Source organism: Colwellia sp. BRX8-7 (assembly GCF_014077275.1).
Taxonomy (GTDB): domain Bacteria; phylum Pseudomonadota; class Gammaproteobacteria; order Enterobacterales; family Alteromonadaceae; genus Colwellia_A.
The window spans coordinates 1-57,671 of record NZ_JACGVP010000012.1 but is presented as its reverse complement, the minus strand read 5'-3'; the positions used below and the strand labels follow the sequence as shown (position 1 = coordinate 57,671).

Here is a 57,671-nt window from a genome sequence, read left to right as displayed (position 1 = left end):
ACTAATTGACTGTTGATAATATCTTTCTTAAATTTCATCGCAAGCTTGATGGGGATGAGCTTATCTTTTCTTCCCCAAATGATAAGCGTTGGTACATTTATTGTTGAGATCTTTTTGGCTAAATCCCCGGGGACCGTCTGCTTAAAGCGTTCTTTTAGAGCGTTACGATTTCCTTCACGAAGCGTCAAATCATAGTATCTGTCAACTAATTCACTGGTGACTAAGTCAGGGTTTCCATAAACATTCTCAACACTTTTTTTCACCAAAGATTTAGGTAAAACGTTTTTTAATAACCGGCTCGTTATCGGATTTTTAGACAATTTAAAGGCTAAGGGTAAAGATTCAGACTTAAAAGGATAGCCACTCGCGTCGACTAAAATTATTTGAGAGACTCGCTCTGGATATAACACTGCGGTAGCCCAAGCAATATACCCGCCTAAAGAGTTACCTGCTAATACACTTTTTTTAACCTTTAACTTATCTAACACAGCAATAACAACTTCAGCATAATGTTCAATAGTATAATTATTTTTAGGATCGGGGCCGGTTAGACCAAAGGCAGGTAAATCAAAGCGAATAACTCTGCGTTGTGTTTTTAGTTGGTCAACCCAGCCATCCCATGTATGTAATGACGCGCTCGTACCATGAATTAAGACAATAGGATCTTCATCAGACTTTGGTCCTTCATCTCTAAAATGTATATTCATACCAGCAATCTGCATAAATTGTGATGGCTCAGCAGCCCAGCGCTTGCTGAGTTCAGCGACAGACTTATCAGGTGCTTGATTAACATAAAGATAACTGGCAAATAAAACGACTACGCTTAGTAGTATAAACAGACTGATTTTTAAAATTCTCAAGAGATTATTGGCCTTTTTCTCTATATATTGTTGATGAAGATTGATTGTAGCTGAATTTATTCTATCAGTATCAGCTACAATGAATAATCATCCCGGGTAAATATCCAAACGCTAACAACGCCATAATGATAAGTTGTTATTAAGCATAATCGTAATGACCTCCAGACTTAAGGGCTTTTTGATAGGCTGAACGGGCTTGAAAACGCTTAACGTAAGCGGTAATTTCTGGGTAGTTATTGTCATTTGAACTTTTGGCAACCCAAGCCTCTAGAGGAAAACTCATTTGAATATCAGCACCAGATAATTCTTCTCCAGCAAACCACTGATTATTTTTTAAATGGCTTTCGATAAAGTCTAAGTTCCCGGTAATATTTGGCCCAACATAGCCTTTCATTACTTTTTTCACAATCCCTCTAGCAATTGGCTTAACAAAAAAGGGCATCGTACTTTTCAATATTTTTTCAAAGATTATTTTTAGTAATAATTGTGGCATCAATGTTCCCTCAGCAAAATGTAACCAGTATATATACTGGCGATGTGCTTCTGTGCCAATATCGGGAGTAAAATCATCACCACCATAAGTTTGTGCAAGGTATTCAATAATGGCTCCAGACTCGGCAACAGTAATGCTACCATCAGTGATCACTGGAGATTTACCCAATGGATGTACTTTCTTTAAGGTGTTAGGCGCTAAATTTGTTTTTAGGTCTCGCTCATAACGCTTAACTTCATAAGGGACGCCAAGCTCTTCTAAAGCCCAAAGCACCCGCTGCGAACGTGAGTTATTAAGGTGGTGTACAACAATCATAGTTTTCCCCATTAAGATAAAAGCCTAAAGCCAACTATTGTACTATAAATTGCTATCATGATTTATTCGTGATGACCGCAATCAATAGTACAATAGTGCTAAGTAAATATTATTTTAATAGCTTTATTGCCTGGCGTCGCATACGATTGAACCACATAATTATACTATCGGACTATTTTAATGCTTTGGACATCCAGTGTTGTATTACGTCGAGATATCGAACAGCACCAGCATAACCTGCATGAGTTTGTCGTTTGTTTAAAAGGTGCTGTAAGCATAACGATTAATGACGAAAGCCATCAACTTTTAAGCGGACATTCCGTTTTTATCCCTGCTGAATATCAACATTCAATCACGACAGATAAAAACACCGAAACAAAATTACTGTTTGCATGTATTGCTCCCCCGTCCTTTGATAACTTGTCAACACCCGCCAACAGTTTGTATTTAAAAACGTTATCTAAAGGAGGATTTTTAACTAACAATCTCAATTTAAGCAGCCAGCACAGTACGCAAGGAATGCAAAAAATTGCCAATGAACTCGAAATACAACCCATTTCGAGCTCACCATTAAATGTTTGTTTAAAAGAGAACCTCTACTTACGACTATTACTGATCCATATCAGCAACGCCGGTTACGAGCAGCAAGCAAATGCACAATCATCTTTGCGAATGACCAATGCTCAAGATTGGATCAACAATAATTACACTATGGATATCACTCTAGATAAGGTGGCAAAGCAAGTTAATCTATCAAGAAGTCATTTTGCTCGCCAATTTCGCCAGCACACCGGTTTCAGCTTTATTGAATACCTTTTAAAACTGCGTTGTGATGCCGTTGCTAAAAACCTTGCTAGTTCCAACACCGATATAACCGAAATTGCTTTTGCTTCGGGCTTTAGTAATCTTAGTCATTTTTACCGGCACTTTAAACGCCGCTACGGGATAACTCCCGGTGCTTTTAGGTTAATGATTAAACATCAAGGGGTAACACTGAGACCTTAGGCCGCTGTAAAATTTTTCTAGCTAAGGAGTGTTTTACCTTAAGTGTTGTCATAGATGTATTAGCGCAAATATAGACTTCAAAACCCTATAAGCTCAAATATAATAAAGTTACCCTTGCAAGGGTTCGAGATAGAGTGACACAAGATTCATGCAATGTGTTGCCAGAATACTATTTTTCAAAGTAACCACAGCAGAAATTTGTCTACGTCAGATAAATTTATCATTTGAGAACCTGCTTAGATTCACGATTAAATACCTGTCGATTATCAGAATTATATAGGGGAGCTAAGATATAAACTTTGCTGAAGTCTTTACGGGTAATGGGGATAACGTTGAGCAGGTATTATGCAGGATAACAAAAAATAAAATCGAGCACGATGAAGATAACGAACACCTACTTCAGCATGCTTTAAATCAGCCTTACTTGATTGAACTACTCGGCACTTAAGTACCGAGTTTTCTCGACGACACTGATAAATTTAACCGAACTTTAGTCATAAGTATTAAATTTATTAAACTTTATAATAGAGGTTAATTCATCACCATATTCTGCACCCTTTTCAGAATAACGGTCTAACTTTTTAACTAAAGAGTAGGGGTCATCAGTTTTTAGTCGTAATTGCCTAAATTTCTGAAAGGCGGCGCTGCGTCCAAGGGTTCGATAGTAGCCCCTTACCGAGGCTTTAATAGAAGGGTATCTTTTTAGCCAAATGGTTTTATCACCCCTTTTTTTCAGTGCCGCGATTCTAGGTTCATCTTCATCGAATGACCAAACACCAAAAATATTATTAGCTTCATTAAAAAAACGAGAGGTTGCCCAAGAACTCTCCATTGCCGCTTGTGCAATAGCAATACTTTTAGGGTGAGGTTTAAGTGCCATTAACAGCTCATTATCAGTTTTGGCTTTATATTCTATTTTCAGTTTTTCTATCATATCGTTATCACTACCTAACTTAAGTGACTCTGAAACGTCAAGATATTGAACCATAAGTTCATCATAAACTTCGTCTATTGCAGGAATAATTAAATTTTTAAAGCGAGCCTTTTTCTCTTGTACTGTCATTTTTGGCAAAGTAGGTTCATTTGCGCCATAGAAATAAATCGCTGTCGATAATAATAATATTAAGGGGATAAGTATCAATAATGTTTTTGACTGAAAAGCAGTTAATTTCATGGCAAACCTTGTAGTTAGAAATATATTGTTAAGTATAAAAAAGCGGTTAACTTTCAGGAAGTATAGCATAAAGTCCGCTAAAATTTTAAAAGTAAAGTTATCTAGTTCTGCAGTCTCGTGTCATAAAAAATTTACTTGTTTGATAAACAGCTGTGAAAAATTATTTTTCGTCTATTTTTCGTCTATACTCATTTTACTTATTTATTATCCTATTAACTAACATATGCAGCTAAAACTATTTTTATTAATCATCAGTTTGTTATTTACTCTGCCTTCCTTTGCTCAACAAAAAATCACCATTGCCTTTGGTGATGCTCTTGCACCTTGGGTAATGCCTGAAACTAACGACGGTATAATAATAACTTTAATAAGAGAGGCCTTAGAGCCAGCTGGCTATGAAATAGAAGCAATTTATTATCCATATGCTCGCCGAATAACATCATTCAGAGCTAAGGATGTTGATGCGGCCTGTGACATGAACTTAAAAACAATGACCAAAGAAAACCTTACCGGTTTCTTATCTGATGAAGCTTATGCTTACGAAAATTTTGCCTTCGCATTAAAAAAGCATAATTATAAATTTACTCACTTGAATGAGCTAGCTTCATACTCTTTATTGTCTTGGCAAGGCGCCAAAACACACTTGGGTGGAGAGTATGCCGTAATGGCCAACAAAAACCCGCTTTATCTAGAGAATCATGATCAAGAATTACAGGTTAAAATGTTATATCTAGAACGTTTCGATATCATTCAGTTAGACCTACAAATATTTAAACATTACCGAGCTAAAATTCAAAAAGAAGGACAAATCAATACCCATTTATTAGTGGATAAATTTCCACTTTTTGGAGCAAGCCCTAATAATATTCTTTTTCATGATAAAAAAGCCAGAAATGCCTTCAATAAAGGCCTTAAAGAATTAAAAGCGAATGGTCGTTATGAAAAAATATTCGCATCGTATACCTTAGGTAACTAGTGAGTTATTTACGGATTATAGTCTCGACTCTAAGGATGACGAACCATTAGCGAAAAGTGCTCAACGTTTAGTGGTTTATTCTTATCATCCTCGCCTCAATATTACTCATCAATTTTGCACGAAGATAAAATGCCTTCGCTATTTTATATCCGTTAGCTTAAACAAAAATATTATAAGGTTAGCTTCATAGCTACTTATGCTCTATATTTCACGTAAAAAATACCGTTAGTTTAATCTGATCTTGACCAGAATATTAAGCTTAATGTAAAGTTAGTTTAAATGAGCTCATCGTTCATCTTAACCATTATTTCACTCAACTATTTTAAAGGGCAATGCTATAGCGAAAGCATTTTTTTTACGCTAATAGCCACTTAAGTCTGGACTAAATGACTAAAATTAAAAACATACAAGATGTCTCTTTTGGCACCCCTATCGGTATATCGATGGGCAATGTAACCGCTTATTCTAGCGATTATGATACCGTAGACCCATTAATCTATAAATCGCGTAGTCACTTTAGAAGCTATGTAGATGATATTTATATGGGACATAAATGGCAATGTGTTGAATTTGCTCGTCGATGGCTTTACACCAACAAAGGTTATATTTTTAACGATGTAGCTATGGCTTACGAAATATTTAATTTACGTTCCGTGAGAGATATTGTAAATAATAACGAACTCGCCTTAAATGCCTTTGAAAATGGCGCAAAGAGATTACCTGAAGTAGGAAGTTTACTAATTTGGGATGAAGGTGGAGAATTTGAAGAAACGGGTCACGTAGCTATAATCACTGCAGTTTTTAACGATAAAGTGTATATCGCCGAACAAAACATGGCCTTTGCACCTTGGCCAAATGGGCAAAACTATTCGCGTGAAATAAAAGCAAAATTAGGCAGTAACGGCGACTACTGGCTACACTGCCCCTCTGATGGGTCAACCATTTTGGGGTGGTTAATACAAACTGATGATGAAACAGATGCGCTGATTTCTTCTCTGCCAGAACCCGCAGTGTTTAATATTGAAGCTTGTACTGCGCCAGCACAAAATAAAGCCAATACCCCTTGGTTAAACCTCGCCAATGACGACGAATATGCATTTTTTCAAATGATGGCTGGCCATAGACTGTCATGTGATGATGCAAGCGCTTTACGCTATTACCGTATATCACCCCAAGCTCATTTAGCACTAGAAACGGCCACGGATGAACTGCATCAAATGTTTATGCATGCTACCGATTACGTGCTGGAACATCCAGAGCTATTGGAAAAATTCGGCTTACCCAAAAACCTAAATGAAAAAATTAAGCGCTCATGGTCTAACCGCGCTAATCAATTAGTAACAAGTCGTTTTGATTTTTCAATGTCTGAACATGGCTTGAAGGTCTACGAATATAATTGTGATTCGGCATCATGCTATATGGAGGTTGGAAAAGTACAAGGTAAATGGTTAAAACACTTCCAAGTGAAAGGTGGAACTGATGCAGGCACAGCCTTATTTAGCCTTTTAGTTAAAGCTTGGCAAGCTCGTGCTATCGACTCCGTTATTCATATATTACAAGATGATGACCCCGAAGAAACCTATCATGCACTCTTTATGAAAAACGCCATAGAAGCGGCGGGTCATCAATGTAAAATATTGGTAGGGATTGATTCATTAACGTGCAATAAAAATAATGAAATTGAAGATTCAGCCGGCATAAAGCTTCAATGGATATGGAAAACATGGGCGTGGGAGACTGCACTTGACGAAATAAGAGCAAATCAAGATGATGTCATTAATAAAACTCAGCATAATAAATCCATTAAACCTAGCTTATCTGACGTACTACTAAACGATAATATTATGGTTTTTGAGCCACTTTGGACACTTATTCCTAGCAACAAAGCGATTTTACCTGTGCTATGTATGCTATTTCCAAATCATCCCTACTTGTTAAATACCAGCTTTGAATTAACGGATGAACTTGAGCAAACTGGCTACGTAAGCAAGCCAATCGTTGGCCGCTGTGGTGCAAATATAAAGATAATAGATGAAAACAAGCAAGTGATTGCCGAAAAGTCAGGTAATTTTGAAACAAGAGAGCAAATCTACCAAACATTGTTCCCCTTGCCCTATGTCGAGGATAAATATGTGCAAGTTTGTACTTTTACCGCAAATGGCCATTATGCCGGTAGTGGTGTAAGAGTGGACTCGTCAATGATTATTGATAAAGATAGTGATTGTTTAGCATTACAATGTAAACATGACGTATAAAAATGTTTCTTGCGCTAACATTCAGCATATCTGCGCTTATTTCAACCGTATCTAGGATATTAACTTGCAATTATTAAGTATATTAAAAAATATTAAAAACTTTTTATTAACGGCATTTATTGGTGGAATGGTTATATTATTGCCCGTTGTTATTGTCTTTAAAGTCGCTTTTTGGCTATTAAATTCACTTTCAATGGCCTTTGAACCGATATCTACTTTTTTCTCAACACAATTTGTCTCTCACATCCCTTTAGCTGAAATTCTTGCGTTTACTGCAGTGTTTTTATTGTGTTTTATCATAGGACTACTCGTACAAACAGTATGGGGACGCTATGTTCATGGCCAATTAGAACAACGCTTACTTGTTCCAATTCCTGGTTATACGCTGATAAGAGATATACTGAGCCAGTTTAAAAATAAAGATGGTGGTTCTTTTACGCGCCCAGTAATGCTTAAAGCATTTCAATCTGAACAATTAGTTTTGGGTTATATTACTGACGAATTAGAGGATCATTTTGCGGTATTTGTGCCTACTAGCCCTAGCCCATTTAATGGTTTTGTTATTTTTGCTCCTAAAGCAGATGTTAAACACATTGAAGGCAGTGCTAAAAGCGTGATGAACTTAATCGTCGGCTGTGGTGTTGGCTCAGCCAAAACATTAACAAAAGATCATTTTTAAAACCCCTTAACTTTACCATGTGTTAATGCGCCAATTTACAGAGTAAAACCAATAAGATAACAATTTATTTTTGGTGCTAACGCAATTTTTGTGAGTTAACTCAGTAAGTAACTCGTAATGACTATGGAATTTAAAGACCCATGAATACATTAGAAGTGGAAAAAGAACGGATATGCCAGATAAGTTCTATTCTATATAGCGCGAGCCAACCGATTAGAATACTCACTCATTTAGAATGGAACAGAGATATTAAACAGCAATTCTTTGCGGATAAGTGCAAAGAGCTACCTAAGGTTAGCTACCCTACTTTTGATCCCAGTAAAACCTTAAGTTTAGTGAGTGAAGCTAGAAGCTTGATGGGGAATTCAGACATAGATGAATGGCTAAAGCGCATTTCAACTAAGCTTGAACATGGTGCTTTGATGATGGGATCGGTAGGCACTAAAAAGTTTTATGAATTTTCTGAGGCGCTTTACGGTAAACCTACCAACCCATTTACTGACGGTAAATCAACACCGCTTGAATTGGCAAATATTTTTGACAAACAAATTAGTAGTTATGCTAGTTACAACTTTGGTAGTCCACCACCTATGTGTTATCTAGCTTCAGATATCGCTGAGCAAATGCAAGCAGCCGTGACTAAAATGTTTGGTACAGATGCGCCAAAAGTTGAAGTGGTTGACGAGCTATCTGCCAACGCGCTAGCAAACCCAAAGTTAATACGGATTAGGAAGACAGCCTGTTTTACTGATCTTGACGCGCAACAACTCATTAATCATGAAGCCCATATTCATGTTGCCACCTCAATTAATGGACTTAATCAGCCGCACCTTAAAATATTAGCCGCTGGTCATCCTGGGACCACTAAAACACAAGAAGGCTTAGCGGTATTTTCTGAATATATCACTAATTCTATCGATTTGGATAGACTGCGTAGACTAGCTGACCGTATTATCGCGATACAAATGTCGATTGAAGGCGCAGACTTTTTAGAAGTGTATAACTACTTTTTAGGTCGTATTGGCAATGAATCACAAGCTTATGAAAATACTCGAAGAGTTTTCAGGGGAGGTGTTTTAACTGGCGGCGCGCCCTTTACTAAAGATGGTGTTTACTTAGAAGGACTTATCCGCGTGCATAATTTCTTAAAAGCTATCGCCGCTAATGGTCGAGCAGATTGTCTTAAGTTATTATTTTGTGGAAAATTAGATATTGAAGACATTCCTGTACTATACAAATTAGAGGAAATGGGACTATGTCAGCCCGGTAAATACTTACCACCATGGGTTGAAGACGCACGCTATTTATTGGCTTACTTAACCTGCTCTGAGTTTCTCAATAAAATGGATATGCCTAAAATTTATAGCCATTATGATGAGTTGCTGCACAGCATTCCAAAAACGTTCAATTAACGTTGCGAAATACATTAGCTACTAGCTGCCATCAGGCTTATATATGATAGCGGCTAAAGCTACGGTTTAATAACAGCTACTAGCTGTCATCAGGCTTATATATGATAGAGGCTAAAGCTACGGTTTAATAACAGCTACTAGCTTTCATCAGGCTTATATATGATAGAGGCTAAAGCTACGGTTTAACAACAGCTACTAGCTGTCATCCGGCTTAAATGCAATAGCGGCTAATGCTGCCATTTAACAACAACTACTAGCTACCATCAGGCTTATATATGATAGCGGCTAAAGCTACGGTTTAACAACAGCTACTAGCTGTCATCAGGCTTAAATGCGATGGCGCCTAATGCTGTTGTTAAAACAGCGTTACTTATGCAAAAGTTAGTGGTCGTCTTTATATTTTTCATAGACCTTTTCAAAATTCCCTGGATGTGCGGCAAAAGCAGCAAGCACCTTAGGGTCGAAATGCTCAGGCATGGTTCTACCATCACCTTCAATAATTATTTTTACTGCCTTTTCATGACTAAAAGCAGGCTTGTAAGGACGTTTTGAACGCAGCGCATCATAAACGTCACACAGCGCCATAATACGAGCAGATAATGGAATATCTTCACCAGAAAGACCATTAGGATAGCCAGTGCCATCCCATCTTTCGTGGTGATTTAATGCGATTTCAGCGCCCATTTTGATAAAAGGAGAGTCACCCTTTTGCAGGATTTTTGCGCCAATAGCACTATGCGTGTTCATGGTCTCACGCTCTTGAGGTGTAAAAGGCGTTGTTTTGAAAAGAATAGCATCTGATATACCAATCTTACCAATGTCGTGCATCGGGCTCGCATAAAATAATGCTTTATTCATTTTTTTACTCAGACCAAGCAATCGTCCTAACAGATATGAATAGTGTGCAATACGGCGTACGTGTGCCCCGGTCTCCTCATCCTTAAATTCAGCAGCGCTGACCATAGTGATGATAGTTTCCTTATAAGCATTTTCAAGCTTAACCGTACGTTCTTTAACCTTGTCTTCAAGTTTATTGTTGTAGTCTGTAAGGAGATCGCTGTAATCCTTTAAGCGCAACATATTCCTAACTCGTAATATAAGTTCAGCTCGGTCGATTGGCTTAGTAAGAAAATCATCAGCGCCTACTTTAAGTGCCGTCAATTTAGCCGCATGCTCATCTATCGAGGTCACCATAATAATTGGAATATACATGGTCTCAGGATTAAGTTTTAACCTTTCAGCAACTATATTGCCATTCAGCCCAGGCATCATGATGTCGAGGAGAATTAAATCCGGTGGGTCTTGCTCAACACTTTTTAAAGCCTCTTCACCACCATTAACTGTCTGAATAATATATCCTTCATATTCGAGCATCACCTTAAGGAGTTCTCGATTGAAGTCTTCATCGTCAACGATAAGGACTTTTCTGGGACGATTATTCATGTCGATTTTCCTGTTAAGAGATTGAGGTTGTATTACATGTTTTTCGACCGCTGCCCACAAGACTTTATAACGCAAGGGTTTAGATATATAGCCATCGCAACCGGCAGCCAAACACAGCTCCTCATCACCACTCATTGCTAGAGCAGTTAACGCGATAATAGGTATAGACTTTGTCGCAGGAGATGCCTTTAGCAATACCGCAGCTTCTAAACCCGACATACCCGGGAGTTGCACATCCATCAGGATCAAGTCTGGCAATTCTGTTCGACTTATATGCAAGCCACTTTGCGCATCTTTTGCTTGTATAACGCTATGACCCGCTTTTTCAACTAACAAAGTGGCGAGTTCCATGTTCATCGGGTTGTCTTCAACAATTAATATGCGAGCCATTTCATTTCCTCTTACTGCGTTTACGTAAAGCTCACTAAGCTGAAGTACTCACTATTTATTCACATTATCTTTGGCCGTATGGCTAAAATATAAACCTAAAGCATATTTATTCTTTAATGATAAATTAACGCGTCCTTACATACTCAGTCTTTGTAAGAGTCCTGCTTAACTCTCTTTCTCTAGCGCTAAATTTACCAGTACCGAAGCGCTTTTCTCAACTTCAGTAACAAGGGGCAACTCATGCTTTTTAACCAAGTTACGGACAATATTCTCATCTTTTATTTGTATGAGTGGGTTGACTGAAAGAGAAACGTCTTTAACGCTGACATCACGCCATGGTAGCCACACTTTAAAACAAGCACCTTTATCTTCTGCGCTCGATACCGCCATAAAACCACCATGCAAATGAGCAAGTGCTTTCACCATAACTAAACCCAGCCCAGTACCACCAAATTTTCGGGATAGGCTACTGTCTATTTGGGTGAAGGGTTGAAAGAGCTTATTTAAATCATTCTCAGAAATCCCTATGCCGGTATCATGTACCGTGATTTCTAAAAACTCATCAAAGGTGGCTTCAACACCATCAACTTCATTAATTAGCCGAGTTTTCCATAAGTTATCTTCGGTGATCATAATCGCGTCAGCGCGAACAGCACGGCAAGCGGAAAGAATAATAGTGCCACCTTGTGGTGTAAACTTAACAGCATTAGATAATAGGTTGTAAATAATCTGTTTGAGTTTGCGCCCATCGCATTGCATAAAACCTAACTCTGCTTGCACATCCTCTATTAATTCGATGTCTCGCGATAACGCTTTCTCTTTTATCATAGAAGTACAGTCATGCAATAAGCTGGTCAATTGAAAAGTCTCTATATCGAGGATCATCTTACCCGCTTCTACTTTCGAGAGATCAAGCACATCGTTGATTAGCGAAAGCAAATGCTGACCACTTTCAAAGATATTGCCAATATATTTACTTTGCTGTTGACTAAGTTCCCCCACCAAGCCATCTCTAATGACTTCTGAAAAACCTATAATAGCATTGAGCGGCGTACGTAATTCATGAGACATACTGGCCAGAAATTCGCTTTTCATTTGACTAGCGTGGCGTAAAGCTTCACTTTCAGCACGCAGTTGCTCGCTTTGTCGCTGCTCACTGATGTCTCGAGTAACTTGGGCGAAACCAAGCACTTTGTTATCAGTGCCATTTATCGCGGTTATAACTGTATTTGCCCAAAAGCGTGTGCCATTTTTACAGATTTGCCAGCCATTTATTTCAAAACGGCCTAGCTCTCTAGCGATCTGTAATTCTTTTTGTGGTTGACCTGCAATTATTTCTTCATGGGGATATAAACAAGAGAAAAACTCTCCAAACACATCAGCAAAGGTATAACCGGTAATATATTCAGCCCCTTTATTCCATGAGCTAATACGTCCATCGGCATCAAGCATTATAATGGCATAATCACGAACACTTGAGACAAGAAGTCGAAGCGACTCTTCACTCTTTTTTAATTGCTTATCTGCTTGCAATTGGGCTAGTTCAACAACCGAAGCACGCCGAACGTACAACCAAGTAGCGAGTGACACTACCGCAAATAATATGCCTCCCATCCAAAGTAGCTGTCGAGCACGTCTATAAATTGGCGCATAGACTTCTACTTCATCAACTTTTGCCACCATGCCCCAATCCATTCTAGGGATCTGCGCTAAATAGGAGATAACTGGTATGTTTTGATAATCTACACCACGAAAAAAACCCGTTTTGCCATTGACGGCATTCGTACCCGGGATATCTTCTTGGTTAAGTGGAATACTCAAACTAAGCGATAAGTCTTTCTTACGACGTACCTCATTAAGATACAATGCCTCGCCGTTATCTCTGCGTACTAGTAAGGTTTCTGCACTCAGGCGACCAACTGGCCAAGCATCCAGCATAGGAAATAAAAACTGCTCTGGATGAATACGAAAATAAAGTACACCAATGATCTGACGAGACCCTTTACTTTCGACAAATAAAGGCACTAGCATCGCCATTTTTAGTTTTTCTTTTTGCCCTAGGTTAATCTCACCAAGAATCATTTTTTCAGTGCGAATAACGTCTATGGCCTGCTCTGTTATCGACTCATCGGGTGGGGTAATTGTTATGCTGTTAGTCGATAATATTACCTGACCTGCTAGGTCGAGCAACGATAAGACAGCATATTTATTGCTGTCTTCAATATCTTTAAGGCGCTTTAGAATATTATCACGGTTAGCATTATCGAGTGCACCAGCACGTAACCATTGTTCTAGTAGAGTGGTGAAATAATAATCTTTACTGATAATACCTGCATCACGTTCAAGTCCGTCAAGCCAATATTCGATTCGTTCGACTTTTAGATTAGCAATGCTGGCGAGGTTATCTTCGCTGCGTTCAAGAATGATGTTTTTCTGATATTGAAATATTATCAGTCCAGTCATAATGATCGACAAAGCGAAAGCCATAAGTAAGATAAAGGGCTTAACCGAAGAATTTGGGAACCGCGTATCAACATTCATAGTATCATCCAGTCTTTTTGACAGAATTTTGAGTACTATCAGCTTGTAAAATAGCAAGTAAGGTAATATTCATTCCTGATGTAATGGCAAAGGTTAGTGTTAAGTACGTTCACCTAACATCAATTCAGTATGGCTTTATATCGATAGATAGCAAGGTTTTATTTATAGCAACACCGACAATGAAAAGAGCTCTAATTTAAGAAAAACAATAACTACATTTTTATTGCGTAGAGTTAATAAAGCCAATATTTTTAATAACTTAAGAATAAACCTGTCAAGTTAAGGTTTGATAGCATCCTCAATAAACAAAACACTTAATATAGCTAATTCATTAATACTCAGCTTGGGGTAAAACATAAGTAGCTTTAATCGCTAACCGTTGCGGTGCAATATCATCGAAGGCCTTTTGATATAGTGCTATCACGTCATTGGCTGTGTTTATATTGAAAGCAAAGTAGTTACCTACCTTATTGACCTGCCAGACCTGTTCATAGTCAGTTTCATCAAAGCCAAGTTGTTCTGCTAAATGAGCGAAACCATGTATAGAGATAACAATCATGTCGACACGATCTGATTGCATCATTAAAAAAGCTTGTTTTAAGGAGGAGACTTTTGCCAAGTTAGAGGAAGGGAAACCCACTTGATTAAGCGAAATTTCTGAGATATCGCCTGCTACGGTGGCAACTTTACGATAAAAAACTTGCCCTAAATTAGCGAACTCAAAGTTTTTTGATTTTTTGGCCATTAGTACATGAGTAGAGTGAAAAATAGGCCCGACCCATTTAAATAAACCTTCGCGAGCTTGTGTTCTAGAAACGGTAAACAAAGCGCTGTTGGCTTTATCTAAGGTAAATCTATAGCCACGTGCCCAAGGAACAACCAGAATTTCTTGTTCTGCAATGTCTAAATGTTTCCATAACGCTTTTAAGGTCTCTACTGAAATTCCCTTAAGCTTATCATTAACTAAATAATTAGCAGGAGGATAGTTTTCAGTATAAAAAGTAATATTTTTTGTTGGCGATAATTGTTGAAGTGCTTGTAGGGGAGCAATCACAATAAAAAATAGTAAAATAGACTTAATAATAAATTTATTCATTAAAACTGAATCCTCCACCACGACAAAACAAAATTAACAGACTTTATTATCAATTAACGTCAACCTTATTTATAGTCAATATATCTTCCTATATCAACGTTATTGATGGTGGACTGAGCTATGTGCTGTAAATAAAGTACGGACTACATTTATCAGCTGACTATAAAACTATAACTAACTTAACATATTGTTTGAGTTTATTATTTTAATTAGTAACTTTTTTAGTGTACAGGCATTACTGGCTATAATCCTCGTTGCCATTCTTGACGAAGCGGAATTTCTGTAGAATGCGCTAATGCCATTTGCACCGTATTAACTAGTTTCTCTTTATCTTTGCCTAAAATGCCCTTTAAGACTAAGTAATTTGAAGCATGATCAGACCTAAAAATAGTTTTTTCTAATTCCAGAGCGGATAACAATGTTGCCATTTCAATAAATAACTCTTGCTGACTTAGCAGTCGATAGGGTTGATATTGTCGGTCAGTAAAGTTTTTAGCAAAACGTTCTTGCCCTAAAGGAAAGCTAACCACGAGTGTCGATAAGTAGTCGGGTTGTGCTTCATTCATTAATTTAGCTGAGTTAATGGCATGCTGTTTGGATAGCTCAGGTCCGCCAAGTCCATTTAAGATCATCACTGAACTTTTAATACCTGCTTGCTTAATTTTGTTGAGCGCAATTAAAGAGCTTTGATAGGTTTCGCCCTTGTCAATTAATTGTAAGACCTCATCGTCACCGCTTTCACAACCAACATACAAGAGAGACAAGCCTAACGCCTTTAACTCTGCTAGCTGTTCAACCGTTTTATTACTGACGTTTCTTGGTAGACAATAACTTGCAACACGAGTGACTTGCGGAAAATATTGCTTTATTAGCTCAAGTATTTCTTTTAAGCGTTTAAACGGTAACATCATTGCGTCACCGTCGGCTAAAAACACCCGACCAACCGGTAAACCTGAGTCGACAACTTTAATCATCTCTTCTTCAATTAATGCGACTTTTTTCGGTTTAAATTTTTTATTTTCGGCCGTATACATTTCACAAAAAGAACAATTATTCCAAGAGCAGCCATTGGTAACTTGCAAAATAAGGCTCTTCCACTCACTGGGCGGACGAAAAACTGGCTCTATATATTTAAGGGGATACATTGGTCACTCACTTTTTAGATCACTTTAGATAGCTACACATCATCGAAAAAAAGTAGCAAATTCAACCTGAAAATATTCAGTTAAATCTTACGACCAATCGCCTCTATCTTTAAAGACTTTCGCTTCACTGGTGCTATGGGTTTGGTTGTAAGTTTTTATCTTTTGATTTTTACCTAACATAACTTTTAATTGATAATAAGTTTCACGGGCTAAGGTAAAACGGTCACTTCGCCACCAAACATGATTATAAAGTTTTTTAACACCTGCAACCGCATCCGGTGATTGCTGGCAAAGTTTATCTGCTAAGCTTTTTGCTGACACTAAGGGATCAGCACAAATATCGGTAATTAACTTGAATTCAAGTGCTTGCTGCGCAGAAATTTCTTGACCAGTCATCGCCAACAACTTCGCTTGATCTGCTGGCAAGTGTTCTTTAAGTGCCAAAGTGCCGCCCATATCCGGAATGAGTCCCCACCTTGCCTCTAAAATAGATAAAGTAGCACTGGGCTCAACAAAGCGAAAATCGCCACCGAGTGCTATTTGTAAACCGCCCCCCCAAACTCTGCCATGTAATGCCATGATCACCGGAGCAGGAATTTTACGCCAGCCCGTTGATACACGTTGTGCTAAATTTGATTGACCGGGTAACCATTTAAACAGGAGTTTAAAGATATTAACCGGTGCTTTCATCACAGACTTAACATCTAAACCACTACAAAAATCGACACCCTTACCATGAACAATTACTGCTCGCAGTGATTTATCTTTTTGTAATTGTTTAATAATTTTATCAAGTTGATAAAACATCATCATATTAATAGCGTTATGTTTATCTGCACGATTAAGGGCAACATAAGCAATGTTGTTTTCGATAGTTAACAATACGGTTTTTTCTGGCATACTGACCTCTGGTTAGACCAGAATAAAATAACCTTGTCGACATGAGATGTAAATAAATAAAACAAATAAAAACAAATGAAACTGGAAGCATAAAGATGGAACATTATTTTCAAGGTAAAACAGTCGTTATTACCGGTGCATCTGCAGGTGTTGGTGCAGAAACTGCCCGAGCCTTTGCCAAATTGAAAGCTAATTTGGTTTTGTTAGCCAGAGGACAACAAGCACTCGACGAGATTGAAAAAGAACTTAGTGTTGAAACTTCGGTGTTAACCATCAAGATGGATGTCGCTAATTCAGCTGATTGCCAAAAAATGCTAGAGAGTGCTCAAGAGAAATTTGGCAGTATTCATTATCTTATTAATAATGCTGGCTATCATCAACGCGGTAATGTTGAAGATAATACCGCTGAACAATTAGCAAAAATGGTCGATGTAAATTTACGTGCGCCAATAGCACTGTCGGCATTAATTTTACCTTATATACGCAGCAGTATAACTAATGGTGGCTTTGGCGGCATCGTTAATGTTGGCTCTTTAGCTGGTCGAACACCATTACAGGGCGCTGCAACCTATTGCGCAACTAAGTCTGGGCTGCGTGCATTTACCTATGCCCTTGCTGATGAATTAAGCGGTTCGGGGATTAGTATTGGTTTGGTTTCTCCGGGGCCAATCAATACTGGCTTTATTATGTCTGAAATAGATGAAGTAGAAGATATTGTATTTTCTCAACCCATGAGCAGTCCACAGCAAGTCACTGAGGCAATAATTCGCGTAGCTAAAGGTGAGCAAATCGAGATTACATTACCTCGTTCGAGCGGTTGGTTAACTACTGTTTCTTATCTATTTCCTTCATTAAGACGCTTTCTAAGACCGGCACTTTATAAAAAAGGTCGAAAAGCAAAAGAGCGTTATCGAAACAAAAAATAATAAAGGCAAGTACATTGTCCGCATATCCGTATATAATATGGCTATAACTGTTTAGTAAAAAAGAATCTCATGACGCTAGAAGACGAACAACTCAATAATCCCTTGCACGGGCTTAAATTAGATACACTTTTAAATGAAGTGTATGATCATTATGGTTGGGAAATTCTAGCGGAATATACCAATATTAATTGTTTTAAAAACAAGCCTAGTATTGAATCTAGCTTAAAGTTTTTGCGTAAGACCGAGTGGGCACGTGAAAAAATGGAACGTTTTTATTTATATCAATTTAAGAACTTGCCAAAAGCTGATGATGAACAATATGAAATTCCACCGCGTCTGCGAGTGATACCCGCACGCCAGAAACCTAAAGACCCTGCCGTACTCATTTTAGGACAAGCCCCTATCCCTACAATCAGATCATCCAATTTTTCTGATAACAAACCTTCATCACAAGGTCGAGACAACAGAAGTAATAGCAGTAAAGGTAGCTATAAAGATAAAAGTGAACAGGGCTTTGCTCGTCGTACAGAAAAACCTGAACGCTCAAAGCCAGCTAGTACATCTTCAAACCCTTACTCGGATTCTCCTAAGTAACATCAATATAAGCATTCAAGTGACAGATTCACTACAGGGTTAATCTGTCAACATATCAATAAACTTCAAACTAAAATTATAAATATCTCCAGGCCATCGCGCCGATAAGTAGTTTCTATCTTTAACGATAAAGCCACGTGACAAGTGCTGTAAATCATCACGAGCTAATGGCAAACTGCCGTTAACAAACTGAGTTTTACTGGCAAGTGCTGCCACTAATTCATCTTCTGTGGTTGTTTCTGGATACGTTAAATAATAATCATCTAACCAAAGTCGAGTTAATTGGAAAGCCATAAGCTCTTGACGCTTTAATAGCCCGGTACATTGATAATTATAGATGACCGATTTTTGACTTTTGGGATCAATACTTCTCGCTGGAATTAATACGCCATGACAAACAGCCGCGACGGGTTTATTTTCATTAAAAAAATCAACCACCAATCTTTGTAATACCTCTGACTCTAAATATTCTTTTACCCCTTTGTCATGCCCACCCGGTAATAATAATCCATCGAAGTCACTGGCTTTCACATCGGTGTAAAATAAAGGCTTATTAAATTCAGCTGATTGTTCCAGTTGACGATAGGCATTTATGGCATCTTGTCTAGCCTGTAATAAGGGTTTGAGCAAGCCCAAACCTTTTCCAGTCAGCATAATATCGTCAGCCGTCGCGACCTTGCCATCAGGTGTTATAAAGGTCATTTCAACCTGCTGTTCTTTTAGCAATAACCAAGGAATAGCGACTTCTGAAGGATCGCAACCATAGCGCGGTAGCGGGATCAGTACTTTTTTGTTATGCATCTTTATTGACCCTATTTAAGATTTATTTGTTAGCCTGTTCTTGTTGCAGGAAATAAGTCCATTGCTGCTCGTAGGCAGACATTTGCTGATGTTTCTTAGTGGCTAAATGCATTTGCTTGTCGTGCTCTGTGGCGAAAGCGCCTGTATGACAAGCTAAGCATTTTTTATCTTCAGGCACCCTACTTTTACGGTTATAGGTAATATAGTCGTCGCTGTGAGCATCAAACATCGCCTTACAGTTTTCTAGAGGCGCTTGGCTGTATATATAAGTTGTACCTTGAGTTGATTTAACATGTTTATCTCTGTTTACATTCCTGACTTTATAATCTGGAAATTTAGTAATATCAAAGAAAAAACGACCAATATAGTTGATATCGGTATCAGTGATTAATGCTTTTTCAATATTCCATTGCAGATAAGGTTTAACATTCTTTGAAGTGATCAACGCAAGTTTTGCACCGTTTTCATCAAGAAAGTATTGAAAGCAGTTCAACAGATATTTTCTCAGTAAAGCTCTGTTTAAGGTATTAACACTTAATTGCTGGCACTGAGCTTGAAAAGCTTGTTCAGAAGGAAAAGCGGGTAATAATGGAAATTGAAAGATCACCAAATCAAATGATTGTTCAGCTAACGTCCCCCAAGTTTTTTCATCAGTGACGTCAAAATCAGTGATGACTTGGCAATTGTCCTGCTGTAACTGCTGATAATAAACATCACCGTACTTTTCCTGTAAACAAGCCATGCTGTCATAGATGGTTGCTGTCAGCTGCTGGGGTTGATGATGTTTAAGTAAAGATGCAGAAAAAGATAAGTCGCCATCGCCAACCGTTAAAACACGCCATTTAGGATCAATATGCATAATGAAATTTATAGAATAATAAAATTAGCATTGTATACCCGTTAACGCGTAAAGTGCAGAATTTAAGTGCTAATTAAAGTGACAATAACAATCGCCAGCTTTTGTCTAAATTGATAACTACTCGCAATTAAGGTACTAGCTTTGTACTTTACTTACGGCATTTTGCCACTGTGCATAAAGACGATTTTTTTTCTGCTCGCTGATTTGTGGCGTAAAACTTTTTTCACAGCGCCACAAGGTTGATAATTGATCAACAGAAGAAAAAACGCCTGCTTGTAAGCCGGTTAAATAAGCAACGCCTAACGCTGTGGTTTCAACGATATCAGGGCGTTCAACCGTTATCGATAACATATCGCTGATAAAATTAAGCAGCCAGTTATTTTCCGCCATACCGCCGTCTACTTTTAAAAATGAGAGCGCTAAGCCATCTTTTGCCATAGCATTTTGTAAATCTTTGCTTTGAAAAGCAACCGACTGCAAAGCAGCAGAAATTATTTCATTTCGACCTGAGTCACGACTAAGGCCTGAAATGACAGCGCGAGCATTAGGATCCCAATACGGGGCACCCAAGCCTGTAAATGCTGGGACTAAAAAAACACCATGCTCAACAACCGTATTTTCAGCAATTTTTTCACTGTCACTTGCTTTATCAATGATCTTTAATTGATCTCTTAGCCATTGAATAGTTGCCCCTGCCATAAAAATACTGCCTTCAATAGCATAAGTAACGTCACCGTTTAAACGATAAGCAATAGTTGTCAGTAGGCGATTAGTTGACTTTAAAGCTTTATTGCCGGTATTTAGCATTAAAAATGCGCCTGTACCATAAGTACATTTCGCCATGCCCTCAGTAAAACAAGCTTGACCAAATAAAGCCGCCTGTTGATCGCCAGCCATCGCTAAAATGGGGATTTCACCATTAAATAAAGATGATTGCGTGACACCAAATTCAGCGGCGCAGTCCATCACGTCAGGCAACATACTTTTGGGTATTGAAAATAAAGCCAGTAATTCATCATCCCAACATTGTTGGTGAATATTAAATAACATAGTGCGAGAAGCATTAGTTGCATCGGTTTTATGAGATTTCCCCGCCGTTAATTGCCACAATAAAAAAGTATCAACAGTGCCAAAAAGTAACTGACCTGCGTCTGCTTTTTCTCTTGCACCTGGTACATTATCCAATAACCAATTAATTTTGGTCGCAGAGAAGTACGCATCTAAAATTAAACCCGTTTTGTCCATAATGCTATTTTTGATGTCTTGACAATCAATTGAATCACAAAAAAAAGCAGTACGTCTATCTTGCCAAACAATCGCATTGTAAATAACATCGCCAGTATTTTTATCCCATACGAGGGTCGTTTCTCGCTGGTTTGTTATGCCAATACCTAAGATATCGCTAGCACTCAACTGATTTTCATCTAGCACTTTTTGACAGGTACTTAAGACACTCTGCCATAGTTCGTTGGGGTTGTGTTCGACCCAACCATCTTGAGGAAAATATTGCGGAAACTCTTCTTGGGCACTCGCGTAACGTTCACCTTGGGTGGTGAACAATATCGCTCGTGAACTTGTCGTGCCCTGGTCTATCGATAAAAGATACTTTGCCATAAAAAAAGCCGTCTCCGCTGAATGAATAAAGTTAAGCAGGTTAAACAGATCATGCCACAACTTGCTTGTTGAGCAATTATAAAGGTTTTATCGCCACAACTTGCGTTATTGCTTGGCTATTATTACCCGCGTCTGAAATTGTTATCGCTTAAACATATCGATAAAAGATACTTTGCGGTAAAACAAAACAGTCTCCGCTGAATGAATAAAGTTAAGCAGGTTAAACAGATCATGCCACAACTTGCTTGTTGAGCAATTATAAAGGTTTTCTCGCCACGACTTGCGCTATGGCTTGGCTATTATTACCCACGTCTGAAATTGTTATCGCTTAAACATATCGATAAAAGATACTTTGCGATAAAACAAAACAGTCTCCGCTGAATGAATAAAGTTAAGCAGGTTAAACAGATCATGCCACAACTTACTTGTTAAGTAATTATAAAGGTTTTCTCGCCACGACTTGCGCTATGGCTTGGCTATGATTTCCCGTATCTGAAATTATTGTCCCTTCAAAAGAATGAATAATTTGCCAACCAGCAAAATGCTCAAGTAATTCTCCTTTTTTTAATAAAAAATCAGGATTTTTGGGGCGACCAAGAACCGCTTGTCCTAAGGTGAACGTTTCATAAATAACCAGACCATTAGGAACTACTGCCGCTTTAATCTGCTCGATAAGTGGTCGATGTAAGTAGCGAAAAACCATTACGGCACTATAACTATTTTCAACTAATGGCTGAGAAAACCTTTGTTCAAAGTCAATAAGCCAAAAGGTGGCTAATGTTGATTGATATTTATCTGCATCATGACTTATTGCTTGCTGAACATTCGCTAATGACTGCGTGTTAATATCAGCAAAAGTCACCGCTAAATTTTTCTCTAGGAAAAACAAACCATTCCTGCCATTGCCACAAGCCAGATCTAAGATGGGTAATGAATTTTCATGAGGGTTAAGTTCAGGTAAATACTTTTCTAGCAAGGAGGAATGCATAATTTTAGCTTTTTGATTTTTTTCTATAAGTAATAAAAAAGGCTGCAATCAATTTGCAGCCTTCATTTAATTCAATACTCATCATTAATAAGTATCGTTATTTAATCGCTTGATGACTGAATCACTTAGCTACTTAAAACTGAGATACTGGCGCCGCTATTGCTTTACGTGTGATCTCAGCATTAACTTTTAATGCTTCAACAAAGCTTTGGTAAGCAGATTGTGCAAGTTGTTGCGTTTGTTGTTGTGCCATTCTTGGGTCAAGTGCTTTTTCAACATTACTCGCTATAACAGCTTGAACTTCTAATAAGGCTAAATCACCGTTATTTAATGTTACCGTCGTTGCTGAAATCTGACCTTCACTTGGATGAGGTAATTTAAAAGCCTCACGGCTTAAGCTAGGCGCAATATCACTACCTGAGCGTGTAACATCAGCTTTTTCAATAAACACGGCGTTAATCGCTGTTAACTGCTCGCTAATATCATTACCTGCTTTAAATGAAACAAGTAAAGAGTCAGCTGTTGTTTGTGCTAGCTCTGTTGCTTTCTCGCTAATCAAAGTATCACGAATTTGTACAGTAACTTCAGTAAGTGGCTTAACTTCTGCTGGTTGGTACTCTTCTAAACGAATAACAATCGCTAAAGTATCGCTAACTTCAATAATGTCTGAGTTTAAGTTCTCTTGAAGGACTAAATCAGAGAAAGCAGCTTCGATTGCTTTAGGGCTATCAAATGGCGCTACGTTGCCAAATTTACTTAACCAGTCTGTCGTCATTATTTTTGAGTTAACGGCTTCAGCAGCTTCGTCTAAACTATCAGGGGCTTCAAAACTTAATCGTGCCATTTCCTGTTGTAAATCAAAAAACTTATCTTGTGCTTTTGATTGACTCACTTTTGCTTGCAGTTCTACTTCTACATCAGCAAAAGCCTGAACTTGTTCAGCTTTTAGGTCGGTTAATTTAATGATATGAAAACCAAAGTCACTTTCGACAACATCACTTACGCTATTAATCTCGGTTAACGCGAAGGCGCCTTCGTCAAACGCATCGCCCATGGCACCACGTTCAATCCATTCTAAATCACCACCATTTTCACCGCTAAAAGTATCGTCTGAACTTTCTTTGGCTAAAGTAGCAAAATCTTCACCGGCATTAACACGGGCTAATAAAGCTTCTGCCGTTACTTTTGCCACAACTTCATCATCACCAAACTCAATTAAAATATGAGCGACACGACGCTGTTCGTCTTGACGATAGCTGGCAATATTCTCTTGGTAGTAAGCTTTAACATCAGCGTCACTAACTTCAATTGTTTTTGCAATGTCGTTAACATCAAGTGCGATGTAGTTAAGTTTTACTTTTTCTTCGTTTTCAAAACGGCCTTGATTAGCTAAGTAGTACTGATTGATTTCATCGTCAGTTAACTCAATACCGGCTTTAAACTGTTCAGCATTAATGGTCGCATAGCGGACGTTACGCTTTTGGTTTTGTAAAGCGCTTACCCGTTTTTCTTGGTATGGCAAGTTGAACTCGCTGGCAACAAGTGCTTGTGTTAATTGACGACGAGTCATTTGAACACGTAAGTAATCACGAAAATCTGAAGATTGATAAAAACCGGCTTGGTTAATCATCGCTAAATAACGATTATTATCAAAAACACCATCGACCTGAAATTCAGTCATCGTGCGAATAGTTTGCTTAATACGTTCATCAGAAGCGCGAATAGACATATCAACTGTACTTTGATCAATCAGCTTTTCATTAATTAGGTTATCTAAAATACCGTTACGAAAGTTAGCCATATAATTTTCATCTGCTGATAATGTTTCGAACATATCACCAAATTGTTGTGCCATACGATTACGTTGCGCTTGATAAGCTTTATTAAAAGCATCTTGTGATATTTTTTCACCGTTAACGTCAGCGACAGATGTGTCTACTGAGTTGGTATAAGTACCAATTCCCGCTAAAGCAAAAGTTAAAATAACTAAACCTAGGATTGATTTTGCAATCCAGCCCTGTGAACCTTCTCGAATATTTTCTAACATCTTTTTCTCTATTTATTACGACAGATATATCTTTGTTCAGGATTCTATCAGAAGCATCACTGACCTTGAAGTAGCAGACGAAGATTTAATTATTTTATAGTGATATAAATGAAGCTATTTATGGGATATGTAAAATAAAAAAAGCCTTCGTTTAAAAAGGCTTTTCTGATTTATCTACAAAAATTGAAGCAGATAATTATGGATTAACTGAATCTTTTAATGCTTTACCAGCTTTAAATGCTGGGATTTTAGCTGCAGCGATTTGAATAGTTGCACCCGTCTGTGGGTTGCGGCCAGTGCGCGCAGCACGGTCACGTACTGAGAAAGTACCAAAACCAACTAGAGCAACTTGCTCACCATTTTTCAATTCGTCTGTAACAGCTTCAATAAATGAATCTAACGCACGACCAGCAGCAGCTTTAGAGATGTCTGCACCAGCAGCGATTTTTTCGATTAGTTGAGATTTGTTCACAAGTATTCCCCTTCAATTGTTATTATTCAGTGCCATCATTTGTTTTAGCGTCCTGCGGAAACTTTTATATTGAGCTTCTTTTGAACATCAAGCACTGTGTTTAAGAAAATAAAATTTATTATTTATTTTTATCTTAACCAAACCCTAATCCTATGTATGGATAGGGGTCTAGCGTTATCAGCGACATTAACTTAACACAGTTTCAGTGTTTGAAAAGCAAAAATCACTGTTTTTTGTTAATTTTTTGCAATTTTTTCTTTTATTTACTAAAAAAACAGCAATTTTTACAAATTAGTTGCCTAATTTGAATTTTTCTACTGGATGCTCTAAGGCAATATCTAATACCTCTTCTATCCATTTTACCGGATGAATAACCAAATCACCTTTAACATTGTCAGGAATTTCTTCCAAATCACGCTCATTATCTTTTGGAATAATGACTGTTTTAATACCACCACGATGCGCAGCCAAGAGTTTTTCTTTTAAGCCGCCAATAGGAAGTACTTCACCTCGTAAAGTAATTTCACCTGTCATAGCAACATCTGCTCTGACCGGATTACCGGTTAGGCTAGAAACTAATGCCGTACACATACCAACACCTGCGCTTGGCCCATCTTTTGGTGTAGCACCTTCTGGGACATGAACATGGATATCACGTTTTTCATGAAAATCAGCATTAATACGAAATTTATCGGCTCGACTTCGTACAACGGTCATCGCTGCTTGTATCGATTCCTGCATCACGTCACCTAATGAACCGGTGTAAGTCAGTTTACCTTTACCTGGAACCGAAGCTGTTTCTATAGTTAATAACTCACCACCTACAGATGTCCATGCTAAACCAGTCACTTGACCTATTCTATTTTCACTATCCGCTTTACCATAATCAAAACGTTGTACACCCAAAAATTCAGATAAGTTATCTTGATTAATAGTGACTTTTTTAATGGTTTTATCTAATAAAATCGCTTTTACCGCTTTACGACAAAGTTTTGATATCTCTCGCTCTAAGCCACGTACCCCAGCTTCTCTTGTGTAGTAGCGAATGATGCCCATAATAGCGCTGTCTTCAATTGAAATTTCTTTCTCTTTTAGACCATTACGACCAACTTGCTTATCGAGTAAGTGATTCTTGGCAATATTAAGCTTCTCATCTTCGGTATAACCCGACAAACGAATAACTTCCATGCGATCCAATAAAGGTCCGGGGATATCCATACTATTAGAAGTAGCAACAAACATCACATCGGATAAATCGTAATCAACTTCCAAGTAATGGTCGTTAAACGTCGTGTTTTGCTCAGGATCAAGCACTTCCAGTAAAGCAGATGCAGGATCGCCACGCATATCAGACGCCATTTTATCTATTTCATCTAATAAAAATAGTGGATTCTTAACCCCAACTTTAGCAATTTTTTGAATCAACTTACCTGGCAAAGAACCAATATATGTGCGGCGATGGCCTCGAATTTCAGCTTCATCACGCACACCACCTAGTGCCATACGCACGTATTTACGTCCGGTTGACTTAGCAATAGATTGTCCTAAAGACGTTTTACCAACCCCTGGAGGGCCAACTAAACAAAGAATAGGTCCTTTTAGCTGGCTAACACGTTGCTGCACCGCTAAATACTCTAAAATACGTTCTTTAACTTTATCTAAACCGTAATGATCTTTATCTAAAATATCTTGAGCAAGCTTTAAGTTACGCTTTAACTTACTACGCTTCTTCCAAGGTACACTGATCATCCAGTCGATGTATGAGCGAACCACGGTTGCTTCTGCCGACATCGGTGACATCATTTTTAATTTACGTACTTCGGCTAAAGTCTTTTCTTTAGCTTCTTCGGGCATTTGCGCATCTTCAATTTGCTTTTCAAGCTGCTCAACTTCGTTTGAACCTTCTTCGTCATCGCCTAATTCTTTTTGAATGGCTTTCATTTGCTCATTCAAATAATATTCGCGCTGACTTTTTTCCATTTGTTTTTTAACACGGGTACGAATTTTCTTTTCAACTTGCAATAAGTCAATTTCGCCTTCCATCAGTGCCATTAAATATTCTAGACGTTGAGCAACATTCTCTATTTCTAGTACTTTTTGTTTTTCAGCTAACTTTAATGGCATATGTGCAGCCATCGTATCCGCTAATTGTTCTGCATCATCAATACCTGAAACTGAAGTTAACACTTCAGGTGGTATTTTTTTATTGAGTTTGACATAACCTTCAAACTGAGAAATAGCCGAACGAACCAAGACTTCACAATCGTCTTCGTTAACGGTTTCTACGTCAAGAAACTCAATATCGGCAGTGAAGTATTCTTGTGTTTCAACAAATTGAGTTATACGCGCTCTACGCGCTCCTTCAACTAACACTTTCACTGTGCCGTCAGGTAATTTCAACATTTGTAAAATAGTGGCAATCGTACCCGCACGATAAACATCATCGGCTGTAGGGTCGTCAACTGCGGCATCTTTTTGTGCAACAAGAAAAACCTGCTTGTCGTTTTCCATCGCTATATCTAAACAGCGAATAGATTTTTCGCGACCTACAAATAATGGGATCACCATTTGGGGATAAACAACAACGTCGCGCAAGGCTAGAACAGGAATTTCATTGATACCAGATAACTCTTCGGTCATAGGTTACTCTCTCGAAAATCAGTAGGGAAAAAATTGTAGTTAAAAAGTATATGGGGATTTTAGTAAAGCTTTCAACGGATAGACAAAAAAAAAGAGCTAAATGATCAATGTCATCTAACTCTTTTTATCGAAACACCTAAAATTTTAGCAATGAACGGCTATTCGCTCGCTACTTTTTCCTGTGGTGTATCGTAAATAATAATCGGTTTTGACTCACCTTTTATTACTGTTTCATCGACCACAACTTTTATCGCATCATTCATTGATGGCAATTCATACATGGTATCAAGTAAGACGCTTTCAACGATTGAGCGTAAACCACGCGCGCCCGTTTTACGCACCATTGCTTTGTGTGCAATAGCAATTAATGCATCTTCTCTGAACTCTAATTCAACGTTTTCCATGTCGAACAATGCACCAAACTGCTTAGTTAGCGCATTTTTAGGCTCTTGCAATATTTGGATTAATGCGTCTTCATCAAGTTCTGTCAATGTTGCTACAACAGGCAAGCGACCAATAAACTCAGGAATTAAACCATACTTAATCAGATCTTCTGGCTCAACATCTTGTAAGTGTTGAGTTAGCGTTTTCTTGCTATCTTTGCCACGAACTTCTGCGCCAAAACCTATACCTGCACCAGTATGTGAACGTTGCTCAACAACTTTATCTAAACCGGCAAATGCACCACCACAGATAAATAAGATTTTCGAGGTATCAACCTGCAAAAACTCTTGTTGAGGATGTTTACGCCCACCTTGTGGTGGAACTGAAGCGATAGTGCCTTCAATAAGCTTTAACAATGCTTGCTGAACACCTTCACCTGATACATCACGCGTGATTGATGGATTATCTGATTTACGTGAAATCTTATCAATTTCATCGATGTAAACAATACCACGCTGGGCTTTTTCAACATCGTAATCACATTTTTGTAAAAGCTTTTGAATGATGTTTTCAACATCTTCACCAACATAACCTGCTTCAGTTAATGTCGTTGCATCGGCCATAGTAAACGGCACATCAAGTAAACGCGCTAAGGTTTCAGCCAGTAATGTTTTACCACTACCCGTTGGGCCAATAAGTAAAATATTACTTTTACTTAACTCTATACCATTGTGAGAGTCACCATTGCGTAAACGTTTGTAGTGATTATAAACCGCTACGGCTAATACTTTTTTCGCGTGATCTTGACCAATAACGTAGTCGTCTAAACTTTCACGGATCTCTATCGGTGTAGGTAAGCTTTCTTTTTCTTCTTTCGGGGAAATTTCTTTTATTTCTTCACGAATAATATCGTTGCACAGTTCAACACACTCATCACAAACAAATACTGACGGACCAGCAATAAGTTTACGAACTTCATGTTGGCTCTTGCCACAAAACGAACAATACAAAAGCTTGCCGTTATCACCGTCACCATTTTTAATATCGGTCATACGGAACCTCAATTTGTTTAATTTCTAATACAGATACTGTTAAGTATTTCATAAATTATCTAGATCACAAAGTTGTGAAATTATTTATCTAATCGTTCTGTTAATATGGAGTCAACTAATCCATATTCAACCGCACTTTCTGCACTTAGGAAGTTGTCACGGTCGGTGTCATGAGAAACTTTCTCTAATGACTGACCTGTATGCTCGGCCATTAAAGTATTCAATTTAGTTTTAATATAAAGAATTTCTTTCGCATGAATTTCAAAGTCAGATGCTTGACCTTGGAAACCACCAAGTGGCTGATGAATCATCACACGGGCATTAGGTAGACAGTAACGTTTACCTTTTTCACCGCCTGACAATAAGAATGCGCCCATGCTAGCCGCCTGACCAATACATACTGTACTAATGTTTGGCTTAATAAACTTCATCGTATCGTAAATAGCCATACCTGCAGTTACCGAACCGCCAGGTGAATTAATATATAAGTATATATCTTTATCAGGACTTTCAGACTCAAGGAATAATAACTGAGCAACAATCAAATTAGCCATGTGATCTTCAACTTGACCACACAAGAAAATAACACGCTCTTTTAAAAGTCTTGAATAAATATCGAACGAGCGCTCACCCTTAGGTGTTTGCTCAATAACCATTGGCACTAAAGCACTATCGATAGTGCTGGTGATTTTCTGAGAATTATTTTGAGAAGTAAACAACTAAAATTTCCTTTCTATATAAAAAATGGCTCGTATGTCCCCATACCAGCCATTTAAGCGATTGCTTGACATAATGTCAATCTAAAAGGTCTACCAATTCACATTTGTTTCACTAAAGTGCTACAAATTTAAGCAAATGGCAGCAACTTAGCCGATTAAGTTTCTTTGCTCAGTGGCAAGAATCCTAAGAGACTCAGTCTTATTTACCTTCTGGATTCATTATATCTTTAAAGCTTGCTTTCTTTTTATTAACTTTTGCGCTTTCAAGTAACAATTCAACAGCTTGCTCTTCTAATGCAACATTCTGCATTTGTTGGTTAAGCTCTTTGTTTGTTGCGTAGTACTCGATAACTTCTTTTGGATCTTCGTAAGCTGATGCGGCTGATGCAATTAATTCGTTAACTTTGTTTTCGTCAACTTTTAATTCATTAACTTTGATCACTTCACCTAGTAACAAACCAACTTTAACACGGCGCTTAGCTTGCTCTTCAAACATATCAGCTGGAAGCTCTGGCATGTTATTAGGATCCATTTGACCCGCAAAACGTTGCATTGCTTGCTTACGTAAAACGTCAATTTCTTGAGCGATTAACGCTTTAGGAATTTCAACATCGTTAGCAGCTAATAAGCCTTCGATTACTTGCTCTTTAACTTTAGCTTTAACCGCTTGGGTTAACTCACGAGTCATGTTAGTGCTTACTTCAGTGCGTAATGCTTCTACGCCACCTTCTTGAACACCAAACAATTTAGCAAAATCTTCATCGATTGTTGGTAATACTGGACCTTCAGTTTTATGAAGAACGATATCAAACTCTGCTTCTTTGCCTTTTAGGTTTTCAGCATGGTAATCATCAGGGAAAGTCACTTTAATTGTTTTTTCATCGCCAGCTTTCATGCCAGTAATTTCTTTTTCAAAACCTGGGATCATGCGACCAGCGCCTAATTCAAGTTCGAAATCTTTAGCTTCGCCGCCTTCAAAAACTTCACCGTCAACACGGCCAGTAAAATCTAAAACAAGTTTGTCACCAGCTTTAGTTTTACGCTTGTTTTCTTTCCACGTTTTATGTTGATTCTGTAATGTAATAAACATTTCATCTAAATCAGCATCTGTAACTTCAACGTCAGGACGTTCAACGTTAATTGAATCTAAGCCAGTTAAAGCAACATCAGGGTAAACTTCAAAAGTAGCTTCGAATTCTAGCGCTTTGCCGTCTTCATTGCTTTTAGCAATAAAACTTGGACGACCAGCTGGATTCATTTTTTCTGCAACAATTGCATCAACAAAGTTACGTTGCATTAATTCGCCAGCAACTTCTTGACGAACTGATTGACCGTAACGCTTTTGGATAACAGTCGCAGGAACTTTACCTGGACGGAAACCATTAATTCGCTGGGTTTTTGATATGTGACGAAGACGGTTTTTAACTTCTACATCTACTGATTCTGCAGGAACAGAAATAGTTAACTTACGTTCCAAACCTTGTGTAGTCTCTACTGAAACTTGCATTTTAATACCTCAAAACTTAGCGTTTTAGTAACGCTTTCAATAACACAACTACTTCACAGCTTAATTAGCCAAAGAGTGTGACGTTTGTAGCCCTATAACCAACGCTACAGAAGCCCGAAAAATCAGAGTAAATACCAACACTAATAAATAGTTCCTCGCTCAGCGAGGTTTAAAAGGCATGATATAGACCTAGATTTTAAAATAATGACGCGAAATTATAGCGATGCTTGATATAAGAGTCGACCCTTTAATGACGTTATTTTTGACTTATTTTTTAAATGGGTGATAAAACGAGTAAAAACAGTGTGTGCTGACTTCATTTAAATGTAATAAATTAAATTTAAAGTGCATTAAAATTGGTGTAGCTGATAGTTAAAGAGTTGTTCTAGATTAAATTTATGATTTGTAAGGAGTTGTTCTAAATTAAATTTATGATTTGTAAATAGGAGTGTATAACGGAAGATGACAACGATAAAAGGCATATAAAATAAGAAGTGGTCGGTGATGCAAGATTCGAACTTGCGACCCCTTGGACCCAAACCAAGTGCGCTACCAAGCTGCGCTAATCACCGACATTTTCTACTTAACCTACTTACTACAATATTTCATCACCATTTCTTGAGAAAAAATGGGGTGGCTAAAGGGACTTGAACCCTCGACAACCGGAATCACAATCCGGGGCTCTACCAACTGAGCTATAGCCACCATTGTAAAATACTGTTTGGTACGCCCTGCAGGATTCGAACCTGCGACCCACGCCTTAGAAGGGCGTTGCTCTATCCAGCTGAGCTAAGGGCGCACATTACCTACAGGCCAAATTTTTAGTTATTAAAAATAATTAAAAAAGTGGTCGGTGATGCAAGATTCGAACTTGCGACCCCTTGGACCCAAACCAAGTGCGCTACCAAGCTGCGCTAATCACCGATATGTACTGCGTTTAAAAGAACTAAAAATATGCCCCTTTCAACGGATGCGGATATTACCTAGTTGCCTGAGTCCCGTCAAACCTTTTTTATAAAAAAATAACCGTTTGCTCACTTTTAAAACAAGCCGCTTGATAATCAGCACTTATTGCCTATAAATATAGCAACTCATCAATTATCAATAAATTCTGTTTTTGGCATACTTGATAAGCGTATATTTTATTTTTAAATCTTCATTTGACGATATATTACCGAATAAAAGACCATTTATAAGAACAGTAGCTATAACAGTCCAGGTTTTTATGCGAAAATAGTGTCGTTTTTCATCATTTAACTAAGTTAATAGAAACTATCATGACAGCAACTCTTATAGACGGTAAATATATTGCTCAGCAGCTTAGGCTCTCAGTAAAAGAAAAAGTAGCAGTACGCGTTAAAAATGGCTTACGACCTCCTGGGCTAGCCGTGATATTAGTCGGCTCAGATCCTGCTTCACAAGTTTATGTTGGTAGTAAGCGTAAAGCATGTGAAGAAGTTGGTTTTCTTTCTCGCTCATATGATCTGCCCCCGACAACCACTCAAGCTGAATTATTTACTTTAATTGATGAATTAAATAATGACGAAAATATTGATGGTATTCTTGTTCAGCTCCCTTTACCAAAAGGTTTAGATGCTAATTTAATTATCGAGCATATTAACCCTTTAAAAGATGTTGATGGCTTCCACCCATTCAACGTCGGCAAACTAGCACTTCGTCAACCAGGATTGCGCCCCTGTACACCTAAGGGCATTATCAAGCTGATAGAGACTACCGGTATAGACCCACATGGTTTAGAGGCGGTTATAGTCGGTGCTTCAAATATTGTTGGTCGTCCTATGACATTAGAACTATTACTGGCCGGTTGCACAGTAACCACCACGCATAGATTCACTAAAAATCTTGAAGATAAAATACGTAACGCTGATTTACTTGTTGTGGCCGTAGGAAAACCTGAGTTCATTCCTGGAGAATGGATTAAGGCTGGCGCTATTGTTATTGATGTGGGGATTAACCGTTTGGCCAATGGCAAACTTGTTGGTGATGTAGGTTTTGATATAGCTCAAACGAAAGCCGCTTATATTACGCCCGTACCTGGCGGCGTAGGCCCAATGACAGTAGCAAGTTTAATCGAGAACACTTTGATAGCTTGTGAAGAATTTCACTAAATTTTAAGCCGCTTAATATAAAGGAATAATCAATGTCTGACGCTATTTATCAGTTTAATGCGCTGAACAATAAAAAAGAAACCGTTGAGTTGAAAGACTACCAAGGTAAGGTAATGCTTATTGTAAATACGGCAAGTGCCTGCGGATTTACGCCTCAATATGAAGGCTTACAATCACTTTACAGTGAGTATCAAACACAAGGTTTAGCGGTTTTAGCTTTTCCTTGTAATCAGTTTAAGCAACAAGAAAAAGGCAGTAATGAGGAAATACAGCAGTTTTGTGATCTAACGTTTAATATCAAATTCCCATTATTTGATAAAATTGACGTCAATGGCGACAACACTCACCCTCTTTTTACCTTTTTAAAGGCACAAGCACCTGGAATACTAGGTTCTAAGAGCATCAAGTGGAATTTCACTAAGTTTTTAGTGAACAAGAAAGGCCAAGTAGTTAAACGCTATGCGCCAACCACTAAACCGACTAGCATTAAAGCGGATATAGAAAAGTTACTCGCTGAGTAACTTATAATGAGCAGCCAAAAGTGTTGGCTGCTCTTACTATCTTATTGAGCTTTTGCTACTTTTAACATTTCAAGGTTACTGGCAATATCTTCTGCCGCTGTTCTTGGCGAAATATCATCATCTATTTTCAAGATTTTACCTTCTTTAGAAATATAAAATGTCACACGACTAGCAACCTGCATCATATTCAACACATCGTAGGCTTTTGCAGTCGCTTTTGTCGGATCGCTTAACATCGGAAAGTCTGCGCCGGTTTTCTTAGCAAAATCTCTGTTGTCATCTAATGGGTCAACACTGGCCATAACGTAACTTGCATTATACGCTCTGATCAAATGCCCCTTCTCAACCAATGACTTACATTCAATGGTACAACCACGCGTGTTAGCCATTGGATACCAAGCTAAAACAACCGCTTGCTTACCTTTGTAGTCACTGAGTTGGTAATAATCACCATTGGTGGCTTGCAATTTAAAATCTGGTGCTTGCTCTCCCACTTTTAAATCAGAGGCTAACAAACTAAAGCTCGTTAATAATGCTAAAAATGTACAAACTACTTTTGATGTTCTTTTCATCAGAGTTACCTTTTAAAAATGAATAATATTTTTTGTTAATTTACCTTATTTTAGCTCATTAACCTTTAGCTAAAAGGTTATCGAGCCAACTTGTCGGTAGTATACGTTTGAATACGGCAAATAGTTTAGTAGGCACAGTAATTCTGTATCTTATTTTCGGGCGTTTACTCTCTAAGGCATGGATCAACGCTTTGGTGACATCTGCCGCTTCTAAGGTAAATTTTGCATTCGAGGTTTTACTGGCCAGCCTTGCTATTTGTTGTTGATACTCAAGATGATGGGCACTGTCTTTAGCGTCAATGTTGGCTGTAAAAGCACTTAAGGCATTGGCGCGAAATTGAGTATTAATGGGACCTGGCTGTAAAAGTATCACTGCGATATTCGCTGATCTCAATTCTAACCTTAAGGTGTCAGACAAACCTTCAACAGCATATTTTGAGGCATTATAAGCGCCACGATAAGCCATAGAAACAAAGCCTAACACTGAGCTACATTGAATAATTCGGCCATGACCTTGCTTGCGCATAACCGGAATAACTTGTTTAGTCAGCTCGTGCCAGCCAAAAACATTGCTTTCAAATTGGCTTATAAGCGCTTGAGTTGGTAAGTCTTCTAATGCGCCCGGTTGACCATAGGCACCATTATTAAAAAGAAAATCTAATGTCCCCCCAGTTTCATTGAGCACAAAAGCAAGTGCCGCATGGATACTGTCAACTTGGGTTAAATCAAGCTGGCAAGCGGTTAAACCTTTTTCTTGTAGCATAACAACATCGGCTTGTTTTCTTGCGGTAGCAAAAACTTGATAGCCTCTTGTTGATAACGTCAGAGCCGCATCTAAACCAATACCGCTTGAACAACCTGTTATTAAAATAGATTTTTTCACGTTGTTATTATTACCTGTAATTCGAAAATTTGCTTTATTGTCGGTGAGCATACTGGGGATATCAAATCAGTACAAGGCGAGATAATTAATTGTATAGAGAAACACGAATGCCCAGCGCAATAATTGTTAGGCTAACATGATACACTTTTGTTTAAACACTAAAACGAGTTAAGCAACCATTGAAAGATTGTAATCAATGTGGAAAATGCTGTATAAAATATGGCGACGGAGGCATAGCAGCTTCGATTGAAGATATTGAGATGTGGGAAATTTTTCGCCCTCATATTCATCAATATGTAATAAAAGATAAGATTTGGTTTAATCCTCAAACCGGTAAACAACTGACACAGTGCCCTTTCCTAGAAAAAATGCCTAACCAAGATGCTACCGAGCAAGTTAAATATACTTGTGCTATTTATCAAGACCGCCCTGAAGACTGCCGGGATTATCCGAGTAATGTCAGTGAGATGATCAGGGATGAGTGTGAAATGATAGAAATCATCGATTTAACCCATCCCCAACAAGCGCAATACAAACTTAATAAATTAATGAGCCGCAGTTAACGTTTATTTTTTGGCACATAATTTAGAATAGAAAGTGGCACCACTTTTTTGACTGGAAATCCTTCAAATTCTTTGCGTTTAATAACATGCCCTAAACGGCTTTCTATCGCACACAAGTTTCTAAAATTGTCCTTGGCTACAAATGATACCGCTTCTCCAGAGGCTCCCGCTCGACCTGTTCGGCCAATACGGTGAATATAGTCATCGACTTGATCAGGTAAGTCGTAATTAACCACTCGAGTGAGCTCGCCGATATCAAGACCGCGTGAAGCAATACCTGTAGCGACAAGAAACTTAATTTTACCGGCTTTAAAGTCATTAAGAACTTGTTCTCGCATCGCTTGTGTTCTGCCACCATGAATAGACTCGGCACTAATGCCACGTTTTTCTAGCTGGCTAACAAGTTTAGCTGCACCGTGTTTTGTTTCGATAAAGATCAGCGCTTGCTGCCATTGATGTTCAATAATTAAATGGCTCAGTAATGCCGACTTATTACCTTTATCAACCGTTATTAACCATTGATCAATTTTAGGTTTAGAGGCGCTATTATTGCCGATTGAGATTTCTGTCGCATTACTAAAGGTACGCTTTGATAACGTTCGAACATCATCAGAAATAGTGGCTGAAAATAATAAGTTTTGACGTTCAAGTGGCAAACGTTCAATGATTTTATTGATATCTTCAATAAACCCCATATCAAGCATTCTGTCAGCTTCATCTAAAACAAGGACTTCAAGTTCATCAAAATGCAGAGCACGTTGATGAGCCATATCAAGTAATCGCCCGGGAGTCGCAACAACAATATCAACCCCCCAAATAAGCTTCTGCCTTTGCGGTTCAATTTCAGTACCACCGTACATTGCCATCGAGCTTAGGTCTAAATACTTACCATAATCACGGATACTTTGTTCTACTTGAACGGCAAGTTCACGTGTTGGGGTAAGAATAAGCGCTCGAATACGTTTGCCACGTAATTTTCGTTCGGTATTAAGTTTTTCAAGTATTGGTAAAACAAAACTGGCCGTTTTACCGGTACCTGTTTGCGCTGCAGCAACAAGGTTTTTTCCCGATAAAATAACCGGAATGGCTTTTTTCTGAATAGCCGTTGGCTCGCCATATTTTAAGTCAGCAAGTGCTTTTAAAAGCGGTTCACTTAATCCCAGTGTCGAAAATGGCATAATACTATCCTTGAAGTTTAATTTTTAAACCTTTAATAAAGGTCGATAAAACTTCATCACTACAATCTCTATAATGTTTATTATTGATGCTTCGAAAGAATGCACTTAATTCATATTTGGTTAAGCTCAACTCGGCTAATTCAAGCGTATCAATCACTTCATCAGCTTGTAGAGAAAAAGCAATTTTCAACTTATTAAAAATAGCGTTATTAGTTAAGACAGCTTCAGGGACCGCTTGTGGTCCTTCTTTTGCGCCTCTTCTTTCAACAATCAAGCCATTGAGGAAACTAGCAAATTCTACATCAAGTAGTTCAACATAAGTCTCATCGTCTTTTTCTTTATAAAAACAAACCAATTGCTCTGCTGATATTTCACAAGCATTTAATTTAAAGACGGCACGGGTTTTTTCGTCATCAAAATCAAGTAAAGTACTTAAGCGACGAAGAATATCATTGTTTATCATGTTTAGGCCTAGAGAACGTTGTTAAGGTGAAGGCAGCAGTAGAGTTGTCTTCAGAGTGGTAGAGAGTATAGCGCACTCGTTTTAAATGTTTGCTAACTCATTTTTTTGTCTATTAAATAGTGCTTAGTTAAAGCGTTAAAAACGCCATTAAAGGCGTTTTCAACAATCAAATAACTAAGCTAAAAGAGAACTAAGCTCTTTTTTGAGCCTGTATTTGGCTATCAAGATATTCATCTAACGAACCTTGAAAATCAACAAGCTTTTTATCTTTAATGTCGATAATACGGGTTGCTAAGCTAGAAACAAACTCACGGTCATGGCTAACAAAAATTAACGTACCTTCAAAGTCTTTTAGCGCATTGTTCAATGCATCTATCGCTTCGATGTCCATGTGGTTAGTCGGCTCATCCATAATTAATACGTTGATATCAGCCATCATTAAACGACCGAATAACAAGCGATTTTTCTCACCACCTGAACAGTTACGTGCTTTCTTGTTAGCATCATCATCAGTGAATAACATACGTCCTAGCATGCCACGAACACTTAAATCATTGTGACAAGGTCTACGCCATTGCGACATCCATTCCATCAATGTTAAGTCATTGTCAAAGAATGAACCACTATCTTGTGGACAATAACCCACAGAGGCATTTTCAGACCATTTAACAACGCCTTCAGTTTGCTCTAACTCGCTCATTAAGCAGCGAAGTAACGTTGTTTTACCAACACCGTTTTCTCCGATGATAGCTAATTTAGCACCCGCTTCTAACAATAAATCACCTTTAGAAAACAAAGTAACGCCGTCAAAACCATGCGCTAAACCTTCAAGTTCTAGTGCTTGTCTGTGCATTTTCTTGCCAGGGGCAAAAGCTATTTTTGGGGTGATACGACTTGAAGACTTTACATCATCAAGTTTAATTTTATCCATTTTCTTAGCACGAGAACTTGCTTGTTTCGCTTTAGAAGCGTTAGCGCCAAAACGGTTAACAAAGTCTTGCAACTCAGCAATCTCAGCAACTTTTTTATCATTACCGGCTAATAACTGCTCGCGTAACAAACCAGACTGCGCTAAGAAGAACTCGTAATTACCCGGGTAAACGCGTAATTCACCGTAATCAATATCAGCCATATGTGTACATACTGAATTAAGAAAATGTCTATCATGAGAAATAATGATCATGGTACATTTACGTTTGTTTAACTCAGCTTCTAACCAACTGATGGTATGGATATCCAAGTTATTGGTTGGCTCATCGAGTAACAAAATATCAGGGTTAGCAAATAAGGCTTGTGCAAGTAAAACACGAAGTTTCCAACCTGGAGCAACTTGTTGCATTGAACCATAATGAAAAGATTCTTCGATACCTGCTTCTAGTAGTATTTCACCTGCGCGACTTTCTGCGGTGTAACCGTCCATTTCAGCAAATTCACTTTCTAAGTCACCAACACGCATACCATCGGCTTCGCTCATTTCAGCTTGTGCGTATATAGCATCTCTTTCTTGCTTTACTTTCCATAATGGCATATCACCCATAATAACAGTGTCAATAACATTGTGTTGTTCAAAAGCGAACTGGTCTTGACCCAACGTACTTACTTTGTTGCCAGTACTAACCGAGACATTGCCCGAACTTGGTACTAAGTCACCACTGAGTATCTTCATGAATGTAGACTTGCCACAACCATTTGCGCCGATCAAACCGTAGCGGTGACCATTGCCAAATTTAGCCGAAATGTTTTCAAACAAAGGCTCTGCGCCAAATTGCATTGTAATGTTAGATGTAGTGATCAAAGATAAATTCCTAAATAGTGCTAACTAAAATTGTTAACCAGCAACGGTGAAGATAGCAAAAATAGAAACATATTTAAGACCATCAAAATAAAGTGGCGCATTATACAGTAAAAACTCTATTTTCTCTACTTAATCCTTAAAGTTTTTGGTTGTTTTTTCACCAGTATCAACACAGAAGTGATTAGTGCTTGATATATTATTAAAAAAAATAATCAAAGCTCGTTAATCGCCTAGGGTATTTGCTTGCAAAACCTTATTTGCTCTAGTATTTTATTCGCACAATAAAAATAATATATGCGGATATTTCATGTCTATTGATACAATTTATAAGGTCACTTTACATCCTTTCATTAATGAATCTATTGCTAGCTTAAAATCGATGACCAGTTTATCGGGGAGCGCCGGCGAAGCTTTTATGGATAAAGTTGAAGACTTTCGCTTTAAAGGTTATGCCGTTTGCTCTGATATTACCGGCTGTTTAGATGGGGTAATTATGATGCATCATTACCCAGAAACCGCAGTAGCTATTGGTAATTCTGTTTGCCAAAATATGTTTGATGAAGCATATGATTACACAGAAATAAATGACGAGTTAAGTAATGCTTTAGCAGAATGGGGCAATACCATTGTTGGTCGAGCAACTGATTTACTGAGCCGCAACAACTTAAAATTTGATTTTTCTAGCCCATATTTTATCCATAATTTTAAAGATATGGAAAAATACTTAGCAGGCGTTAAAGAGATAATAACTGTACCAATTACCGTTGAAGGTGTTGGTCGTTACTATTTTAATTTATTGGTGCGTAATGTTAATTTTCAAACCAGTAATGTTGAAAGAGAACAAAGCTCAGGCATTGCAAATCCACACAGCACACCTTTACCACTAGAGAGTAAAATATTACTTGTTGACGATAGTGCGATGATACGAAAAGCAATAAAACGCTTTTTAGCCGGTTTAGGTTATGAAAATGTCATTGAAGCAGACGATGGTAGTACTGCGGTAGAAGCGGTAAAAAATCAAGCACCTGACTTCCTTTTCATGGACGTCGTGATGACTAAGATGAACGGTAACGAGGCATTGAAAGCTATTCGTGCCAGTGGCTCAAATGTACCTGTGGTAATGTTGTCTTCTGTTACCGATAAAGGACTCGTCGATGAATGCCAAGCAAGTGGCGTTTCTGGTTTTATTTTTAAGCCAATTCAAGCCAGTAATGGCGCAAAAATAATTAAAGACTATTTAAAAGTAGTTTAAGCCAGTACATATTTGTTTGATGAGGTACTTTATTTCAAAGATAAAGTACCTTTAAACTATTTAATATAAAAAAGAAGTTTATAAAAGACATGGAAAAAGACACTGTTTCAACGGGTAACGTTTATGTGATGACTCACTCTTTTTTTTCAGATGTGATAAGAATAGGCTGTACTCCAGGTGATCCAGTCGAATACGCTCGGTTACTATCAAAAAACTCGCCAGGTGATTACTCGCTGGTATTTTCTTTAGCCTGTAACAACCCGTGCGCGATAAAAAAGAAAATACGCGAATATCTCAACGCACAAGAATACGTTAATGAGTTTTACCAAGTATCGGCAGAGGCCGCAGCAAAACTATTAAAAAGAGAAACCTTAAGAATTGCCATTACTAATGAAGTAAGTGCTGACTAATTTTTATAGAAAACGTCCCTGCCTCAGACAATAGCCACAATAAAACCACTTAACCCTATTTGACTAGTAGCTCACTAACAATAAGCTTTAACAAAAAAGTTTCACGTTCAATAGAAAGTCCCTTTTTTAGACTATTCGCTATTGTTTGCTCATTATGACTAATAGCTTGATGTATATTCATCCAAATTGGATGCATACCATTATTAATTTCATGCGCTTCAAGCTCGGGTTCAAGTAACTCTTCATCTATTGAACAAATATAACAGTAAGACTCCATATGAATAAGTTCGAAGTCGGGCTTATGCCAAGGTCTAAACTCTTCATATAAACCAAACGCTTGAATATTTTGCACATTATGCGCGCCAGTTTCTTCTTTTAACTCGCGCACCAAACCGGCAACATTACTTTCACCTTCGTCGATACCGCCACCGGGTAAACTGTAATCATGATACCGCTTGGTATACAGCAAAAGTATATCTTCACCCTTTAAGACAATAGCCCGCGTTGCTTTTCGAGTAAATTGGCGTGCTGACATATCACGAATGTCAGGATGAATAGTTGATTTTAGTAAACGCATAACAGGATCTTTAGAAATATCTAGAAAATCATCACCATTAAAACAAGAAGTTGTTAACTCCACACCCTAACCGTAATAATTTTAAACAACAAGTTATGAGCATCTTACTACAGTGAAGATAGATTAGCCGAAGATTTTATTGCTCCGCATAAATAGTACCCAGTACTAACAGGAGCTTGCGCTATTATTTTGGTATATCAATAAAGTACTTTAGAATAATCACCAGATTTGTCATTATTAAAGTGATGTTATCTGTCATATGAATATTAAGCCCAGTGAACAGGGTCAACATGATAATAATTTTTAAGTTGCTGATAGAGCATCGGATACTTAGCATGAAACTGTTTAGCTTGTTCAAAAAATACTTCACTGGTAACAGCAAAAAATTCAGCCGGATTTGTTGCTCCGTAATAATCAAATAATGAGGGTGCTCCGGTTCTTGCTTGCATCTTTAACTGTTCAAATTGTAGAGAAAAAGCAGCAGACCAACCTTGATAGCTCTGCCCTTTATCCAGTATAGGCGCACCGTTAGCGCTGCCATTTTCTTGGTCTAGCTGATGGGCAAACTCATGAATGACCACATTACGACCATCATTAGGTATTTTTGCACCGTCTAAAGTATCTTGCCAAGATAATACAACTTTACCAAAATCCCATGATTCACCCGCCAATGCTACTTTTTGTTGGTATCTTAAGCCATCAGTCCCCATATTTTGCTGTTGCTTAATAAAAGCCCGAGGGTAAACCAGTATGGTTTGTAATTTAGGGTAAAAATTAGTCTTGCGATTAAGCAACAATAGACATGCTTGGGCAGCAATCGTTATACGTATTTCATCGGTTATTTTAACACCGTTACAACCAACGAAGGTTTTCTCCGCCAAGAATACCTGAATATGTTGCTTTAACTGCAACTGTAAATCTGTTGGCATTTGTCCAAAATAAGGCATTCTTTGTTGAATGATTTTTCGCCATGTTTTTTTAAATGGCTGACGCCTTATTTTATCTCGCTGATATTCTCGCCAGTAAGGCTTACCGACAGAATAGCCAATAAGTAAAACGCCAATAAATATGGGAAGAAGATAAGACAACATAGTGAACTTTACTGGTTAGGATTTACTATGATGTAGGTCCGCTATGATTAAATATCAAGCTATTGCCGCTATATTTAATCATTAAAAACGCTAAATATTAATTTTTCCGTCCTTTAAAGAACCTTTTAAGCTAAATACTGATTGTTGCCAATAAAGTTAACAGGTATAAATATTGCGACATTGTGAGTATTATTTTAGCGTTAAGTAATACTTATAATAAAAGGCTCGATCGCAGGGCAATACTTGGAATTAAAACCACATGAAATTATCAAAAATATCTGCAGCGTTAGCAGCTGTGCTCGCTTTTTCTGGCTGCTCTGAACAAGAAACAAGCAGCATAAAAGCAGAGCCAAAGCAAACTCATCAGGCGACAGCAACTAGCAACAATGAATTTAAATGGCAGGTAGACCGTTTTGCTGATATCCGTGTTATACGTTATCAAGTACCTGGTTTTGAAGAGTTGCCTCTAGAAACTAAAGAATTGTTATTTTATCTTTATAAAGCAGCGCTTTCTGGTCGTGATATTACTTGGGATCATAACTACAAATACAACCTCACCATTCGTCATACGCTAGAAGCGGTTATCGCTGATTATGCCGGAGACAAAAGCAGCGAAGAATTCAAAAAGTTCAATGAATACACCAAACGTGTTTGGTTTTCTAACGGCATTCATCACCATTATATGTCAGGTAAATTCAGCCCTGAATTTAGCCCTGAAACTTTTGAACGCTATGTCATGTCAGTTGCCGAAAAAGGTAAATTACCCTTAAATAAAGACCAAAGTGCTGAGCAGTTAGTGGCCTTACTAACGCCTATTTTATTCGACCCAACGGTCGCACCTAAAATGGTTAATCAGTCTGCTAACATTGATAATGTTGTTGCCTCTTCCGTTAACTATTATGAAGGCGTTACCGAACAAGAAGTTGAAAACTTTTATAAAAATAAGGTCGATGTAGACCCTAAGCGTCCAGTATCTTGGGGCTTGAATTCTAAATTAGTAAAAATTGACGGCAAGATAGTTGAACAAGTGTGGAAAGTTGGTGGTATGTACGATAAAGCCATCAGTGAAATTGTCTTTTGGCTAGATAAAGCAGCAACCGTTGCTGAAAACGAGCAACAACGTAAAGCCCTAACCTTGTTATCTAAATACTATAGAAGCGGTGATTTAAAAGACTTTGACGACTACTCTATTGCTTGGGTTAAAGACGTTAATTCAGATGTTGACGTAGTAAATGGTTTCATCGAAGTTTACGACGATCCTCTAGCTTACAGAGGTTCATTTGAATCCGTTGTTTCGGTAAAAGATCACGAAGCCACCAAGGTGATTGCTAAGATTGCCGCAGAAGCTCAGTGGTTTGAAGATAATTCACCACTCATTGAAAGCCATAAGAAAAAAGAAGTCAAAGGTATTACCGGTAAAGCCATTACAGTTGTTATTGAATCTGGCGATGCTTCTCCTTCTACGCCTATTGGCATTAACTTACCCAACGCTAACTGGATACGCGCTGAGCATGGTTCAAAGTCGGTAAGCTTAACTAATATTGTTAGTGCTTATGACAACGTAAAAGGTGGTTCGTTAGCCGAGTTTGTTTGGGACGATGCTGAACTTGCCCGCAGCAAAGAATTTGGTCCGTTAGCGTCTCACTTACATACCGATTTACATGAAGTTGTTGGTCATGCTTCGGGGCAAATTAACGAAGGCGTTGGCACACCTAAAGAAACGTTAAAGCAATATTCGTCAGCCCTTGAAGAAGGTCGCGCCGACTTAATTGCCTTGTACTATCTTATGGATCAAAAATTAATTGATATGGGTGCAATGCCAAGCTTAGAAGTGGGTAAAGCAAGCTACGACAGTTATATTCGTAACGGCATGATGTTGCAATTAAGGCGTCTAAAAGAGGGTGAGCATATTGAAGAAGCACACATGCGTAACCGCCAGTTAATTGCAAGTTGGGCATTTGAAAAAGGTGCCACTGACAATGTTATTGAAAAGCGAGTTCGTGATGGAAAAACTTTTTTTGTTGTCAACGACTATCAAAAGCTACGGACATTATTTGGCCAATTATTACGTGAATTACAACGAATAAAGTCTGAAGGTGACTTTGCTGCAGGCCAAGCTTTAATTGAAGGCTATGCGGTTAAGGTTGACAAAAAATTGCACTTAGAAGTGTTGAGCCGTTATGAGAAACTTAAATTAGCACCATATTCTGGTTTTGTTAACCCTAAATTAGAGGCCGTTTATCTAGGTGATAAAATGACTAATGTTAAAATCACTTACCCTGATAACTTCCAAGAGCAGATGTTGGAATATGGTAAAGATTATGGTTTATTGCCCGTTTTAAACTAAAGTCAAAACCTCTTAAAATAACGTAAACGTTATCAGAAACCAAGGCGTGTGATCACAATAATCATACGCCTTGTTTATTTTGCTTAAAACGCCCTCTTTATCCTTAAAGTTATCTTTGGCATAATGTCGATTAGCAATATTAAGTAAAAACATGACAACTAAGTATTTTATAATATTTACGCGCAGCTTATAACTATAAAATTAAAACTATAAATTAATACAATCCAGAGAATTCTAATGAAAAAAACAACAATTTTATTATTAGCGATGGCTTCAACATTTGCCACAGCTGATGAAGGTATGTGGCAACCTCACCAATTGCCAAGCATTGCATCAGAACTTACCCAAGCAGGTTTAAAATTAAATCCTAACGATTTAACCGATCTTACTGGTTTTCCTATGGGTGCTATTGTCAGCCTTGGTGGCTGCACGGCTTCTTTTGTTTCTGATAAAGGCTTAGTTGCCTCTAATCACCATTGTGTTTATGGCTCTGTTCAATACAACTCAACAGCAGAAAACAACCTACTCGCCAATGGTTTTCTAGCAAAAACCTTTGATGAAGAGCTACCTGCTACACCCGGCAGTCGTATCTATGTAACAGAAGAAATCAATGATGTTACCACGTTAATTAAAGGCAGTATTACCGAGAACATGTCGGGCTCTGAGCGCTATAAAGTCATAGATAAAAACTCTAAAACATTAGTAGCTGAATGTGAAAGTGATGACAAATATCGTTGTAGTGTTGTCAATTTTCATGGCGGTTTAGAATATTATTTATTTAAACAATTAACTATTCGCGATGTTCGTTTAGTCCATGCTCCAGCAAGTAGTGTTGGTAAGTATGGTGGCGATGTTGATAACTGGATGTGGCCACGCCACACCGGAGACTATGGTTTTTATCGTGCATATGTCGGTAAAGATGGCCAACCCGCCGATTTTAGTAAAGACAACGTACCTTATGAGCCAAAGCATCACCTAAAAGTGAATAAAAGTAGTGTTGATGAAGGCGATTACATTATGGTGCTAGGTTACCCAGGACGCACCAACCGTTACCGCACTGCACTTGAGGTTGAAAACCAATTTACTTGGACTTACCCTAATGCTAAAAATTATCGTGAAGAGCTTATCGACTTAATTCATAACGAGTCTGCACAAGAAAGTGAAGCGAGAATAAAGTACGAAAGCACCTTAGCCGGCTTAGCTAACTACGCAAAAAATTACGGTAGCATGATAAAAAGCTACAATAAAGGCACAACGTTAGCCCGTAAACAGCAACTAGAACAAGACTTAAGCGCTTGGATCAATGCTGATAAAATGCGAAAAGCTAAATATGGCAACGCACTTACCGGCCTAAATAAGCTCCTAAAACAAAACCAAAAAACTCAAGCACGCGATCTTATTCTAGGTTATATGGCTTACAACAAAATGTTAAGCACCGCTTATCGTTTACATCGTTTAGCCGTAGAAAAAAACAAACCAAACGTAGCGAGAGAAAGGGGTTACCAAGAACGTGATCTTGCACGTTTTGAACAAAGCATGAAAACCTTTAATCGTCGATTCGACGCGAATATCGATCAAAAGATCTTATTCGCTATGTTGACACATTATGTTGAATTGCCTAAATCAGAACGTATTCTCGCCATCGATGAATTTTTTGAACTTGAACAAGGGCTAAATAAAAAAGCCTTAAGCACTAAGCTTGAAAAAATGTATCAAACATCAACAATTGCTGACCAAGAAACTCGCCTTACTTGGATGAATAAATCGGTAGCCGACTTTGAAAAAAGCTCAGATCCCTTTATTCAACTTGCCGTAAAGACTTTTTCTGTAAGAAAAGCACTTGAAGAAAAAGACGAAGAATTGTCAGGTAATATTCAAGCTTATCGTCCTAAGTATATGGAAGCGTTAATCGCCTATTTTAACGATAAAAAACTCCCTGTATACGCAGATGCTAACAGTACATTACGCATTACTTACGGTAACGTAAAAGGTTATTCGCCAGTAGACGGACTCACTGCAACACCTTTTACCACACTTGAAGGTATAGTAGAAAAAGACACAGGTATTAAACCCTTTAATGCGTCTAAAAAACAACTAGAGTTAATTAAGAGTAAAAGTTACGGCGAATACGCTAAAAAAGAACTCGGCTCAGTGCCAGTAAACTACCTAGGCACATTAGATATTACCGGTGGTAACTCTGGCTCACCTACTCTCAACGATAAAGCAGAATTTGTTGGTTTAGTCTTTGACGGTGTTTATGAAAGTATTATTGGTGATTGGGATTACGACACTAAATTAAACAGATCGATTCACGTTGATATTAAATACATGTTATGGGTGATGGAACATGTTGACGGCGCGACCAATCTTATTGAAGAAATGGATATAGTTGAATAATTAACTTAATTTTATTTACCTTAAAAATCTGGCTTAAGCTGGATTTTTAACGTTAACTAAACGAGATTATATGAACGATATACCTGCTAACAATACGTTATCCAAAGGTTGGTTGTTACTCTTTTCAGTTTGGGTACTCGCCACCATAAGCACGCTTGCTAGTTTATTTTTTAGTGAGGTTGTTAAACTCCCCGTTTGCTCTTTGTGCTGGTATCAGCGGATTGCTATGTACCCTTTGGTCGTTATTTTACCAATGGCTTTATTTCCATTCGACGCTAAAGTGACCCGCTATGCGAGTGTATTGGTTTTATTTGGCTGGCTAACCGCATTATTTCATGTGTTATTAGTGGCCGGTTATATTCCTAAAAGCGCACAGCCCTGCGTACAAGATATTCCTTGTTCAGAAACGCATCTCAATGTTTTTGGGTTCTTAAATATGCCAATGATGTCTTTACTAACCTTTAGTCTCATGGCTTTATTATTATTTTTTATGACTAAATCGGAATCATCATGAATAAAAAATCACTTTTCATTAGCGCCAGCCTTATTATCCTTTTGGCTTTTATTGGCGCAGCAACAATATTTAAAGCAAACAATAGCCACCAGAGCGCTAAGGTTGAAAACCTCGACATCATTGAACGTGTTGGCGCGCCAATAAAAGGACCGTTAGAGGCAAAAGTGACCATTGTCGAATTTTTCGATCCTGCTTGCGAAACATGTTCAGCTTTTTACCCACTGGTAAATAATTTAATTAAACGCTACCCTGGTAAAGTTAAGGTTATGATGCGCTACACCCCTTTCCATAAGGGTTCAGATCAAGTGGTTAAACTACTTGAAGCCGCACACTTACAAGAACAGTTTTGGCCGGCAGTAGAAATTTTATTTGCCAAACAGCAAGCCTGGACTCGCCATCATGTTGCTCAACCACAAAGTGCTCGTGCGTTATTAAAGGACTTACCTTTAGATAGCGCACAGTTTATGCGTGATGTCAGTAGCGAAAACGTTAGCAAGGTTATAATGCAAGATATCGCAGACGGTAAAACCCTCGAAGTTCGAGCAACGCCGCAGTTTTTTGTTAATGGAAAACCTCTGGTTAATTTTGGCTACGAACAGTTAACTCAGTTAGTTGAAGAAGCCATCGCCGAAGCCTACTAAGTGTTAAAAACAAGATGACGGTAAAATGTTTAATCATTTTATCGTAAAATAAAATGAAAAAGGCGCGTATTCTCTCAAAGAATACGCGCCTTTTTTATGTTTACCAATAAGGTCTGATAAACAATATCAAATCGACTTAGTTAATACTGTTCTCATCACTTAATTCAATATTAAGTTCTAAGACATTTAAATCGCCACCTTTATTATCAAGGTTTATCGAAAAACTTTCATCGGTGACTTTAATGTACTTACGCAATACCTCAAGGATATCCGCAGTGAGTTGCGGCAAGTAATCAGGCTGTTTATTTCGACTATTGCGCTCATGGGCAACAATAATTTGTAAACGTTCTTTCGCCTTAGAAGCGGTTGTTACCTGTTTTTCTTTTTTACGTAAAAAATAATCAAGTAATGCCATGTTATCCTCCAAACATACGACTAAGAATGCCTTTTTTCTTGGCATGTAAAAATCTAAAATCAACGGTTTCACCTAAAAGGCGATCAACCACATCCTGATACGCTTTTCCTGCATCACTTTCAGTATCTAAGATCACTGGCTCACCGGCATTAGATGCCTTAAGTACCGCTTGTGATTCCGGAATAACACCTAATAAAGGTATTGATAGAATATCTACCACATCTTCAACACTTAGCATTTCACCATCATCAACACGCTTAGGTGAATAACGCGTTAATAATAAATGTTCTTTAATAGGTTCTAAGCCAAGCTCAGCTCTGCGAGAACGGCTAGCTAACATACCTAAAATTCGATCAGAGTCACGAACCGATGAAACTTCAGGGTTAGTAGTGACTATAGCTTCATCAGCATAATAAAGCGCCATCATAGCGCCTGCTTCAATACCCGCTGGAGAATCACAAACTATATAGTCATAGGTTTTACCAAGCTCTTCAAGAACCTTACCAACGTTTTCTTTATTTAACGCATCTTTGTCACGGGTTTGTGAAGCAGGTAATATAGATAAACTACTGACACGCTTATCTTTAATTAATGCCTGATTTAGGGTGGCTTCACCATTAATCACATTAACAAAGTCATAAACAACTCGGCGTTCACAGCCCATAATCAAATCAAGATTTCGTAAGCCTATATCAAAATCAATTAACACAACCTTTTGACCTTTTAACGCCAAACCAAGACCGATTGCCGCACTTGATGTCGTTTTGCCAACCCCGCCCTTTCCTGATGTAACTACTATTATTCGTGCCATAGACCGAATATCCTTTATAAGTTAAAAGTTAAATAAGTTTTGATGACGTTAATTCACTGTCAGTCAAATGTATATATACGGGTGAGCCCCAATGTTGCTCCATTGACTCGCTTAGCCAATAGTTACCATTAATCGAAACTAATTCTGCTTCAAGATTTTGGCAATATATTTGCGCATGATGGTGACCTGTTGCGCCGGCAATGGCTCGACCACGTAACGAACCATAAACATGAATATTACCATCAGCAATCACTTCAGCTCCAGCAGATACTGAGCCAATAACCACTAAGTTTTGGTCTTTAGCATAAACTTGCTGACCAGAACGAATTTGACCACGATGTATTTTATCGCTGAAAAGTCCACGATCTGGTATATCTGCTATCGTTTCAGTTTTTGTAATTTCTGGTTTTTCTGCACGAGGCGCTTTATCTAAAGACTGGTTTTTTGCCGTATTAACGAATGAAAAACCAAGTTCGCGGATCAACGTTCGTTGTTCTTTAGCTATCAACCCCGTAAAGCCAACAAAGGTAAAATTGAATTCTTCAATTAATGATTTGATTGCTTGATAGTCAACCGAACCCTCTAATTTTTCAATACTAACCACAATAGGAACAAGATAAAAAAAATCTGGCGCTTGCGCAACTTTGTTTGCTAAATCAGACCGAATATCTGCTAATTTTGATGTTTTTAAATGTAAAACAGACAGGGTAAAGCTTGAACCTTTAAATTCAATGCTAGCATCAGCCATAGCTAAATTTTTCCTAAGTATAAAGTAACGATGATTACCACTATCTTAACTTACTCAGCGATAGTGGCAATACTAGAAAAGGTGAAAGTGTTTATAAAGCGTTTTTAAGTGTCGAAATCAACACTTCTTGTCTGTGTTGATTTTGCTCAATTTTATTATTTGCTATTAATAATGAATAGCTTAAATTAATTGACGCAACTAATAAAGCACGCTCGCTGCTAGCATTTCCTCTTTGCTGTTTAATGTCATCGCACATAACAGCAAGTTTACTAGCCGCTTCCTTTAAATCCTCTGCCTGTTCAGCTGGGCAAGAAAACTGATGTAGCTTACCCATAATTTCAATGCTGATGCCATTAGAGTCTTTAATAGACATTAACTAAGCTCTTCTGCACTTTGCAATTTAGCTAATAAAGCAGTTAATACATTATTTGTTTGTTTCTGTTTTTCTTCACCTTCTAAGACTTCAAGCTGAAAGGTTTCATTTTCATCGACAAGCAAAGCTTTTTGCTCTGCTAATTCTGCCACTTGCTGAGCTAAGCCTGCTTTTTGCTCTGCTAATTCTGCTATTTGGCTTTTTAATTGGTTATTTTTATCAATGATTTTTTCGATCAGTTGTTCGAGTTGTGGGAGAGTATTTTCGTTCATAAGGCGCTCTGGTTAACTGTACTAATTAAGGGCGGCAAATTTAATATAAAGTGAGGCAGAATGCTACTTTTTACGACAATTATCGCCTTAATTTGTGTAACAATTATTAAAGATAGAATAGATTAATAAATCACGTTTAAAAAACAAGCGCTTCGACCAAATAACAAGCGGTAAATATAAGAAGTCTAGCCGGTAAATTTTTATATTAATTAACACCAATACGCATTTAACAACGCAAACTATCTTAATCTCGACCCTTTTGTATCACTAAATTAACTGAGTTTTCTCTAACCTCCTTATCAATAACTAAAACATTGACCCGCATCAAGTCTGCGTTCAAATAATAACGCAACGACATAAATAACAGTTCGAGATCAATATTCGAGGCAAAGAACTCGATAAAATCACGTCATAGATAACGATAAAGACAATAAGTCACTACATTTTATTACTCAATGAGAACAAACTTATGAGCTTAAAAAATTCCCGCTTGGTTAACCCACTTGATAATGTTTCGTTTGGCAATGTCTACATAATGACACATTCTATTTTTTCAAATGTAATTAGAATAGGGTGTACTTCAAGCAATACTGAAGAATATGCAAAGTCGCTGTCAAAGAAGAGTCCAGGCCATTATCAACTTTTTTTTTCTTTGGCATGCGAAAATCCGTGTAAAGTTAAAAAGCAGATAAGACAGTATTTTGATGCGAAAAAATACGTTAACGAGTTTTATGAAGTGTCGCCTGAAATAGCAAGAAACCTATTAAAAAGAGAAGTATTAAAAATACCCATTTTAAGTGTGCACTAAACTATTTTTATAGGGGTGATTTTAATAAGTACTGATTAATATACTATTAAGATGACGGTCAACATTATGGAAATAACAGATCGGTTATAAGCGCCTATAGATAAACGTGACTTTATTCATTTTAAAACTCATCGCTAATGGCGCTTTTTATTGTCAATAATTATACAAATAAGTCACTTGCTTCAGGGTGTTTTTCTAAATATTTGATAATGTATGAACACTGCGCAACCGCTTTTTTATTATCAATTTTTATCTGCTGAAGAACATCTTCTAACAGTGTTTTTGCTAGGCCTTTCCCCGCTAGCTCATCAGGAACGATAGTATGGGTTAAGTGCATATTACCGTTTTGATCATCGTAAGTGATATAAGCAACCGCGCCATCGATATGGTATTCGTATTTACATTCGTTTGCGTTATGTATGAGCGTGTAAGACATTATTTTTCCTTAAAAGAGATTAAAACGACTTCTTTCAAAAATAGCATGAAAGATCTAAATCTACCTGCCATATTTTACTGAAAGTGTCACATTACTGACATTCATCATATTTATTTATTCTTATAATAACACCATCAAATTGGACTAGTTAACATTAGGACAATATTTATCTGCCGGTTTACTACGCAGGAGTTCACTGTGAATTATAAAGATTATTACAAAATTATGGGCGTTGATAAAACGTCGTCTCAGGATGAAATTAAAACATCATATCGGAAATTAGCACGAAAGTTTCATCCCGATGTCAGTAAAGAAAAAGATGCAGAAGCTCGCTTTAAAGACATTAATGAAGCCTATGACGTGTTACGCGATAAAGAAAAGCTCGCAGCTTATGACCAACTGGGTAGTAATTGGAAGGCGGGCCAAGCAGGCTTTACCCCGCCACCTAAATGGCAAGAGCAATATCAGCAAGGTAATGGGAATTTTAATGCAGGTGGTCAAGGCGACTTTAGTGATTTTTTTGAATCATTATTTGGCGGCGGCTTCAACGCAAACCAGCATTCATCGCGTGGTCCTCAGTCTAGGCAAGGGCAAGACAGTCATGCAAAAGTATTAATTGACTTACCTGATGCATATACCGGGGCAACTCGAAGCTTTACCTTGCAAGATCAAATGGTTGATGAACATGGACAAGCACAATCAAAAGCGCGAACCTTGAAAGTAAGTATTCCAAAAGGTATTAAACCCGGACAGAAAATTCGTTTACAAAAGCAAGGTGAAACAGGTTTTGGCGGCGCTAACAATGGTGACTTATATATTGAAGTGGGCTTTAACCCTCATCCCTTATATACCATTGAAGGGCAAGACATCACCACTGAGCTTACTATTAGCCCATGGCAAGCAGCACTAGGTGAAAAAGTAAAAGTGCCAACACCAACAGGAACAATTGATTTAAGCCTGCCTAAATTAGTAAATAGTGGTGCTAAAATGCATCTAAAAGGTCGGGGCTTACCAGGTAAAATTGCTGGAGACTTTTTTGTAAAACTCAAAATTGTTTTTCCAAAAAGCTTATCCGCAGCAGAAGAAGCGCTATATCAATCTTTAAAAGGACTCGCAAATGATACTAGCAAAAAAGAAAGTGAAGATGAAAAGGTTAAACAAAGTATTTAGCGTCTCCTCGGGGTAATAGACTAACGGGTAATGGTTCGCAACAAAGTAACATATTTTTGATAACCGGTATTATTGAAGTTATTCGAATGATAATTCATAAAACCATGTAGGTACTCTACTTGTGTTATTTTAACATTAGCTTTAACTTCAAGCTTTTTTATAAGCTCGACAACATCAAAATGAGCTTCATTTTTAGGAAGGATTAAATTTATTTTAAAGCACGGGTCTATTTGGCTGAAATTTCTTATTTGTGAGCTATAAAAACAAAAAGCTTGTTTGATAAAATTATTTTCATTTGTTTGAGAAATTATCCAAATAGCCGATGCCCCAATACTAAACCCAATGAGTGTTGTTTTTCCATCAAGCGACACCAAGGCTTCTAAGACTATTGAAATATAGTGTTCAAGTCCGACTTTAGCCATAAAGCATGAATATGCCTCAGCTTCATTTTTAAAATCCATACTTTTTCCATTATATGGATCAACAATAGTCGTTACACCGAGTTTATCTTTTAGTTTTATTAAAGCGGGGGTCATACCAAAAACATCTGAAACTATCACTATATTCATAAATCTTATTTATCCATTAACACCTTGAGTTATGACAATAGCTTTGCCCCGAGTTGCATTAAAACCGAAAGTCATAACATTCAATGCAACCACTAAATAGCATCGACATTGCCCCATCAATAACTTTTAGCTATTAATCAGTCATTAGTAGCGTATTGTTAAAAACAGATGTTACTAGTTATTTTTATAATGACAAGTGCTCCACCATTACGTCTTTTGGATAAATAGCTTTAACCCTCAGTATTTCAGCAAACGTTCGTCAGAACAGAGTAACTTTAAAGACGTTTTAGATACGATATCGGACATTAGTCTCGGCTTATCTAGCGACAAGTGATCAGACAAACGGTCATTAGTATCAATGGTTTTTTGAACTATTTTAGTATTCAGAAGGCATCAAACTACCATCATTTTGATAGACAAAAACCACCACAACGTTAGTTCATGTTCAGTGGCTTAGTTCTTTGTGCGCTTAGTTGAAGGTAGTAGGCTCACTTTCTAAATTCAGGACATAACTTCAAGCGGACATGAGATATTAGCGAATCGTCTTTGGTGAGCGGTAAACTTAACGTATTTATTCCCTAGAAAGTTAGGTTTGGTTGCTCTTTGACACCATAGCAACTTTTTATGTCGACCCTTTTATTACTACCTAGAATATATTCGTAATAACCGACCAGTAGGTGAAAATTCAAACATAACACTTTTACTCTGAATTATAATATCCGATGATTTAGTGAAGATATTGTTAGATTTAAGTGACAATAAAATTTCTTTCTTTGGGATGTTTTGTAATAAATACTTGAGTGTTCTAGTGTCGATTTCCCATTCATACCCGCCTGTAATCCTTCCATCATATTCTTTTTTTAAATTACTTTGCTCTTCTGTTACTTTTACGTAACGGTTAGATTCCCAATATACTTGACGTAATTTACTGAGGGGTTCAAGGTTGCGCTTAATTGAATCTATTTCTATTTGTGTCTTATTTGCAAGAAATATAGATAAAATATTGTAGATATCGTATTTAAAATTAGTGGAGGACATATATACATTATCATCATCGAGGGCGACATCAGGCCCTCTTTTGATAACAGCGCTGAAAGGTCTAGGTTTATGAAGTTCACTAAAGGGTTTGTTTCCTTTTACAACATCTATTAGAGACAACAGACTTATAGGGCCAGCTACAAAACCATAGGTGCTTATTAACAGTCCCAAAGCCAAGGAAAACCAAAGTATAGTTTTGTTATAAGTTAAGGCCATTATGATTCACTATTATAGTTGTATACCAGAATCATATCGTACTGCTTTTTGATTCTCAATCTGAAATGTATCCAAAAAAACTATCCAAAGCCTTTAATTGCTATTTAGAGTCGACTGGGTCTCATTTTTTATAAGCATCAGATATAACGTCTTTTTTCGTATCTGAACTGTCCATCAAGAGGGATGGTTTTGGTTCACAAAAGCTTATAACTAAGTGGTAAACGTTAGCGTTTTAATAAGACTTACCACTGACTGCTTTGATACAAGAGCAGGCATTAACATCAATAACTAGCGAATTTAAACACGGTAAAATGTTATATTATAGTTAAGAGTGTGAACTTTTTTAGTTCGTGGATCGTATGAATTCTAGGGCTATAAAGGGATAAATATTTTTAATATTTGTCTAGGTCAACTGAACCAGCAGAGCTCGTTCACTGTTGAACTGCAACTGTGCACTTTTCGGAATTTCTCATTACGTTTTGTCGATATATTTTCTAATAAATTATTCGAACCATATTACTGAGAAGTATCCATAATAAACTGTTATTTTTTTGAAGATACTTGTCGTTCTAAAATTTGTATTTTAAATTTTTCAGTTTAAGCGTGATAATTGCGTATGATTTTATATCCCCTTTACGCTAGGCATGCATAGCTTCTTCAAGCTTACTTTCATAAAGTTTGTCTAGTTTTTTAATTGGAGCTTCCTTACATATTAAAAGTATATTCATTAACCTTTAATTTAATAGCTAAGCCTATACGTTAATTAATATGTTTTTGGTTTTAAATAAAGACTAAGAAAAAATGAGCAAGCTAAATGAAAAAACTATCAGCATTAATATTTACCCTTTTACTATCCTCTTGTGTATCTCAACCTTATGAAAAGACTAATGCCCCTTTTGACGGTGTGAAATTTGATAACATTGAGCCTTTTAGCGATAAAAGTATATTTGACCTACTAAGTTGGAGAATTAAGGCTATAAGTGAGTCTACTCCTTGGCCAGATAAAATTGACTCCAAGCAGTTTAAACCCTCTAGCCAAAGATCGGTAAAGCCAATAATTACTGTGATCAGCCATGCATCAGTTCTTATTCAGATTGATAATTTAAACATACTAACAGATCCTCATTATTCACTCAGAGCTTCACCTGTTCAATTTGCTGGCCCCAAAAGAGTCGTTAAACCTGGTATTGCCTTTGATGATCTGCCATCAATAGATATCGTTCTTATATCTCATAATCATTATGACCATCTAGATCTTGATACGCTTAAGCGATTAAACGATAGAGATGCCCCCAAATTCATTGCAGGTTTGAAAACAAAGTCATTTCTAGAAGATAATGGAATTGAAGCCGCTGTCGATCTGGATTGGTGGCAGAATATAACAGCTAATAATACTAAGATTACTTTTGTTCCTTCTCAGCATTGGTCAGCCAGAGGTCTATTCGATAAAAGGAAAATGCTTTGGGGTGGATTCTATATTGAAAATAATTATAAGATCTACTTTGCAGGAGACACCGGATATGGAAAGTTTTTTAAAAAAATTAAAGAGAAACTTGGTGCACCGGATCTTTCTTTGATTCCAATTGGAGCATATGAACCTAGATGGTTCATGAAAGATGCCCACCTTAACCCAAAGGATTCTTTACAAGCATTTAGAGACCTAGAGGGTAAGAAGATGATCGGTATTCACTTTGGAACTTTTAAGTTAACTGATGAGGGATATAATGATCCAATTGAAACTCTTAATGAAGAAATTAAGAAATTAAACATGGATCCTCTTAAAGTAATTATTCCTACTTTTGGAAAGCCTTATTCAATTTAGGTGATATTGCAGTCAGTTCACTATTGATATCACTTAAATATTTTGAGGCTAAAAAACATAACAATAGACTATAGCTGCAATAGGATCACTAATTAAGCCACCCATAATAACTTGTTTGTTTTTTCAACAATAAACTACACTTAAATTACCCTCTTATAAGTGTGGTGATTGTTATGCCCAAGCCTCGTTCACAACAAATTAGTTTATCTGATACGCCGTATTATCATATTTGCAGTCAAACCGTTCGCAAAGCCTTTTTATGTGGTGTTGATAAAGAAACCGGTGTCAGTTACGAGCACAGGCGTCATTGGATTGAACAGCGTATTTTTACATTATCTCAAGTCTTTGCTATTGATATTTGTGCTCACGCTGT

Annotated in this window: 53 protein-coding genes, 4 tRNA genes and 1 pseudogene (1 of these 58 running past the window's edge); 20 read left to right on the top strand and 38 right to left on the bottom strand. The window is 37.6% G+C overall.

The annotated features are described in order from the left end of the window. A protein-coding gene (locus H4J57_RS12950; protein ID WP_220465247.1) for an alpha/beta fold hydrolase crosses the window boundary here: on the bottom strand, positions 1-860 show its 5' portion. 97 nt of this gene lie to the left of the window's left edge; 860 of the gene's 957 nt are visible here — the first part of the coding sequence; the start codon lies at positions 858-860; its stop codon lies beyond the left edge, outside the window. 139 nt (positions 861-999) lie between these two features. Next, positions 1,000-1,668, bottom strand: a complete 669-nt coding sequence (locus tag H4J57_RS12945; protein ID WP_182243218.1) for a glutathione S-transferase family protein — start codon at positions 1,666-1,668, stop codon at positions 1,000-1,002. A 180-nt stretch (positions 1,669-1,848) separates the two neighbouring features. Here H4J57_RS12945 and H4J57_RS12940 point away from each other — a divergent pair, with 180 nt between their 5' ends. Beyond that, complete coding sequence (locus H4J57_RS12940) at positions 1,849-2,673, top strand: AraC family transcriptional regulator (RefSeq protein ID WP_182243216.1); 825 nt, start codon at positions 1,849-1,851, stop codon at positions 2,671-2,673. Positions 2,674-3,163: 490 nt separating this feature from the next. Here the strand turns inward: H4J57_RS12940 and H4J57_RS12935 are convergent, their stop codons facing one another. Continuing rightward, complete coding sequence (locus H4J57_RS12935; protein WP_182214882.1) at positions 3,164-3,847, bottom strand: glucosaminidase domain-containing protein; 684 nt, start codon at positions 3,845-3,847, stop codon at positions 3,164-3,166. A gap of 223 nt (positions 3,848-4,070) precedes the next feature. On the opposite strand from H4J57_RS12935, the gene H4J57_RS12930 reads away from it, so the two are divergent. From H4J57_RS12930 to H4J57_RS12915, 4 genes are all read left to right on the top strand, one after another. Next, positions 4,071-4,823 carry an ABC transporter substrate-binding protein gene (locus tag H4J57_RS12930; protein ID WP_182214880.1) on the top strand — a complete coding sequence of 251 codons (753 nt, stop codon included), beginning with the start codon at positions 4,071-4,073 and terminating at the stop codon, positions 4,821-4,823. Positions 4,824-5,209: 386 nt separating this feature from the next. Further along, positions 5,210-7,078, top strand: a complete 1,869-nt coding sequence (locus H4J57_RS12925; RefSeq protein ID WP_182243214.1) for a glutathionylspermidine synthase family protein — start codon at positions 5,210-5,212, stop codon at positions 7,076-7,078. Positions 7,079-7,142: 64 nt separating this feature from the next. After that, complete coding sequence (locus H4J57_RS12920) at positions 7,143-7,757, top strand: DUF502 domain-containing protein (protein WP_182243212.1); 615 nt, start codon at positions 7,143-7,145, stop codon at positions 7,755-7,757. A 140-nt stretch (positions 7,758-7,897) separates the two neighbouring features. Next, entirely contained in the window at positions 7,898-9,169 is a 1,272-nt protein-coding gene (locus tag H4J57_RS12915) for a flavohemoglobin expression-modulating QEGLA motif protein (RefSeq protein ID WP_182230121.1), read from the top strand. Between the two features lie 381 nt (positions 9,170-9,550). On the opposite strand, the gene H4J57_RS12910 is transcribed toward H4J57_RS12915, so the two are convergent. The 5 genes from H4J57_RS12910 to H4J57_RS12890 all read right to left on the bottom strand — a co-directional run bounded on the left by H4J57_RS12910 (position 9,551) and on the right by H4J57_RS12890 (position 16,684). Next, positions 9,551-11,002 carry a response regulator gene (locus tag H4J57_RS12910; RefSeq protein ID WP_182243210.1) on the bottom strand — a complete coding sequence of 484 codons (1,452 nt, stop codon included), beginning with the start codon at positions 11,000-11,002 and terminating at the stop codon, positions 9,551-9,553. A 165-nt stretch (positions 11,003-11,167) separates the two neighbouring features. Further along, positions 11,168-13,543, bottom strand: coding sequence for an ATP-binding protein (locus tag H4J57_RS12905; protein WP_182243208.1), 2,376 nt, complete (start codon positions 13,541-13,543; stop codon positions 11,168-11,170). Between the two features lie 331 nt (positions 13,544-13,874). Further along, positions 13,875-14,639 (bottom strand): ABC transporter substrate-binding protein, encoded by a 765-nt coding sequence (locus H4J57_RS12900; RefSeq protein ID WP_182243206.1) that lies wholly within the window; start codon positions 14,637-14,639, stop codon positions 13,875-13,877. Positions 14,640-14,881: 242 nt separating this feature from the next. Next, a complete protein-coding gene (locus H4J57_RS12895; RefSeq protein WP_182221621.1) occupies positions 14,882-15,784 on the bottom strand; it encodes a radical SAM protein in 903 nt (300 codons plus the stop codon). A gap of 87 nt (positions 15,785-15,871) precedes the next feature. Further along, positions 15,872-16,684, bottom strand: coding sequence for a crotonase/enoyl-CoA hydratase family protein (locus H4J57_RS12890; RefSeq protein ID WP_182221622.1), 813 nt, complete (start codon positions 16,682-16,684; stop codon positions 15,872-15,874). 95 nt (positions 16,685-16,779) lie between these two features. Between H4J57_RS12890 and H4J57_RS12885 the strand changes: the two genes are divergently transcribed. Both H4J57_RS12885 and H4J57_RS12880 read left to right on the top strand, forming a co-directional pair. Next, positions 16,780-17,610 (top strand): SDR family oxidoreductase, encoded by an 831-nt coding sequence (locus H4J57_RS12885; protein WP_182214865.1) that lies wholly within the window; start codon positions 16,780-16,782, stop codon positions 17,608-17,610. 69 nt (positions 17,611-17,679) lie between these two features. Continuing rightward, positions 17,680-18,204 (top strand): VF530 family DNA-binding protein, encoded by a 525-nt coding sequence (locus H4J57_RS12880; protein WP_182243204.1) that lies wholly within the window; start codon positions 17,680-17,682, stop codon positions 18,202-18,204. A gap of 39 nt (positions 18,205-18,243) precedes the next feature. Here the strand turns inward: H4J57_RS12880 and H4J57_RS12875 are convergent, their stop codons facing one another. From H4J57_RS12875 to H4J57_RS12810, 14 genes are all read right to left on the bottom strand, one after another. Further along, positions 18,244-19,005, bottom strand: a complete 762-nt coding sequence (locus H4J57_RS12875; RefSeq protein WP_182243202.1) for a type 1 glutamine amidotransferase domain-containing protein — start codon at positions 19,003-19,005, stop codon at positions 18,244-18,246. A gap of 22 nt (positions 19,006-19,027) precedes the next feature. Then, the gene (locus H4J57_RS12870) at positions 19,028-19,864 is read right to left on the bottom strand and encodes a class I SAM-dependent methyltransferase (RefSeq protein WP_182243200.1); all 837 of its coding nucleotides are present in this window, start codon (positions 19,862-19,864) and stop codon (positions 19,028-19,030) included. A gap of 135 nt (positions 19,865-19,999) precedes the next feature. Further along, the gene (gene glpK / locus H4J57_RS12865) at positions 20,000-21,478 is read right to left on the bottom strand and encodes a glycerol kinase GlpK (RefSeq protein ID WP_182221627.1); all 1,479 of its coding nucleotides are present in this window, start codon (positions 21,476-21,478) and stop codon (positions 20,000-20,002) included. 436 nt (positions 21,479-21,914) lie between these two features. Further along, positions 21,915-22,466 carry a methyltransferase domain-containing protein gene (locus H4J57_RS12860; protein WP_220470312.1) on the bottom strand — a complete coding sequence of 184 codons (552 nt, stop codon included), beginning with the start codon at positions 22,464-22,466 and terminating at the stop codon, positions 21,915-21,917. Between the two features lie 133 nt (positions 22,467-22,599). Continuing rightward, the gene (locus H4J57_RS12855) at positions 22,600-24,513 is read right to left on the bottom strand and encodes a SurA N-terminal domain-containing protein (protein ID WP_182221628.1); all 1,914 of its coding nucleotides are present in this window, start codon (positions 24,511-24,513) and stop codon (positions 22,600-22,602) included. Between the two features lie 196 nt (positions 24,514-24,709). After that, entirely contained in the window at positions 24,710-24,985 is a 276-nt protein-coding gene (hupB, locus tag H4J57_RS12850; RefSeq protein ID WP_070374161.1) for a nucleoid-associated protein HU-beta, read from the bottom strand. Positions 24,986-25,276: 291 nt separating this feature from the next. After that, positions 25,277-27,625, bottom strand: coding sequence for an endopeptidase La (lon, locus tag H4J57_RS12845; RefSeq protein WP_070374162.1), 2,349 nt, complete (start codon positions 27,623-27,625; stop codon positions 25,277-25,279). Between the two features lie 158 nt (positions 27,626-27,783). Beyond that, positions 27,784-29,061: an ATP-dependent protease ATP-binding subunit ClpX gene (clpX, locus tag H4J57_RS12840; RefSeq protein WP_070374163.1), complete on the bottom strand. Its 1,278-nt coding sequence runs from the start codon at positions 29,059-29,061 to the stop codon at positions 27,784-27,786. 80 nt (positions 29,062-29,141) lie between these two features. Next, positions 29,142-29,750: an ATP-dependent Clp endopeptidase proteolytic subunit ClpP gene (gene clpP, locus H4J57_RS12835; protein ID WP_083278125.1), complete on the bottom strand. Its 609-nt coding sequence runs from the start codon at positions 29,748-29,750 to the stop codon at positions 29,142-29,144. A gap of 229 nt (positions 29,751-29,979) precedes the next feature. After that, positions 29,980-31,287 (bottom strand): trigger factor, encoded by a 1,308-nt coding sequence (gene tig / locus H4J57_RS12830; protein ID WP_070374164.1) that lies wholly within the window; start codon positions 31,285-31,287, stop codon positions 29,980-29,982. A 495-nt stretch (positions 31,288-31,782) separates the two neighbouring features. Next, positions 31,783-31,859 (bottom strand) — tRNA-Pro (locus H4J57_RS12825). Between the two features lie 57 nt (positions 31,860-31,916). After that, positions 31,917-31,992 (bottom strand) — tRNA-His (locus H4J57_RS12820). A gap of 17 nt (positions 31,993-32,009) precedes the next feature. Then, a tRNA-Arg gene (locus H4J57_RS12815) sits at positions 32,010-32,086 on the bottom strand. Positions 32,087-32,134: 48 nt separating this feature from the next. Then, positions 32,135-32,211, bottom strand: a tRNA-Pro gene (locus H4J57_RS12810). A gap of 353 nt (positions 32,212-32,564) precedes the next feature. Between H4J57_RS12810 and folD the strand changes: the two genes are divergently transcribed. Both folD and H4J57_RS12800 read left to right on the top strand, forming a co-directional pair. Further along, a complete protein-coding gene (gene folD, locus H4J57_RS12805; protein WP_182214853.1) occupies positions 32,565-33,416 on the top strand; it encodes a bifunctional methylenetetrahydrofolate dehydrogenase/methenyltetrahydrofolate cyclohydrolase FolD in 852 nt (283 codons plus the stop codon). Between the two features lie 32 nt (positions 33,417-33,448). After that, the gene (locus H4J57_RS12800) at positions 33,449-33,937 is read left to right on the top strand and encodes a glutathione peroxidase (RefSeq protein ID WP_182214852.1); all 489 of its coding nucleotides are present in this window, start codon (positions 33,449-33,451) and stop codon (positions 33,935-33,937) included. 41 nt (positions 33,938-33,978) lie between these two features. On the opposite strand, the gene H4J57_RS12795 is transcribed toward H4J57_RS12800, so the two are convergent. Together H4J57_RS12795 and H4J57_RS12790 are read right to left on the bottom strand one after the other, a co-directional pair. After that, entirely contained in the window at positions 33,979-34,509 is a 531-nt protein-coding gene (locus tag H4J57_RS12795; RefSeq protein WP_182243198.1) for a redoxin domain-containing protein, read from the bottom strand. Between the two features lie 58 nt (positions 34,510-34,567). Next, positions 34,568-35,392 carry an SDR family oxidoreductase gene (locus H4J57_RS12790; RefSeq protein ID WP_070377001.1) on the bottom strand — a complete coding sequence of 275 codons (825 nt, stop codon included), beginning with the start codon at positions 35,390-35,392 and terminating at the stop codon, positions 34,568-34,570. A gap of 179 nt (positions 35,393-35,571) precedes the next feature. On the opposite strand from H4J57_RS12790, the gene H4J57_RS12785 reads away from it, so the two are divergent. Further along, positions 35,572-35,955 carry a YkgJ family cysteine cluster protein gene (locus H4J57_RS12785; protein ID WP_182243196.1) on the top strand — a complete coding sequence of 128 codons (384 nt, stop codon included), beginning with the start codon at positions 35,572-35,574 and terminating at the stop codon, positions 35,953-35,955. Here the strand turns inward: H4J57_RS12785 and H4J57_RS12780 are convergent. From H4J57_RS12780 to H4J57_RS12770, 3 genes are all read right to left on the bottom strand, one after another. Further along, the gene (locus H4J57_RS12780) at positions 35,952-37,133 is read right to left on the bottom strand and encodes a DEAD/DEAH box helicase (protein ID WP_182243194.1); all 1,182 of its coding nucleotides are present in this window, start codon (positions 37,131-37,133) and stop codon (positions 35,952-35,954) included. The genes H4J57_RS12785 and H4J57_RS12780 overlap by 4 nt on opposite strands. 4 nt (positions 37,134-37,137) lie before the next feature. Further along, positions 37,138-37,596 carry a DUF1456 family protein gene (locus H4J57_RS12775; RefSeq protein WP_070374170.1) on the bottom strand — a complete coding sequence of 153 codons (459 nt, stop codon included), beginning with the start codon at positions 37,594-37,596 and terminating at the stop codon, positions 37,138-37,140. A 190-nt stretch (positions 37,597-37,786) separates the two neighbouring features. Beyond that, positions 37,787-39,391, bottom strand: a complete 1,605-nt coding sequence (locus H4J57_RS12770; protein WP_070374171.1) for an ABC-F family ATPase — start codon at positions 39,389-39,391, stop codon at positions 37,787-37,789. 307 nt (positions 39,392-39,698) lie between these two features. Between H4J57_RS12770 and H4J57_RS12765 the strand changes: the two genes are divergently transcribed. Further along, a complete protein-coding gene (locus H4J57_RS12765) occupies positions 39,699-40,643 on the top strand; it encodes a response regulator (RefSeq protein ID WP_182214848.1) in 945 nt (314 codons plus the stop codon). A gap of 89 nt (positions 40,644-40,732) precedes the next feature. Then, positions 40,733-41,053 (top strand): GIY-YIG nuclease family protein, encoded by a 321-nt coding sequence (locus tag H4J57_RS12760; RefSeq protein ID WP_182243192.1) that lies wholly within the window; start codon positions 40,733-40,735, stop codon positions 41,051-41,053. Positions 41,054-41,108: 55 nt separating this feature from the next. Here the strand turns inward: H4J57_RS12760 and H4J57_RS12755 are convergent, their stop codons facing one another. Together H4J57_RS12755 and H4J57_RS12750 are read right to left on the bottom strand one after the other, a co-directional pair. Then, positions 41,109-41,630 carry an NUDIX hydrolase gene (locus tag H4J57_RS12755; RefSeq protein ID WP_182214967.1) on the bottom strand — a complete coding sequence of 174 codons (522 nt, stop codon included), beginning with the start codon at positions 41,628-41,630 and terminating at the stop codon, positions 41,109-41,111. Positions 41,631-41,896: 266 nt separating this feature from the next. Continuing rightward, positions 41,897-42,721: a zinc-dependent peptidase gene (locus H4J57_RS12750; RefSeq protein WP_182243190.1), complete on the bottom strand. Its 825-nt coding sequence runs from the start codon at positions 42,719-42,721 to the stop codon at positions 41,897-41,899. Positions 42,722-42,980: 259 nt separating this feature from the next. Between H4J57_RS12750 and H4J57_RS12745 the strand changes: the two genes are divergently transcribed. The 4 genes from H4J57_RS12745 (at position 42,981) to H4J57_RS12730 (ending at position 48,620) form a co-directional block, all read left to right on the top strand. Further along, the gene (locus tag H4J57_RS12745) at positions 42,981-45,068 is read left to right on the top strand and encodes a dipeptidyl-peptidase 3 family protein (protein WP_182243188.1); all 2,088 of its coding nucleotides are present in this window, start codon (positions 42,981-42,983) and stop codon (positions 45,066-45,068) included. Positions 45,069-45,305: 237 nt separating this feature from the next. Continuing rightward, positions 45,306-47,465 carry a S46 family peptidase gene (locus tag H4J57_RS12740; protein WP_182243186.1) on the top strand — a complete coding sequence of 720 codons (2,160 nt, stop codon included), beginning with the start codon at positions 45,306-45,308 and terminating at the stop codon, positions 47,463-47,465. A 70-nt stretch (positions 47,466-47,535) separates the two neighbouring features. After that, positions 47,536-47,979 (top strand): disulfide bond formation protein B, encoded by a 444-nt coding sequence (locus tag H4J57_RS12735; protein WP_182214840.1) that lies wholly within the window; start codon positions 47,536-47,538, stop codon positions 47,977-47,979. Next, a complete protein-coding gene (locus H4J57_RS12730; RefSeq protein WP_182243184.1) occupies positions 47,976-48,620 on the top strand; it encodes a thioredoxin domain-containing protein in 645 nt (214 codons plus the stop codon). The genes H4J57_RS12735 and H4J57_RS12730 overlap by 4 nt, the downstream gene beginning before the upstream one ends. 136 nt (positions 48,621-48,756) lie before the next feature. Here H4J57_RS12730 and minE read toward each other — a convergent pair whose 3' ends face one another. The 5 genes from minE to H4J57_RS12705 all read right to left on the bottom strand — a co-directional run bounded on the left by minE (position 48,757) and on the right by H4J57_RS12705 (position 51,239). Next, positions 48,757-49,035 (bottom strand): cell division topological specificity factor MinE, encoded by a 279-nt coding sequence (gene minE, locus H4J57_RS12725; RefSeq protein WP_070374180.1) that lies wholly within the window; start codon positions 49,033-49,035, stop codon positions 48,757-48,759. Between the two features lies 1 nt (position 49,036). Further along, on the bottom strand, positions 49,037-49,846 hold the full coding sequence (gene minD / locus H4J57_RS12720) for a septum site-determining protein MinD (protein WP_070374181.1): 810 nt from the start codon (positions 49,844-49,846) through the stop codon (positions 49,037-49,039). A gap of 28 nt (positions 49,847-49,874) precedes the next feature. Then, on the bottom strand, positions 49,875-50,594 hold the full coding sequence (minC, locus tag H4J57_RS12715; RefSeq protein ID WP_182243183.1) for a septum site-determining protein MinC: 720 nt from the start codon (positions 50,592-50,594) through the stop codon (positions 49,875-49,877). A 91-nt stretch (positions 50,595-50,685) separates the two neighbouring features. After that, entirely contained in the window at positions 50,686-50,967 is a 282-nt protein-coding gene (locus tag H4J57_RS12710) for a cell division protein ZapA (protein ID WP_182214834.1), read from the bottom strand. Next, positions 50,967-51,239, bottom strand: a complete 273-nt coding sequence (locus H4J57_RS12705; RefSeq protein ID WP_182214833.1) for a DUF904 domain-containing protein — start codon at positions 51,237-51,239, stop codon at positions 50,967-50,969. The genes H4J57_RS12710 and H4J57_RS12705 overlap by 1 nt, the downstream gene beginning before the upstream one ends. A gap of 469 nt (positions 51,240-51,708) precedes the next feature. On the opposite strand from H4J57_RS12705, the gene H4J57_RS20375 reads away from it, so the two are divergent. Beyond that, complete coding sequence (locus H4J57_RS20375; RefSeq protein ID WP_182243181.1) at positions 51,709-52,047, top strand: GIY-YIG nuclease family protein; 339 nt, start codon at positions 51,709-51,711, stop codon at positions 52,045-52,047. Positions 52,048-52,207: 160 nt separating this feature from the next. On the opposite strand, the gene H4J57_RS12695 is transcribed toward H4J57_RS20375, so the two are convergent. Next, positions 52,208-52,483, bottom strand: a complete 276-nt coding sequence (locus tag H4J57_RS12695) for a GNAT family N-acetyltransferase (protein ID WP_182243179.1) — start codon at positions 52,481-52,483, stop codon at positions 52,208-52,210. A 198-nt stretch (positions 52,484-52,681) separates the two neighbouring features. Here H4J57_RS12695 and H4J57_RS12690 point away from each other — a divergent pair, with 198 nt between their 5' ends. Further along, complete coding sequence (locus tag H4J57_RS12690) at positions 52,682-53,653, top strand: DnaJ C-terminal domain-containing protein (protein ID WP_182243177.1); 972 nt, start codon at positions 52,682-52,684, stop codon at positions 53,651-53,653. A 20-nt stretch (positions 53,654-53,673) separates the two neighbouring features. Here the strand turns inward: H4J57_RS12690 and H4J57_RS12685 are convergent, their stop codons facing one another. The 3 genes from H4J57_RS12685 to H4J57_RS19815 form a co-directional block, all read right to left on the bottom strand. Then, positions 53,674-54,222, bottom strand: a complete 549-nt coding sequence (locus H4J57_RS12685; RefSeq protein ID WP_182243175.1) for a hypothetical protein — start codon at positions 54,220-54,222, stop codon at positions 53,674-53,676. A gap of 642 nt (positions 54,223-54,864) precedes the next feature. Continuing rightward, positions 54,865-55,476 carry a hypothetical protein gene (locus H4J57_RS12680; protein ID WP_182243173.1) on the bottom strand — a complete coding sequence of 204 codons (612 nt, stop codon included), beginning with the start codon at positions 55,474-55,476 and terminating at the stop codon, positions 54,865-54,867. Positions 55,477-56,114: 638 nt separating this feature from the next. Continuing rightward, positions 56,115-56,204 (bottom strand): DUF6435 family protein, encoded by a 90-nt coding sequence (locus H4J57_RS19815; protein WP_220470310.1) that lies wholly within the window; start codon positions 56,202-56,204, stop codon positions 56,115-56,117. Positions 56,205-56,290: 86 nt separating this feature from the next. Here H4J57_RS19815 and H4J57_RS12675 point away from each other — a divergent pair, with 86 nt between their 5' ends. Together H4J57_RS12675 and H4J57_RS12670 are read left to right on the top strand one after the other, a co-directional pair. Continuing rightward, positions 56,291-57,298, top strand: a complete 1,008-nt coding sequence (locus tag H4J57_RS12675) for an MBL fold metallo-hydrolase (RefSeq protein ID WP_182243171.1) — start codon at positions 56,291-56,293, stop codon at positions 57,296-57,298. Between the two features lie 173 nt (positions 57,299-57,471). Continuing rightward, positions 57,472-57,671, top strand: a pseudogene (locus tag H4J57_RS12670) (transposase); the annotation flags it as partial.

Coding starts and splice junctions, on each gene's coding strand:
- H4J57_RS12930 (WP_182214880.1), top strand. CDS start 4,071: ATGCAGCTAAAACTATTTTTATTAATCATCAGTTTGTTATTTACTCTG.
- H4J57_RS12740 (WP_182243186.1), top strand. CDS start 45,306: ATGAAAAAAACAACAATTTTATTATTAGCGATGGCTTCAACATTTGCC.
- H4J57_RS12890 (WP_182221622.1), bottom strand. CDS start 16,684: ATGCCAGAAAAAACCGTATTGTTAACTATCGAAAACAACATTGCTTAT.
- H4J57_RS12675 (WP_182243171.1), top strand. CDS start 56,291: ATGAAAAAACTATCAGCATTAATATTTACCCTTTTACTATCCTCTTGT.
- minC (WP_182243183.1), bottom strand. CDS start 50,594: ATGGCTGATGCTAGCATTGAATTTAAAGGTTCAAGCTTTACCCTGTCT.
- clpX (WP_070374163.1), bottom strand. CDS start 29,061: ATGACCGATATTAAAAATGGTGACGGTGATAACGGCAAGCTTTTGTAT.
- H4J57_RS12780 (WP_182243194.1), bottom strand. CDS start 37,133: ATGCCATTTTCGACACTGGGATTAAGTGAACCGCTTTTAAAAGCACTT.
- H4J57_RS12795 (WP_182243198.1), bottom strand. CDS start 34,509: ATGAAAAGAACATCAAAAGTAGTTTGTACATTTTTAGCATTATTAACG.
- H4J57_RS12860 (WP_220470312.1), bottom strand. CDS start 22,466: ATGCATTCCTCCTTGCTAGAAAAGTATTTACCTGAACTTAACCCTCAT.
- H4J57_RS12735 (WP_182214840.1), top strand. CDS start 47,536: ATGAACGATATACCTGCTAACAATACGTTATCCAAAGGTTGGTTGTTA.
- H4J57_RS12885 (WP_182214865.1), top strand. CDS start 16,780: ATGGAACATTATTTTCAAGGTAAAACAGTCGTTATTACCGGTGCATCT.
- H4J57_RS12945 (WP_182243218.1), bottom strand. CDS start 1,668: ATGATTGTTGTACACCACCTTAATAACTCACGTTCGCAGCGGGTGCTT.
- H4J57_RS12855 (WP_182221628.1), bottom strand. CDS start 24,513: ATGTTAGAAAATATTCGAGAAGGTTCACAGGGCTGGATTGCAAAATCA.
- H4J57_RS12775 (WP_070374170.1), bottom strand. CDS start 37,596: ATGATAAACAATGATATTCTTCGTCGCTTAAGTACTTTACTTGATTTT.
- H4J57_RS12710 (WP_182214834.1), bottom strand. CDS start 50,967: ATGTCTATTAAAGACTCTAATGGCATCAGCATTGAAATTATGGGTAAG.
- H4J57_RS12705 (WP_182214833.1), bottom strand. CDS start 51,239: ATGAACGAAAATACTCTCCCACAACTCGAACAACTGATCGAAAAAATC.
- H4J57_RS12730 (WP_182243184.1), top strand. CDS start 47,976: ATGAATAAAAAATCACTTTTCATTAGCGCCAGCCTTATTATCCTTTTG.
- H4J57_RS12800 (WP_182214852.1), top strand. CDS start 33,449: ATGTCTGACGCTATTTATCAGTTTAATGCGCTGAACAATAAAAAAGAA.
- H4J57_RS12750 (WP_182243190.1), bottom strand. CDS start 42,721: ATGTTGTCTTATCTTCTTCCCATATTTATTGGCGTTTTACTTATTGGC.
- H4J57_RS12685 (WP_182243175.1), bottom strand. CDS start 54,222: ATGAATATAGTGATAGTTTCAGATGTTTTTGGTATGACCCCCGCTTTA.
- H4J57_RS12870 (WP_182243200.1), bottom strand. CDS start 19,864: ATGCATATTGATCCTAAATGGCGTGTTTTAACGGTTGGCGATGGCGAC.
- tig (WP_070374164.1), bottom strand. CDS start 31,287: ATGCAAGTTTCAGTAGAGACTACACAAGGTTTGGAACGTAAGTTAACT.
- minD (WP_070374181.1), bottom strand. CDS start 49,846: ATGGCACGAATAATAGTAGTTACATCAGGAAAGGGCGGGGTTGGCAAA.
- H4J57_RS12745 (WP_182243188.1), top strand. CDS start 42,981: ATGAAATTATCAAAAATATCTGCAGCGTTAGCAGCTGTGCTCGCTTTT.
- H4J57_RS12875 (WP_182243202.1), bottom strand. CDS start 19,005: ATGCATAACAAAAAAGTACTGATCCCGCTACCGCGCTATGGTTGCGAT.
- H4J57_RS12940 (WP_182243216.1), top strand. CDS start 1,849: ATGCTTTGGACATCCAGTGTTGTATTACGTCGAGATATCGAACAGCAC.
- lon (WP_070374162.1), bottom strand. CDS start 27,625: ATGACCGAAGAGTTATCTGGTATCAATGAAATTCCTGTTCTAGCCTTG.
- H4J57_RS12880 (WP_182243204.1), top strand. CDS start 17,680: ATGACGCTAGAAGACGAACAACTCAATAATCCCTTGCACGGGCTTAAA.
- H4J57_RS20375 (WP_182243181.1), top strand. CDS start 51,709: ATGAGCTTAAAAAATTCCCGCTTGGTTAACCCACTTGATAATGTTTCG.
- minE (WP_070374180.1), bottom strand. CDS start 49,035: ATGGCATTACTTGATTATTTTTTACGTAAAAAAGAAAAACAGGTAACA.
- H4J57_RS12915 (WP_182230121.1), top strand. CDS start 7,898: ATGAATACATTAGAAGTGGAAAAAGAACGGATATGCCAGATAAGTTCT.
- H4J57_RS12905 (WP_182243208.1), bottom strand. CDS start 13,543: ATGAATGTTGATACGCGGTTCCCAAATTCTTCGGTTAAGCCCTTTATC.
- H4J57_RS12765 (WP_182214848.1), top strand. CDS start 39,699: ATGTCTATTGATACAATTTATAAGGTCACTTTACATCCTTTCATTAAT.
- H4J57_RS19815 (WP_220470310.1), bottom strand. CDS start 56,204: ATGAATATACTTTTAATATGTAAGGAAGCTCCAATTAAAAAACTAGAC.
- H4J57_RS12760 (WP_182243192.1), top strand. CDS start 40,733: ATGGAAAAAGACACTGTTTCAACGGGTAACGTTTATGTGATGACTCAC.
- glpK (WP_182221627.1), bottom strand. CDS start 21,478: ATGGCAAAGTATCTTTTATCGATAGACCAGGGCACGACAAGTTCACGA.
- folD (WP_182214853.1), top strand. CDS start 32,565: ATGACAGCAACTCTTATAGACGGTAAATATATTGCTCAGCAGCTTAGG.
- H4J57_RS12900 (WP_182243206.1), bottom strand. CDS start 14,639: ATGAATAAATTTATTATTAAGTCTATTTTACTATTTTTTATTGTGATT.
- H4J57_RS12695 (WP_182243179.1), bottom strand. CDS start 52,483: ATGTCTTACACGCTCATACATAACGCAAACGAATGTAAATACGAATAC.
- H4J57_RS12925 (WP_182243214.1), top strand. CDS start 5,210: ATGACTAAAATTAAAAACATACAAGATGTCTCTTTTGGCACCCCTATC.
- H4J57_RS12910 (WP_182243210.1), bottom strand. CDS start 11,002: ATGGCTCGCATATTAATTGTTGAAGACAACCCGATGAACATGGAACTC.
- H4J57_RS12755 (WP_182214967.1), bottom strand. CDS start 41,630: ATGCGTTTACTAAAATCAACTATTCATCCTGACATTCGTGATATGTCA.
- H4J57_RS12935 (WP_182214882.1), bottom strand. CDS start 3,847: ATGAAATTAACTGCTTTTCAGTCAAAAACATTATTGATACTTATCCCC.
- H4J57_RS12895 (WP_182221621.1), bottom strand. CDS start 15,784: ATGTATCCCCTTAAATATATAGAGCCAGTTTTTCGTCCGCCCAGTGAG.
- H4J57_RS12680 (WP_182243173.1), bottom strand. CDS start 55,476: ATGGCCTTAACTTATAACAAAACTATACTTTGGTTTTCCTTGGCTTTG.